Genomic DNA, 57,671 nt, shown 5'->3' with positions numbered 1-57,671 from the left:
CGTGCTGGCTGATGAAATCAACCGCTCGCCTGCGAAGGTGCAGAGCGCCCTACTCGAAGCCATGCAGGAAAAGCAGGTTACCATCGGCGAAACCACCTACCCACTCGACTTGCCCTTCCTGGTGCTGGCCACCCAAAACCCCGTGGAACAGGAGGGCACCTATCCCTTGCCCGAGGCCCAGGTCGACCGGTTTATGCTGAAGGTGCACGTCGACTACCTCAAAAAAGCCGACGAGCTGGAAGTAATGCGCCGCATGGCCAACCTCAGCTTCGTGGAAGACGTGCAGCCCGTGCTTACCCAAGCAGATATCTTTGGCATTCGCCAACAAATCAATCAGGTGCAAATTTCTGACACCCTGGAGAAGTACCTCATCGAGCTGGTGTTTGCCACCCGTCGGCCCGCCGAATATGATTTGCCCGAATTTGCCCAGGCCGTGCAGTTCGGCGCCAGCCCACGCGCCAGTATTGCCCTGCACCGCGCCTCCAAAGCCGTCGCCTACCTAGAAGGCCGCGACTATGTGCTACCCGAAGACATCAAGGAAGTAGCCGCCGATGTGCTCAACCACCGCATCCTCCTCACCTACGAGGCGGAAGCCGACGGCATCCGCACCCAGGATTTGATTGAGGCTATCTTACGCAAGGTGCCGATTAGCTGAGCGCCACCATATGATAGCCACGGCCGGCTTGCTTTTATACAAAAACGACTAGCACCGCCATCAAGCAGTTAGCTGCGGCTTTGAGCGAACGAAGAGTATAGGCAGCGTATAGGAGTCGTATAGCTAACTATTCGCGTTGCTCCAGGGAATTTACTGGATAAATACAAAATGGCAAAAAGTCCCGTCAGCTTTGGTGAGGCTCTCTATTGCGTCTGCGTGAACGGTAGCGAAACATTCTTTCACAAATAAGAAGGGCGGCCCAGTGGGCCGCCCTTCTTATTTGTGAAAGAATGTTGTGGCGGTAGGTTATTCCACTACTATGCGCTTTACAACGAGGTCGTTACCAGATTTTAATTGCAGCGAGTACACCCCAGCTGCAAGGTTGCTCACATCGAAATCAATGGTACTGCCAGCGATAGACGATTTCAACTGACGTGTTTGGACCACTTGGCCCAGAGCATTGGTGATGCTAGCCGAGGCCGTGTTGAGGCTACCAGCGGGCAGAACCAGCTTGAAGCTCTGGCTGGCCGGGTTGGGGTACAGGTCCACGGTAGCAGCCAAGGCTTCGTTGCGGGTGCTGGTGAGCACGCCCACGCGCAGGTTGTCGATGCCCAGGTCATCGTTGCCAAAGTCGGACGTGGCCTGGAAGCGAATCACGGTGGTGGCCGAGTTGCCGGCCAGGGCCACCGTTTGGCGTGTGAAAGTGGTGCTGGTGGTGGCTGTCAGCACGGGCGTGGCGGCGAAGGTGGCGCCGCCGTCGGTGCTGAGGAGCACCTCGAGCTTGTCGGTGCCCGAGGGGTTGATGTAGTCAAAGCTGAGGGTTTTGCTGCCCGCGCCGCTCAGGTTCACATACAGGTCTAGTTTGCCTTGTTGATTTAGCGCTGTGCCATATGTATGGAAACGGGCCGAGTGAGCACCCGTGCTAAAGCGGGTCGGGTAGGGCGGAGTAGGACCGGTTTCATCTACTAAAAAGCGCCAGTTGGCCGAAGTGCCATCATCGTCGCGGCGCCAGGAGTTGTCGCTGGTGGCGGGGGCATTGCGCCAGTTGGCGGTGGGCAGGTCGCGGGTGCTCAAGCCATTGACCCAGGGGCCTTCGAAGCTCTCCGTGTAGGGCAGCGTCGCGTACGGCGCCGCCGCCGGCGTACCCGTGGTGGTGACCTGTCCAGTTAGTACACCACCCGCCCCATTGGCACACACGCTTTGCAGCGTGACAATGTAGGTGGTGCCGGGCAGGAGGCCGGGGATGATAATGGGCGAGGCAGTGGGGGCGGGAGTCAGCGTCTGAGTAGCGCCGCCGGCGGTGTAAGTGACGTTGTAGCTCACATTGCCCCCGCCGGGGGTAAAGCTGATCTGAATACTGTTGCTATTCGCGCCGATGCTAGCAGCAGTGGGGTCGCCACAAGGTGGACCCGGCACAAAGCGGTAGGTGCGGCCGGCGTCGGGCAAGAAAGTTTGACGTACGTTGTGGGCATTGCCAGCGGAGGGGGCAAGATAAGGGCCTGTGGTAAATGTAGTGGTGGACCAGGCAGACGACGAGGTTTTCGTAGCCACTACCGACACTGTTGGGCCTGAGCCTTTAATGCCCACCGCCACGTATTTAGCGGCGGCCGTGCCGGTGCCAGCGGTAGCGGCACCATATACGAACTCGATGCGGTTGGAGTCTTCGTAGAGCTTCGCCTGAAAAGAAAAATTAGCCAGCTGGGTTGCAATGAGGGCCGGAGTAGTTGCGTCGATTGCTTGGGGCTTGTCGGCGACGTTCTTCCACTGAATGGTGCAGACGCGGTTGGGCGCGGTGCCGCTCGTGAACACGCGGTACTCTGTGCCGGCGGCGGTGCCAGGACCCAAGTCCGCGTTAAAAGGGGCAATCAGGTTCACATCCGCCGCATTGTTGCTGGGGAGAGGCCCGGTTTCGGGAGCCTGGGCGTAGGCCGGAAATGCGGCAGCGGCGGAGGGGGCCGCATTGCCCAAGCGAATCAGGCCGTTTGTGTTCAGAACAAACTCGGTGAACGTCGTGCCATTGAAGCTAAAGCTAAACCCAATAGGCTGCGCAGCGGAGTTCGCATCATCGTTGTTCGCCGTTGCGATGGCCGTGCCAGTGGCTCCCAAATCAGTGTATGTACCGGCGAGGGTAAGGGCATTGCTTGGCGCATAATTAATCTGTGCTTGCGCTGCAAACGGCAGCAATGCCACTGGTAACCACCGGCTGGCTCGTTTCAGCTGGGTTTGTAGGGATGTAAACATGAAGAAGGGGAAAAAGTGGAGAATAGGAAAAATGAAATTAGTATGAGAGACTGCTGCCCCGCAAATGCAAAGGCAGTATTCAAATGTGCAACCAAATTATGACATGCACTAGTAAAGCCCCCTATACGAAGGAACAAGTTTGGTGATGCCCATAGGAGAACCTCAACCGGCAACAATTATTAGTAGGTGGTAGTATTGAGCTAATTAGATGAAAACCAATTACCAACGTGTGGGCCGCTATATGAATCATCGGGTCATCATTGCCGACAGTAATGTCAGATGGTACCTGCGCACAAAAAAGGACGGCCCAGTGGACCGCCCTTTTTAGCGATGACGTGGGGGTGGGGGCTATTCGATGACCACACGTTTCACGACGAAGTTGTCACCAGATTTCAATTGCAATAAATAGACGCCGGCAGCGAGGGTGCTCACGGTGAAATTAACCTAGACTATCAGACAGTTCGTCAGCTCAAAGGCGGAGCCCTAAGCAGCAATTCATGGAAAAGATATGCACTTAGATTAATCTCGAAAAAAACGATAGGTTCCCCCTTCAGCATAAGTGCGGCGAAACGACTGAATAGCTGAGGGAGCAGGAACAGTATTTGTAAGAATTAAACGGTAGTTGCCGTTAGGTAGTATTCCTAACTCTAACAACTCATTGCCTGAATTAGTAAAAACGCCCCTGCCATCGTACGCCGCAGTTTGAGAGTATATACCTACATCATAAGTAATACCATCAGCTACTTTATTGGTAGCACGATCTGTTACTTGCTCCGTTAAGAATAGCCGCAAGACATCATTACTTCCAAAAATAGAAGTGCTCCAATATAAAGGAATTGATGAATTATAAATTGTGCCATTTACTTGCGGACCAGCATTTACCGCTCCATTTCCATAAACGAGTGTATTCGCTTTCCTGACAACGTTAAAGTCTCCCTGCAATTGGTACCTAAAGGCGTTATTATAAGCTAACCCCCCATTATTTCCCCGTAGAACCACAGTGTAATTTGCTGACTGCAGAAAGGTGGGCATGTTATAATCTACTTTCCCATAAAAATTATTGCCCAAGTTAATATAGTAAGTAACAGCTACATCTGGAACGACCAGCACAACTTTGCTACCGATGCGGAATTCAAGTGTGGCGGATGTTGCCATTCCTTGAGGAAAGCCTAAAGTACCAATCAAGAAAGTGTTCCATTCTAAGCCAAAAAAATCTCCAGTGTAGTGTGTGTTTCCAGGTGGTCCAAAAAAATCTCCACTTAAAGTGGAGTGCGACGCCCTTGCTGTACTAGGAGAAGTAACAGGTTCGGCATCTTTCATTTTGGAGCACGAACTCATAAATGTTGCGATACTAAGCAGTAGAGGCAGGTAGTACTTAGATAGAGAGGAAAAAAAATTCATTAGTCAAATTAAGAAGGTGTTCAACTTAAGCGGAGTGGAAAGATTGTGCGAAAAGGGTAAACTACAGTTTTTACGATTCATAGGCAAAGTTAAAAAGGTTCGTGCTTGGAGGCAGAGGTTGGTGTGTAAGAAAGAGCTGGATTTTCATAAATACAACTACGTATCGTTAGCAGAGGCTTGGGCCTGCGCCGCGAATGGCAACAGTGGCAGCAAGGCTACGGGTAACCAGCGGCCGGCTGCTTTCAGCCGGGTTTGTAGGGATTTTAACATGAAAAAGTGGAAAAGTGGGTAATAGAAAGGGGAAAGGTTGTACTACTGTGGCGAATACTGTGGTGCATCAGTATAGTTAAGAATTCAAATGTACAACCAAATTATGGCATTAACCAGCAAAACCTATGAGTAGAAAGCAAAGTCCGAAACTCACTGGCCGCCCCAGACGAATATCAGCTAGCCACGGTTGTCGCCAATAGTGCCTCAGCATTCCGGGCGGCGTTGCTGGTAGCAACCGGCACAAAAGTGCGCCCCGGCTCGCCAGGGCGTTGGGCCAAGCCATACGTGTAAGTCTTGTCGTAGTAATCCAGCACCAACTCTACCATTTGGGCAAAGTCTCCGGTCTCAATAGCGGCTAGAGCCTGTTTGGTGGCCAGCCCACCCAAGCGCTTGTGCAGCCGCTCAACGGCTGCTGCTAATTCTACTGGGTTCTCAGCTCCGTACTCGGCGGCCAGTTTGGCCACCCGGGCCGCACGAGGCACTTCCAATACCCAGCGTGGTGCAGCCCGGATTTGCTCAAAGAGTCCCGACGGAATGGTGAGCCGACCTATTTGCCGGCTTTCATCTTCTACCCAGATTGGCGCATCGTCAGGCAGCGCAGCCAGTACAGCCGCCAGATTATTCTCAAACTGCTCCTGTGTGGGCTGATCCAGCTGGCCAATGGCCCCAAACGCCGAGCCTTTGTGATGAGCCAACTCTTCGAGGTTGAGCACGGGTTGGAAATAGGGCGTGGCAGCCAGAGCGTGCAGCACATCGGTCTTGCCGCTACCGGTGAGGCCGCCGATAACGCGCCACTTGCGGGGCCGCTCGAACGAAGCCAGTACAGCCCGGCGGTAGTCCTTGTAGCCGTGGTCGAGCAGGTGCACCTTGAAGCCAGCTAATTCCAGCAGCCACAGCACGGCCCCGCTGCGCATGCCGCCGCGCCAGCAGTGCAGACGCACTTCTTTGCCGGGTACCAGCTTTTGCGCCTGCTTGACCATCGCCGACATCTTGGGCCCAAAAAACTCTAACCCCAGGTGTACGGCTCGCTCCTGACTCACCTGCTTGTAGGTGGTGCCAATGCGCGCGCGCTCTTCATCCGTGAACAAGGGTAGGTTGAGGGCGCCCGGCACGTGGCCCTGGGCAAACTCAATGGGAGCCCGCACATCGAGAATAGGGTAGGGTAGAGACTGGAAATCAGCCAGTGAGTGACGGGGCATGGGTGTTTCAGTTAACAATAGCCACTTAACATCTTGCAAATGGCAAATTCGACTGCATGAATTCAGTCGCGCCCTTGGGATGTTAAATGCTGCTTACTAATTAAGCGGCCTCAGCTGCCTGCGGTAAAGCTGAACCGTATTTTCCAAGCCCAGGTAAATGGCGTCGCACACCAACGCATGACCAATGCTGACTTCCGCCAGTTCGGGCAGCTGCTGGTGTAGCCAGGCCAGATTGTCAAGGTCAAGGTCGTGGCCCGCATTTACGCCCAAGCCCAACTGGCCGGCGCGGGCCGCCGCCGCCCGGTAAGGAGCCACAGCAGTTTCGCGGTCGGCCAGATACTGCCGGGCGTAAGCCTCGGTGTAAAGCTCAATGCGGTCGGTGCCGGTGCTCACGGCCGCTTCTACCAAAGTCAAATCAGGGTCGAGGAAAATGCTGACGCGGCAGCCCAGCGCCTTGAGTTCCGTCACTACCTCTCGCAGGTAGTGCTGGTGCGTGATGACATCCCAGCCGGCGTTGGACGTGATGGCATCTGGTGCGTCGGGCACCAGCGTCACCTGTTCGGGCCGCACGTCGCGCACTAGGTCCAGAAAATCAGGCGTGGGGTTGCCTTCCACATTCAGCTCCGTCGTCACGATGGTTTTCAGGTCGCGCACGTCCTGGTAGCGGATGTGGCGCTCGTCGGGCCGTGGGTGCACCGTGATGCCCTCGGCGCCAAACCTCTCAATGTCGCGCGCGGCTTGCAGAATATCGGGTCGGTTGTGGCCCCGGGCATTGCGCAAAGTGGCCAGTTTGTTGATATTGACGCTGAGCTTAGTCACGAAATATATAGGGTTGCAGTGGAAGGTTTGGATTTATACAACGGCCGGCTGGCCGTTTACGCAAAGTACCAGCTTAGAGTGCGTGAAGTTCAGCTTGCGGGCCGGCTGGCGTAGCTTCGGGGCGAAATTACGTCTATCGGGGCCCTGCCCAGGGAAACCCAGTCCCGCCCTTCACTCACTGTACTCTGTAACTCTTTCACTCCGTTACTCATGCTAAAAGACACCATCGACGCCGCCATCAAGCAAGCCATGTTGGCCAAAGACAAAGTGCGCCTCACCACCCTGCGCAGCATCAAGTCGCAAATTATGCTGGCCGAAACTGCCGAAGGAGCCCACGGCGCCGCTCTCACCCCCGAAGCCGAGCTGAAGCTGCTGAACAAAGCGGCCAAGCAGCGCCGCGACGCCGCCGCCATCTACAAAGAGCAATTTCGCTCCGAGCTGGAAGAAAACGAGCTGGCTGAGCTGTCCATCATCGAAGAATTTCTGCCCCAGCAGCTTTCTGAAGCTGATTTGGTTGAGCGCCTCGTCCACATCATTCAGCGCGTAGGTGCTACCGGCCCTTCCGATTTGGGTAAAGTGATGGGCGTCGCCGCCCGTGAACTGTCCGGCCAAGCCGATGGTAAGCGCATCTCCGACGTGCTCAGTAATTTGCTCAACAACACCAACTTATAATCAATGATGAATGGCGCTGGTGAAACGAAGGACTGCACTCGCTAACTCGTCATTCCGCCAGCGCCATTCATCATTCCAGAAATGACTGCTCTCGACATTTTGCTCTTGCTTCCGCTCGGTATCGGTGCCGTGAAAGGCTATCGTCGCGGGTTGGTGCTGGAGGTAGTTTCGCTGCTGGCCTTTGTGATAGCCGCAGTTGGTGGGCTGGCTTTGCTGTCAGCGGCTGTGCCGTTGGTTCGGCAGTACGTAGGCGATGCTTTCGGAATGCTGCCACTGGTGTCATTTGCGCTGGTATTTGTTGCTATTATGTGGGGCGTACACTTGCTCGGTGGCTTGCTCAGAACCGCCGTTCACCTCACCCCGCTGGGCGTGCTGGATAATTTATTGGGCGGTGGCGCTGGTGTCATCAAGTGGATACTGGGCCTGAGCCTGCTGCTTCACGGCACTAGGCTGGCCGGGCTACACCTGCTGGCACCTAGCTTGGTGGCCGGCTCACAAGTACTGCCAATTGTGCAACAGGCTACCCCCCTGGCCCTGCAACTCACCAGTTATATCTTACCCTTCGCCCAAGACTTGCTGGTAAAAATAAAAACCGCATTCAATAGCAATTACAAGAGTTAGAGCATTTCTGGAGCCCTATCTGTCAGACTCCCTCTCCTGGGGAGAGGGGCCGGGGGTGAGGTTTCCCGTCCGCGCCATCGAATCGCTCTAAATGCTGAACACCGAACTAGAAGTCCTGCTTCTACCCCCATAACTCAGCATTCAACCCACAGCATTTCCAACGTGCGCCTGTTGCTGCTCGACAATTTTGATTCCTTCACCTTCACGCTGGCCGATTACCTCCGCCAGCTTGGGACCGAGGTGCTGGTCCGGCGCAACGACGTACCGCTGGCGGAGCTTCAAGCTTGGGATTTTGATGGCATTGTGCTCTCGCCCGGGCCTGGAACTCCCGCTCAAGCAGGTATAATGCCTGCCCTGATTCAGGCCTTCCACCGCCAAAAGCCCATGCTAGGCGTGTGCCTGGGGCATCAGGCGCTGGGCGAGTTTTTTGGGGCCACCGTCGTCCGAGCCGCCCGGCCCATGCACGGCAAAGTGGCTGATATGATTTGTGATAACTCCGAGCCGCTCTTTGCTGGCTTGCCACCCACACAATTGGTTACGCGCTACCATTCGTTGGTCGTTAGTGAGCCGTTGCCGCCGGACCTAGTACCCTTGGCCCATACCACTGGCCCCACCCCCGAGCTGATGGCCCTGCGCCACCGCACGCTCCCTCTCTACGGCGTCCAGTTTCACCCCGAAGCCTTGCTTACTCCGCATGGACTGGCAATTTTGGCCAATTGGCTCCGCTGTTGTATCATTGCCAAAACCGGCAATTAAGTATCTCTGGTTTCTCGTTGCTGCTTTCCAGTTAGAACGGCGACAAGTAACTAGAAATCAGCAACGAGGAAATAGAAACCAGGAAGATGGAATTGCGTCGCCAGTACCAGCAAGGGTACGAATATGTGGACGAGGGGCAGGGACCGGTGCTGCTGCTGCTGCACGGCCTGTTCGGAGCACTCAGCAACTGGCAGGATGTGGTGCGGGAGTTTGCGACCGACCACCGCGTCATCATCCCGCTGCTCCCCATCTACGATATGCCTCTGATCCAGGCCGGCGTACCAGGCCTCGTGGCGTATGTCGAAGGTTTCGTGGCCAAGCTGGCCCTGCCGTCGAGCTTCACGGTGCTTGGCAATTCGCTGGGTGGCCATATCGCCCTCGTCTATGCTTTAAACAATGCCAAGCGCGTCAACCGGCTGGTACTCACTGGTAGCAGTGGTTTGTTTGAAGACAGTATGGGTGGCTCTTTCCCCAAGCGCGGCAATTATGCCTACGTGCAGGAACGTGTGGGCTATACATTCTATGACCCCACCGTAGCCACTCAGGAATTGGTGGATGAGGTGTTCAATGTTACGAATTCCAACTCCAAGTGCCTTCGCATCATTGCTATTGCACGCTCTGCGCAACGGCACAATCTGAGCAAAGAACTGACCAAAATCACAGCTCCCACGCTGTTGGTATGGGGCCTGAATGATACCATCACCCCGCCCCCCGTTGCCCACGAATTCGCCCGTTTACTACCCAACGCCGAACTGCGCTTCCTCGACCATTGTTGCCACGCTCCGATGATGGAGCGACCCGCCGGTTTTAATGCCTACCTGCGCCGATTTCTGCGTACTACTGAAGCCGTCCCTGCCGTAGCTTGATTATCCTTCTGCCAAGTTGATTGTTGTTCTCTATTCCGTCACTATTTTTAAGTGACATCTCATGCCTTTCTACTATCTCTTTCACCAAGTAATTCTCTATTCCTTCGAACATTAATAAGTAATAAGAATATGCCCGCCCTGCTCGCCGAAGACTTACTCAACGAAATGATTCCGCCCCTGAAAGGCACTGATTCGGCGGGCAAAGCAGCACGCTGGCTCGACGAATTTCACGTGGCTCAATTGCCCGTGCTCGACAATCGCCAATACCGGGGCTTGGTTACCGAAGCTGACTTGGCTGATTTTGACGACCCCGAAACCCTGCTTTCCGAATTGTCACTGGGTTATGCGGATGCTTACGTGCGCCCCGACCAGCATTTCTACCGCGTGATGGAGCTGGCCATCGAAAATAAAATCCAACTGGTGCCTGTCGTCGACGAGCAGCACGAATATGCTGGCGTTGTCACCATTGCCGACGCATTAGCCGCTTTTGGGCAACAGCCCGCTGGTGGGCAGGGTGGTATCATCGTTCTCACCATGGAAGAGCGCGATTATTCCCTCACCCAAATCAGCCGCTACGTGGAGGAGAATAACGCTAAGATTATCAGTGCTGTCGTCGCGCAAGACGAAGTCGATCAATACCGCATCCGGCTCACTCTCAAGCTGAATACCGATAACCTCGCCCGCATCACGGCCACCCTGGAGCGCTTTGGCTACGTCGTCACGGCGCAGTTCAGTGGTACCGCCGTAGCTAGTGAAGACGAGCAGGAGCGTTATGATGCTCTCCTGCGATACCTGAGCGTCTAGAATCGGGTGCTGGGAATACTTTTATCGTTACGGGTACTGATGGCTGGCCTCGGGCTCAGTCTGACCCCGGCGGATACTTTGCCGCGTCCACTCCGTCCAGTAGTGGTGCCTACCGATACGCTAGTGCGCGTGGTGCCTTGTCCGGGTGTCACCCGAGCCGCGGTTGGTGCCATCCTCTTCGCAGGCAATGCCGTTACCAGGGAGCGTATTCTGCGCGCTGAGTTAGATTTTCATGAAGGCGATACCCTGGTCCTAGCTGATTTGCTAGCCCGTCTCGAAGCCAACCGTCGCCGCATGTTCAACCTGCAGTTGTTCCACGCGGTAGTAGTCCAATCCAACTGCGCCAGCGGTAAGCTCCTCGTTATTTTTGGCGTGCAGGAACGCCTGTATACTTTCCCAGTGCCCATCCTCTCGCTGGCCGACCGTAACCTCCGGTCCTGGCTCGACCGCTCCGACCGCTGGCGCCGTTTAGATTATGGCGTACACATCATACGTAGCAATTTTCGCGGGCGTAATGAGCAGGTCGCTGCCAACCTTCAACTAGGCTTCAACCGCAAGTATGAGCTGTTTTACGAAGCCCCTGGCCTTGGTCATTATCGCCGCATCGGCTTCGGAGTAGGCACATCTTTTTACCAAAGCCGCACGCTGGATTACATCACCCAAGCCGACCGCCTCATTCCGCTCAAGACTGAGGGGAATTTTCCCATTCAACGGTTTTACGTCACTGCTGGGCTTCGCTTCCGCCATACTGTCCAGTTCCTCACGGCCTTCGATGCATCTTATCACCGCGAGCAGATTAGCGACTCCGTTAATTATTATAATCCCAAATATTACCAGGGCCGCACCCAAAGGGAGTACCTCGCCCTAACCCTGACCAGTACCCGCAACCAACGCAACACCTTTGCCTATCCCCTCACGGGTCAATATACCCAAGTCCGACTCACCCACCGCCTTTTTCTGGATGGTGCCACGCCCAATCTCACCACCTTGCACTTTCGTTATGCCCGCTACCTAGCCCTAGGGCATAATTTTTATTACAGTATTGGCTTCAGTGCGCAGGCCCGCCTGGCCCGTCGTTTAGGCTATGCCGATGTTCAGGCATTGGGCTATGAGGATTTGGTTCGGGGCTATGATGAGTACGTTATTGATGGGCGGCACTATGGATTGATACAGCAGGGCTTATCCTACCGCCTGCTGCATCCTGCTCCCATTCGCCTGCCATCCATCGGCAACCCTAAAATCAACACCATCCCTTTAGCGCTTTACCTCAATATCTTTACTGATGTCGGCTACGTAGTCGCGCCCAATGCTTCGCCTCAAAACCGCCTTCCCAATCATTTACTCAGCGCTATTGGCCTCGGGCTACATCTCGTTACCTATTACGACCGGGTATTCACCGCCGAATACACTCTAAATGGATTAGGCCAAACCGGCTATTTTTTTCGGGCTGAATTTCCTATCTAACGGCCTTAGCTCGCCCATTCGGTTATTTTTTTGTTACGTAATCCCACTTTCTACTACGTAACCTGTTGTCCATTTCTGCATGAAAATCGCCATCCTCGGCAAACCTTTCGACGACGAAGCCGCCCCGGCCATCCAAGCACTGCTCGACGACTTGGCCGCACGTCGTGCCGAAGTGCGTATTGGTGAAGCCTTCCGCACCTTCCTCGATAACCGCCTGCGTCTGCCCGAAGGCACCACTGAATTCCGCCGCGGCGATTCACTACATGGCGTTCAGTACGTGCTTAGCATCGGCGGCGACGGTACCCTGCTCGATACCGTAACCTACGTAGGTAATCTCCAGATTCCAATTTTAGGCATCCACACCGGCCGGCTCGGCTTTCTTGCCACTATCACTCCCGACCGCATCGCTCAAGCCATTGATGCGCTGTATAAAGGTCACTTTACCATTGAGGAGCGCAGTCTGATTCGCGTCGACACCGACCCCGATGTCTTCGGAAATCTCAACTTCGGTCTCAACGAATTCAGCGTTCTTAAGCGCGACACTTCATCCATGATTGTCGTCCACACGTACATCGACGGCGAGTACTTAAATTCATACTGGGCCGATGGTCTGGTTGTAGCCACTCCTACTGGCTCGACGGGCTACTCGCTCAGCTGCGGCGGCCCCGTTATGTTGCCTCAGACCAACAATTTTATTATCGCTCCCGTATGCCCCCACAATCTGAATGTACGTCCTCTTGTCGTGTCAGATCAGAGCGTGATTTCCTTCGAAATCGAAGGTCGTAGCACCAGCTATATGCTAGCGCTCGATTCCCGTTCTCTGCCCGTCGAAGCCTCCGTCCAGATTGCCGTTCGCCGCGAAACTTTCAACGCCCGTTTAGTAAAGCTCAACCACGTTAACTTCCTCAGCACCTTGCGCAGCAAATTAAATTGGGGGCTCGACCGCCGCAATCCATCCGGTATTCAGGTATAGTGACTGAGTTTTTCGTTGAAAAGAATACCGAAAGTTTTTTTAGTTCCCGATAACGCCTACTTTTGTCACCGTCTGAAACTGTGCACTCTTCGCATTAACCTCAACACCCGACCTTAGCATCCTCATTCTAGTTGCCATATGAAAAATATTTTCACTTATTCTACGGCATTTGTGCTTGGTTTGGCCCTTGTGGCCACTCCTGAAGCAGATGCCCAGCAATTTAGCAAGCGGAAGCAGTATAACTCCGTAGGTTTCAGCCTAAACGCAATGAACTATTTCGGCGACGTAACGCCAGTCACCAATTTCACGAGCTTCCGCTTCGGTGCAACTCGCGTTGGTGCCGGAGTGTCGATTACTCGTCGTTTCTATCCCCGTATTTCAGGTCGCTTTGGTTTGTCGTACGGCCGCATCTCCGGTGATGACTCACAAGCAGCTAATAAAGACGACCCGGATGCCCGCTTCCGTTACAACCGGAACATGAGTTTCCGAAATGATATTCTAGAGGCTTCCGGAGTGGTTATTGTTGACCTAATAGAAAACCGGAACAACTACCTCAAGCGCCCGGACTTTGTTCCTTATGTGTTTGCTGGCTTAGCTGGCTTCTACCATAATCCAAAGGGCCTTGCTGCAAACGGCGATTACGTTGCCTTAGCTGATTTGAAGACCGAAGGGCAAGACAAGGCATATAGCAAGACACAGTTTTCTATCCCCTTTGGCGGTGGTGTTCGTTATCGGATTAACCGTAATTTTGACGCAAGTCTGGAAATCGGATGGCGCAAAACATTCACTGACTACCTCGATGATGTAGGAGGAAAATATGCTGCTGCTGGTAAACTCATAACCCCTGCCCAGGCTTATTTTGGTGGTGGAAACCCTGAAGCCTACCTTGCTGCCCCTCCCGGCGGTGGTACTTTTGATAATGGCAGTGGTATCACCCGTACGCGTGCCGGAGATTTTGCTGGATTTGATGCTCCAGGTAATACGCGTGGCGATAAGGGTAATAAAACCGACTGGTATATCGTTACGGGTGTAACTTTGAGCTACATCTTGACGCCTCGCATCAAGAACCCCAAATTCCGCTAGCCCGTGGGCGCTGGCTGAGCTTTATTTATCTACAGTCAGTTTAATGGCGAATCTGAATTTCCGCATCGCACTCCTCGCTTGCCTCACGCAAGCGGGGAGTGCCTTTTTTTGCACCAATAGTAGTGCTCAGAACACTAGTGAGGTAGGTATTGGCATAGGGGCAACCAATTATAGAGGAGAAATATCTCCTAATTATCAATTGCAGAATAATCGGCCAGCCTTCACGGCCTTTTATCGCAAGGACGTTTCCGTGCCAATTACCTTACGGGGAGGGGTCACGGTAGGTTTTTTGCGAGCGGCCGACGATAATGTGAAGGGTGTGAATGGGGGAGTTCCGCCATTGCAGAGCTACCGCCAGACGAACACTAAAGGTAGCCTGCTGGAGGCCTCGGCTGTGGTAGAGTATAATTTTATGGATTATCATTACCGAACTGATAAGCTTCATTTTACTCCCTATCTGTTCATTGGGGTTGCCGGCTTTTATGCCAATACTAAAACCGTAACTAACAACTCTGCTCTGAGCGGATCTTTCAACCGAGAAGGCTCTATGCTCGGAATTGCTATCCCAGCTGGAGTAGGTTTTAAGTACGCCTTATCGGAGCATATCAACTTAGGTCTAGAGGTAGGTGTGCGCAAAGCCTTTACCGACAAGCTCGACCATTTGATGGACCAAGACCCACTTCTTGTGAATCCGAACGACCAGGATTGGTATTATTATAGTGGGATAAGCTTGTCATACACGTTCTTTAAAATCCGGTGCCCCGACCAGTATAAAAAGGGTAAGAGGCTGCTGAAGTAGCGCTTAACGCTAAGCCTATGGAGTACTGTTGTGCTATTGGGTCCCTAGTCCTGCTGAGTATGGCAAACCGGATTCAAATGCTAAATGCAACCATTTCCGTAACTTGCGTCCTCTTTTAGCGAAACCGCAAAGATGACCGGCAAGGCCGAAATAGATACTCATAATATTCCCACCCATGTAGCTGTCATCATGGATGGCAATGGGCGCTGGGCTAAGCAGCGCGGTGGCCTACGTGTGTTTGGGCACCAAAGTGCTATCACTGCCGTTCGCGAAACGGTGGAAGAGGCAGCAGAGCTCGGAGTGCGCTACCTGACGCTGTACGCCTTTTCGACCGAAAACTGGAACCGTCCAGCACTTGAGGTGATGGCTCTGATGCAATTGCTGGTGCACACCATTCGGCAGGAGACGAGCACGCTGCTCAAGAATAGCATTCGTCTTGAATCGATTGGTGACATTAGCACGCTACCAGCTAGCTGTCAACGTGAACTGGCTGAAGCAATGGAACTGACCAAAGCCGGGACTCGCATGACCTTGGTCTTGGCCTTGAGTTATAGTGGACGCTGGGATTTGACTCAGGCCGCAAAACGAATGGCGGCAGATGTGGCCAGCGGAAAGCTAGCGCCAGCCAATGTCACGGAAGCCACTGTGACCAGCTACCTAGTAACGGCGAAGATGCCTGACCCTGAATTGCTCATTCGTACCAGTGGTGAGCAGCGGATCAGCAATTTTTTATTGTGGCAACTGGCTTACACTGAATTGTATATCACCGATTTGCTGTGGCCGGATTTTCGGAAGCAGCATTTTCAAGAGGCTATTCGAGCCTACCAGCGTCGTGAGCGGCGATTTGGCAAAACCAGTGAGCAAGTCACTGTATCTTAAATTTTTGTAATGCTTATCGTGCGTAATTTATTTGTAAGATTTGTGCTGACACTGGTCGTACTAGGGGGCCTTACGGCTCGTCCGGCACTAGCGCAGCAAGGGGCGGACGAGCCTAAGAAATACGAGCTGGGTGGTATCACGGTAAGTGGTGCCCGCTACCTCGACCCCAATACTCTTATCAGCCTGACCGGCTTGCGGGTGGGAGATGCTATTAATGTTCCGGGTGAGGAAATTGGTAAATCTATTCGGAAGCTATGGGCCCAAGGCATTTTGGGTGATGTGAGCGTTACTATTGCTCGTATTGAGGGCAATAAAATATTTCTAGACTATAATTTGAAAGAACGTCCTCGCTTGTCAAAGTTCACTTTCACGGGCATCCGCAAGGGACAAACGGAGGACCTTACCAAGAAAATTACCCTGATTCGTGGCAAGGTAGTGACTGATGCCTTGCTGAATAACACGCGGACGCAAGTGCGTAAGTTCTTCGTCAACAAAGGCTACCTGGACGCTAAGGTGAATGTAGTGCAGGTAGCGGACTCAGCTCTGTCTAACAGCGTGGCCTTGCGGATTGATGTAGAAAAAGGTACGAAAGTGCGCATTCATGATATTGCTTTTGAGGGTAATAAGGCATTCACTGACCGTAAGCTGAAAGGCAAGCTGAAAAAAACCAAGGAACGGAAGCCGTATAAATTCCTGACTGCGGGCAAATTTCAGCGCAGCGAATACGAAGAGGATAAAAAGACACTGCTGGAATTCTATAATACAGAAGGTTACCGCGACGCTACCATTGTATCAGATACGCTGATGCGTGATGACAAGGGACTCGCCCTGCGTATTCGAGTAGATGAGGGTCCGAAGTATTACTTCCGCCACATCACCTGGAGTGGTAATTATCTTTATGACGACAAGACACTGGCTAATGTGCTAGGCATCAAGCCAGGCAGTACCTACAGCAAGGAGATTCTGGACAAGCGGTTAAATTACAATCCGACGGGCCAGGATATTTCCTCGCTATATCTCAACGATGGTTATCTCTTCTTTACCATTGACCCAGTAGAAACCAAGGTAGAGGGTGATTCTATTGATATTGAAATGCGCCTTAGCGAGGGGGTGCAGGCTCACATCAAGGACATCAATATTTCCGGTAATACTAAAACCAGCGACCATGTATTGCGTCGTACGTTACGGACATTGCCTGGAGACAAGTTCAATCGCGAATTGCTCATCCGTTCACAACGTGAAATTGCTACTTTAGGCTATTTCGACCCAGAGAAAATTGGCATCAATCCTATCCCGAACCCCGCTGATGGTACGGTAGACATTAATTACACGGTGGTTGAGAAACCCTCGGACCAAGTAACTCTTTCGGGCGGCTGGGGTGGTTTTGCCGGTTTTATTGGTACTGTGGGTCTTGTATTCAATAACTTCTCTCTGCGTAAAGCGGGTACTCTACGAAATTGGACGCCCGTGCCTGCGGGCGACGGCCAGCGGCTGGCACTTAATGTGCAGGCCAATGGGGTGCAGTATCAAGCGTACTCCCTCTCGTTCACGGAACCCTGGCTGGGTGGCCGCCGCCCTAACTCTTTCTCCTTTAGCCTAAATCATAGCGTTCAGCGCACGGGTGCCGCGCTTGATGCTTCCTCTGATCAGTTCATCAAGGTAAATAGTGCCACGGTGGGTTTGGGGCGTCAGCTACGCGTGCCAGATGACTACTTTACGCTGAGCAATTCATTGTCGGTCAGCCAGTACCAGACGCAGAATTACTCATTGTTGCCAGGTTTCTCGACTGGTTTTGCCAACAATATTACGCTTAATACGACGCTGGCGCGTAATAGTATTGACAACCCAACTTATACTCGCCGAGGCTCTTCGCTGAGCTTAAGCGTCAATCTAACACCTCCTTATTCGCTCCTTAATCCAGACCACCCCAATAGTAGCCAGTGGATAGAATTCCACAAATGGATGTTCGATGCGTCGTGGTTTACTCCCATCGTGGGTAAGCTGGTGCTCAATACACGGGCGCATTTTGGCTATCTGGGTACCTATGATTCCAAACGGGGTATTGGACCTTTCGAGCGCTTCAAGATGGGCGGTGCAGGCTTGGGCTACAACGGTGGGGGCAACTTCTTAGTGGGCACCGATTACGTAGGTTTGCGGGGTTACGACGACCCCAACAGTTCCTTCGCTATTCCCACAGCTCAAAACAATCAAGCTGGTGGCGTTGCCTTCAATAAGTACGTGTTGGAAATGCGCTACCCTGTCAGCCTTAATCCGGCGGCTACGGTATACGTACTGGCTTTTGCCGAAGCAGGTAATTCTTACGATGCGTATACGAACTATAATCCTTACAAGCTATACCGCTCAGCTGGGGTAGGAGCTCGCATCTTTATGTCGGCGTTTGGTTTGTTAGGCTTTGACTTTGGCCATGGCTTTGACCAGGTAATTCCTAGTGTTCCAAACGCTGGCAAGCAAGACCCCAATCACTTTCACTTCATTATTGGCCAGCAAATTCGTTAGCAAGACACTAGCGAGCGACATTTCTCGTTTCCTCAAGTATGAAGAACTTAAATGGCTTGGTACTGGCCTTATTGTTGCTACTCGTTTCATCGGGAGCCCGGGCGCAGAAATTTGGTTGGATTGACTCAGAGTATATCATGGCTAAGATGCCAGAGTATGCCAAGGCACAACTGGAATTGAACACAATATCGGATACTTGGCAGAAGGAGATTGAGGCCCAGAAAAAGGACCTCGATAAGTTATACCATAATTATCAAGCGGAAGAAGTGGTGCTCACAGAGGCCATGAAGAAAAAGCGACAGGACGAAATCCTGAAGAAGGAACAAGACGTCAAAGCCTACCAAAATAAGCATTTCGGCTACGAAGGCGAGTTGTTTAAGAAGCGGCAGGAGTTGAACAAGCCAGTGCAGGACAAGGTATTCGAAGCTTGTGAGAAGGTAGCTAAGAAAAAGCAGTTGGCTGTCATATTCGACAAATCAGATAACCTGACCATGCTTTACACTAACCCGGCGCATGATTACACGGAATTTGTATTAGAAGAGTTGGGTTTGGGAGCGGAGGACCGTAACCAGCCTGGCCCCAGAGGCGCGGTGAAAACCGTGACACCACCCAAAACCCCCGTTGATCCCAACTTTGAGTCTGATTCGGGCACGCCGGAACCAGCAGCGGGCGCGAATCCTGCGGCGAAGCCGACACGCCCTCCCAAGAAGCGCTCGAAGTAATTACCTTTGTCCCAACATTTTTCTGACTTTTTCCCTTTTGATGAATCTCGTGAAAATTTTTCGTCTGACGCTCGCCGCCGCTCTGCTGACCGCCGGAACCCTGGCAACTACTTCTGCCCAGGCCCAGGCCCCCTTGAAAATTGGCTATACCGACGTTCAGTACGTGTTGGCCCAGATGCCCGAAAGCAAGCAAATTGAATCGGACCTAAAAGCCTATAATACCCAACTGGAAGGCCAATTGAAAAGCAAGTCGTCGGAGCTAGAGGCTAAATACAAAGCTTACCAAGCTGGTGAAGCTACTATGACCGACGTGGTGAAAGCTGACAAGCAAAAAGAAATGCAGAGCATGCAGCAATCCATTCAGGAGTTCCAGCGGAGTGCTGAGCAGTCGTTGCAGCAAAAGCAACAAACTCTGCTAAAGCCAGCGTTGGATAAGCTGCAAAAGAATATTGATGCTGTAGCTGAAGAAAACGGCTTCACCTACGTATTCAATTCTGATGGCGGTGGCAGCCCTTTGCTGTTGCACGCCCCCAAGGATGGTGATATCTCGGATTTGGTATTGAAGAAAATGGGTATCACACCTGGTGCTGCTGCACCCATCAAGTCGGGCCCAGCAGTAGCTGCTCCATCACCTGCCCCGGCGACTCCTGCCAACAGTAAGACTAAAACCAAGACTAAGAAGTAAGCGGTATTCGCCCCGCTGTTAGCGGAAAAGCCGGAGCATTTGCTCCGGCTTTTTTCATATATGAACAGGGTCGCTATGATAAGTACAGAATTAGACGCGGAAGAATTAGACGGCATTGACCCAGACGACGCAGAAGGTAGTGACGAACTCTACGAGCATCATCGCATTGTAGTAGACCGAGGACAGGAGCAGCTTCGCATCGATAAATTTCTGCATGGGCGTTTGCGTAATACTTCGCGCAACAAAGTACAGGAGGCTATTCGGGCACAGGCAGTAGAAGTGAATGGCGTGCCGGTGAAACCTAATTATCGGGTGAAGCCGCAGGACACCATCACCATCACGCTACCCGAACCGCCACGCGAGGGCAAAGTAGTGCCCGAAGAAATGCAATTGGACATTCGGTACGAAGATTCGGAGTTGCTCATTGTCAATAAGCCTGCCGGGCTCGTGGTACATCCAGCGTACGGCCATTGGCAGGGCACGCTGGTTAACGGTTTGGCTTACCACTTAGCGGACTTGCCCACTGGGCGCAATGGTGAAATTCGCCCCGGCTTGGTACACCGAATCGATAAAGACACATCGGGCTTGCTGGTGATTGGTAAAACCGAGTTTGCCATGACACACCTTTCATTACAGTTTTTCCACCATACTATTCAGCGCAGCTACTTGGCGCTGGTATGGGGTACGCCGCCCAGCCCTACAGGTACTATACGCGGCAATATTGGCCGCAGCTTGCGCGACCGTAAGGTGCAGGCCGTGTACCCTAATGGCGAGCAAGGCAAGCCCGCTGTCACACACTATGAGGTGTTGGAAAGCTTCGGGCCGGTGACATTGATACACTGCGTACTGGAAACCGGCCGTACCCACCAGATTCGGGTTCATATGCAGTACTTGGGGCATCCGCTTTTCTCGGACGTCACGTATGGGGGCGACCGAATTCGGGTAGGCCAGAATACAGGTGCCTATCGGGACTTTGTAGAAAGTGCTTTTCAACTCATGCCCCGTCAGGCGCTGCATGCCCGCTCACTAGGTTTCGTACATCCCACTTCGGGCGCGCAATTGTTCTTTGAGGCCGAATTGCCTGAAGACTTCACGGCCCTGTTAGAAAAATGGAGAGCATGGGCTACTAAATCGTACCCGTGATTTAGTAGCATGACTTGTAGATAATCAAAAAAGCCCCCAACGCCTTAGCATTGGGGGCTTTTTTGGTTAAAAAAGTAGCTGCTCAGAGTTATTTCTTCTTCGCAGTAGCCTTAGCAGGAGCCTTCCGCGGAGCGGCCGGCTTCGATTTAAGGATGCTGATATTATTGGCAGCACCTTTATTATCAGGATCTAAAGCCAGTACTTGTTCGAAGTTCGACAAGGCTGCGGCTTTATCACCTTTTTGGAAATTATACACTCCAAGGTAACCATAAGCCTGCACCAAGCCTTCGCGGAATTTGGCAGGGTCGGCACCAGTTTCTTTCGATAGTTCGATATACTTATCGTAGTAGGGCTTCGCTAAGCCTTGCTTGGCTTCGGGGTCTTTGCTGGCATTTACTTGCGCCCGGGCTAGGTAAGCAGGAGCATAGGCCGGTTTAGCCGTGTTAATGATGCCATACACGCTGTCGGCCTGAGTGTATTGCTTGCTGTTGTTGAAAGCCGTGGCTAGACGGAACTGGTCAGTGAGGTCACCACCATTTGCTAGTTTGGCCTTATACACACCAATGGCGCTCCTATAATCTTTTTTAGAGGTGTACGCGGTAGCTAGCGCATCCTGTAGTTCAGCCTTTTTAGCGGGCTCGGTCGTCGTAGCAATAGCCTTATTCAGAACAGTGATGCCCTCATCGGCACGGCCAGCACGAGCCAGAATGCGGCCCTGATACGAATAGTCTTCCGGGATAATCTTATCAGCCGGAACAGCTTTCATATATGCGTCCATCGCTGTGGCGGCAGCGGCAAAATCACCGGTCTCATACAACAAGTACGGACGGAGGCGAATCATGGTCAGGTTGTTCGGGTCGCTTTGCAACACCTTATTTACCTCCGTCAGAGCCTCGGGATACTTTTTTGTAAGATATAGGAACGAAGCGTACTGAGCATCCGTGGCTGGCGATTTCTCAGCTAAGTCCTGATACTTCTGAAAAGTGCTCAAGGCCAACTCGTATTGGCCGGCATAGTAGTACATATCGGCCAGCTCGCGATAGGCAGGAGCATAGCTGGGGTCCAGTTCTATTGCTTTATTAAGGCTTTCGCGAGCTGCGTTGTAGTTGCGCGAACGCACGTTCAATACACCTTTCTTGTAGTAGGCTTGTGCATAGCTGGGATTGGCAGCAATAGCGCGGTCGAAGCTGGTCATAGCTTGTCCGCCGCCTTGGTCAGTGTGCAAGAAGATATCACCGCGGGCCACCATCAGGGCTGGGTCATCTTTCTTGTACACATTTTGAGCAGCAGTCAGGTACGTTTCAGCCTTACCGATTTGCTTGAGGTCAGACTCGCCATATGCCTGAGCAATCATGGTCAGTACTTTGGCGTCTTTGTTTTTAGTGGCTTTGGCTGCCGCGTCAAACTGAGCTTCCGCGGGAGCAAGTTCACCTTTAGCGAGCAAGGCACGGCCCGCAGCTACTTGGCCGAAGGGAGTGGCACCAGCTGCTTTATTGAAATAAAACGCGGCCGAATCGGGCATATCGCGCATCTGATAAAGGCGGCCTAGCTCGAAAGCAGTTTCGGGCGTAGCGCCGGGGCGAAGCATGGTACGGGCTTCGGTATAACGGCCCAATTCAATTGCGCGTTGAGCAGTTTGCACGTTTTGGGCGGTGGCCGCCGTAGTGCCTGCTACCATTGCGAAGGCAGCGAGCAGCGGCTGTTTCCAGGGCTTGAAACTCATAAGAAGGGAAAAAGAATGAAAAAGCAATGAAAAAATGGTACGCGTAAAGCGCGCTTACAGTTTGGATGTTGTAACGATGCGAGCTTGCATTTGAGCAGGTAACAAGCCAGCCTTCTGAAAAATCAGTTGTCCGCTCTTGCCAGCAATGAATGATGCAAACCCTGTGCCCAACCCTGCGCGCGCTTCCCGGCTGATGATGTAAAGGTTGCGCCGCAATGGGTAATTCTGCAAATCGGGATGCTCAGCTAGCTGGGCGGGCGTTTTTTCTGCCAAGTACACTTGGTAAGGCTGAATGTAGTCGTCGGGCTTGGGGTTGGGGCGGGCTGTAATACTGGCCACCCGCACTTTGTTCGCAAACTTCATAGCGTTCGGGTCGTCCCGGTCCGAAATCCAGTTTACTCCAACGATGCCAATGGCGCTAGGATGCGTTGCAACATAGTCAAGTAATGCTGGGTTTGATGTCGCCGCAAACACTCGTTTGGTTAGAGGCGCGCCGTGCGTCACAGAGTCGCGTACAAAGCGAGCAGTGCTGCTCCGGTTGGCGTCGAACACTACGTTGATATCCGTCAACCCTTTCTTGCCGCTCACTTGGCGCCAGTTGCTGGTTTTGCCGGTGAAAATATCAGCCAACTGCGCTACCGTCAACAGTGAATCGGGATTAGCTCGATTGAGCACAATGGCTAGGCCGTCGATGCCAATACGCGTGATATACGGTACAATGGTTTGCTTGGCAAAGTCAGCGGTTTCTTCCGCATTTAACTCTCGCGACACTACCGCTAGTTTCACTTTGTCGTTGATGAGGTCCAGCATTACCTTTTCTTCGGGCTGAAAACTCATTTTAACGTGTGCACTGGGATAAAGCTTGGCAAACGTGTCGACCTGAGCTTGCAGGACAGGGGCGAAGGTCTCGTCTACGCTTACGGCAACGGTGCCACTTGTGGGCGTGTCTTGAGCCCCTGGTGAGCCGGGCCCGTTGCAGGCCACTACAGCAATGGTTCCGGCGAGTACCGACACAGCACCGGTGGTTAGAAGGTGAGCACGCTTAATCATGGTCGTTCAAAGAGGATTTATTGCGAAAATACTGTTGGTAGCCCCGGCCAAACCGTAGCAACCCATAAAAGACGAAAACTGCGCCCAATACCCGCCGGGCCATAGGGCCTAGTTGTGCTAAGGCGCCAGATGCTGGTTGGCCAGCTGACCAGAGTAACCAAGCGCCCAACCCCAGATATACTAGGGCCATCAACAGCACAAAGTAACGCACTAAGCGCTGAGGCGACTTACCGAGGCGTTCCTCGGTAGTGGGAATGTTAAGCATAAATGGAATAATGCAAAAGTTAGAGAGGTTATAAACCGTTAAGCCGCTGGTAAAGGTTCGGCCTAATAATGTGGTCATAACAAAATCAGTCCACGAAAGAGCCGAAAGTTAGCCGTATTTCATAGCTATGGATAACTTTCGGCTTTAGGCTACACAATTTCAGTAATTAAACAGGGCCATGAGCTGTGATTCAGGTTGAAAGATAATTGGTAACGTGGACCGGGCCGGCGCGGAGTGATGGTTCTGCACATCCAGCATCTAGGCGGTACTTCACGCACCACACGAGCCGCAGCTTCCTCTATGCTTTACCCGAACCCTTCGAAAACCAGTATTTCGCTAGTGCTGCCGTTGGCCTACACCATAAATTTTATTATATATGTATGTCGAATTCTGAGTGGTCAAAGCAGCTGCAAGTAAATGCGAGCGTTTCCGGCAAGTCGCGTTGCAATGCAGACCGTTCACCTACTAAATCTGGCATTATCTCGGCAGTTCTTACCAAGTTTGGAGCCGTTTCTGATGCTGAGTGGACTGGGGTAGTGCCTGTATTACGCCCAGAGACATTATCGACTTTAGTCTTGGTAAGGTAAACTGAGTATACATTGGGCGGCGGAGGAATTTACTATTGACTTCACTTCTGCATTGTGTAAAATGTGGGTTTAGCACCTACTGTGCAGCGTCATTGTCACCGTCGACCAAGCGGCTACGAGAGGTAGCAGCATAGGATTAGTTTCTCACACTTTGTAAGAGTATGTGGTGCAATCGAGCGAAAAATCAACCCCAAGCCGCTTGGACAGGTGGGTCTGCCATTACACTGCTCTTCTACAACGCATTACACTACAGTATTAGTATGCAAGCATACAAAATTGTTGTAGCCTATTTCAACCAGCGTGGATAAGAAAAACCCCGGACCAAGCCGCGAGGCCAAATCCGGGGTTTCGACTAGGTCCAGCTTACACTAGAACCGCAAGTTATTGAATTTTGAAGGTAATCGGTACGGTGAACGATACGCTAACAGCGCGGCCGTTCTGTTTGCCGGGGATGAATTTAGGTAGGGTTTTTACCGCCCGAACTGTCTCTTCATCTAGACCAGAGCCTAGCCCTTTTACTACTTTCACATCCGAAACTTCACCTTCTGGGTTTACTGTGAAGCTAACAAAGATGCGTCCTTCAACTTGGTTGCGCAGAGCCAGTGGCGGATACTTAACAGCTTTTTGAATGGCCGCTACAATGGCTGCGTTACCACCGCCCCCGGGTAATTCCGGCATCTGTTCCACGTAGGTGTAGACTTTGTTTTCAACGACAGCCTCTACTACCTTATCACCTTCACCGCTAGCCAGTTCACTTAGGTCCGGAGCATTCGTGTTTCCTTGTACGGTTACGGTTGCTACGGTTTTTTCCTTGAGTTCGTCTTGGTTCGGCACTTCCTCCTTTTTCACCTCTTCATCCTTTTTCACCACCGGTGGGGTGAACTTGATGGTGGTGAGCTTGGGAGGTGGGGGTGGGGGTGCTTCAGGAGGCGGAGGCGGGGGTGGGGGCTTGGTTTCGTCCAGAGGTGGAGCGTCCATCAGCACGTTCTCCTGCAGGTTCTTCTTGGGCTCCTTCGGCATCCTGTCTTTCAGGTATTGCGAAATGAGCGGGAAGGCTATCAGCAATAGGAAAACCGCTGTAGAAATAATTAGCGCCCGGGTAACGTGCCGCTGGTACAAGCGGCGGAGTACATAGGCTCCGTATGCCTTATTGCGGCCCTCAAAAATGATATCATTTAGGCTGGCCTTGGCAATTTGCGCGTTGTCCATCATAGGGCTGCTTCTTTAATAAGATCCAAGTCTTCTTTGGGCACCTTCACCAGCGCGTACTTCTTCTGGTTCGTGATGTTCATCTCGTCCAGAATGTCCACCATGTTTTTATACTTGGCGTCTTCGGTTGGTTTGATGAGGATGATGGGTTCGGGACGCTGGCGCTGGCGTTCCAACAAGACCTGCCGGATGCCATTGGCTGAATAGTTGGTCACTTTCAGCTCGGGCTTGGGTACGGTCTTATCATTCGGCGTGTTTAGACCAAAGTAATAGTACGCCTTATTGTCTTTGCCAAGGAGAATGGTCATGGCTTGCGAAGCCTTGATTTTGGTATCCTCCACATCATCGGTTTTCTTCACCGGCATCGTGAGCTGCATCACGTTAGGCTTGGCGAAGGTGGTGGTCAGCATGAAAAAGGTGAGCAGGAGGAAGGCCAAGTCCACCATTGGGGTCATGTCGATTTTGGTCGACATTTTCTTGGCCCGCTTCTTTCCACCTTTCCCACCGGAATCGGCTTTTCCTTGAATTTCTGCCATGGGATTTACTGAAGTGAATGACTTGGAAAGAGAAACGCTTGTGCGGCTTGCTCGGGTTTATCGAGCAGCTGCGACAGGCTTATTCTCCAAGTCCGTGATGAGGTTGAAACGGTTGATGTCGCGTTCCTGCAAAAGCTTGATAACTTGCTGCACCGTCGGTACATCGGCGTTGCCGTCGCCTTTGATTGCGATGTAAGTAGGCTTTTTGAAGAGGGCCTGGTTGGCCCGGCGAGCTTCCAGTACCCAGTCAATGAGCTGATTATTTACCGAATCAATTGGAATGCCGGGTTGCTGAGCGTTCAGCTGCTTCCGCTCTTCCTTTTCAACACTGAGGTAGGAACCTAATTGATTAATAGGAAGGCCAAAATTGGGCAAATTGCTGAATTCCTTAGCCTGAGCTGCCGTAAAGCTCACACCATACTTGGCAGCGACCTTCTGCAGCATTTGCACTTTGGTTTTCGAATCATCAACTCCAAAAAACACCCGTTTCTTATTGTCAATGGTAAGCGTAATCACGTTGCTCTCGGGGAGTCTGAGTTCCGAGATAGAAGACGGTGTGTCTACTACCACCGTTTCCTCAGGCGCAAACTTGGTGGTGAGCATGAAAAAAGTCACCAGCAAGAAAGCCAGGTCCACCATCGGCGTCATATCGAGCGACGGCGAAGTACGATGCGGTTTTACTTTAGGCATTGGGAGGTGGATTAAAAGGGGGCAATTCGTTCTGTTTTGCTGAACGAACCACCCCGCATTTTAGTGCATCAGTGAAAGACTGAATTAAACCGTCCGAGCCGGCTGACCCGCGTTTGCATTGCTGCCGTGCTGACCAGCGAAAGTCTGGATGATGCTGAAGCCAGCTTCGTCGATACTATAAGTCAGCTCGTCAATTTTGCTGGTGAAGTAGTTGTAGGCAACAATTGCGAGGGCCGAGGTACCGATACCTAGAGCCGTGTTAATCAAGGCTTCCGAAATACCGTTTGCCAGAGCCACAGCGTCGGGGCTACCGGCCTGCGCCAGAGCGGCGAAGGCGTTAATCATGCCGAACACCGTGCCGAGCAGACCCGTCAGGGTAGCGATGGAAGCCAGGGTGGAAATGATAACGAGGTTCTTTTCCAGCATCGGCAATTCGAGCGCGGTGCTTTCTTCAATTTCCTTCTGGATGGCAAGTACCCGCTGGTCGGTGCCGATGTTGGTTTCGCGCGACATTTCGTTGTACTTCAACAGGCCGGCTTTCACCACGTTGGCTACTGAGCCTTTCTGCTGGTCACAAGCGGCGAGGGCGCCGTTGATGTCGTTGGCGTTTAGTTTCTGGCGTACGGTGCGTACAAAGGCCTCAATGCTTTTGCTGCCTTTAGCCTTGCTGATGGTGAGCGCCCGCTCGATAGAGAACGTAATTACGCAGAGCAACATGGTCATCAAGATGGGTACGATTACGCCGCCCTTGTACACAATGCCGAGGTAGTCGCCGGCCATAGGGTTGTTCTTGTTGTCGCCGCCTTGGAAGTGGCTGCCGTCACCTAAGACAAATTTGTAAACGACAACACTAACTATAAAGGCTAGGATGATAACCAGGACGGAGAACAGCGAGGCACCACCGCTGCTTTGGGCTTCGGCTTTGGCGGCCGTTGCGGCAGGCCGGGGGCTCGTATTCATGGCATTTTTCTGTTCCATTGTTCCGGAGTGTTTGGAGGTTGTTAAGTGAAATAGGTTGAATTGAGTGGGTAAAGAAAAAGCAAAAAATTGGTTAGGAGCGCAGAGAGCGGCAAAAGAACAATCGATAATCCCGTACTGGAAGGATGTAAATGGTATTTACCGAAGTCTAAACTACCCACTTCACCGCCTTAGCTAGGCAAACCTAACCAAAAAGTATGGCCCGACCAAAGAAAACTTGATCAAGGCTAATATAGAGGTAGTATAGTGTAGGGTAGAAATATGGCAACGCTAAATGGCACTGTTGGGTTCTGAGCCCCGGCGCTTGGCCTGCTCCCAATACACGTCCATTTCGGCCAAACTGAGGTCAGCCAGACGCTGCCCATTGGCCGTAGCTGCGCTTTCGAGATATTGAAAGCGGCTGATAAACTTGCGATTGGTGCGTTCCAGCGCTTCCTCGGGGTTAATTCCAGCAAAGCGCGCAAAATTCACAAGCGAAAATAGTAAATCACCAAACTCATCGGCGGCTCGCTCGGCGTTCATCTGCTCGGGGTTGCCATGGCTGTACTCATCGCCAAATTCTCCTAATTCCTCCTTTACTTTTTCCCACACCTGCTCAGGTTGCTCCCAATCAAAGCCAGCGCCGCGGGCTTTTTCCTGAACACGCATGGCTTTCACTAAAGCCGGAAGGGAGGTGGGCACGCCGCCAAGTACGCCTTTGTCATTCCCTTTTTCTTTCAGTTTGAGCTGTTCCCAGTTGCGCTTCACGGCTTCCTCATCGTCGGCTTTGGCGTCGCCATAAATATGTGGGTGGCGATAAATGAGTTTTTCACATTGGGCATTGAGCACGTCAGCGATGTCGAAAACCCCTTTTTCAGCGGCGATGCGGGCATAAAAAATTAGGTGTAGCATGACGTCACCCAACTCTTTTTTGAGGTCTGGCAGGTCATCGCGCAGAATAGCGTCGCTGATTTCATAAGTTTCCTCAATAGTAAGGTGGCGCAGCGTTTGCAGGGTTTGCTTTTTATCCCACGGGCACTCGACGCGAAGGCGGTCGAGAACGTCGAGCAAGCGACCAAACGCTTCGAGTTGTGTCGGGCGTCGGGCATCGTTAAGCAGAGCGTTAGAATCAAGAGCAGAATTTTCCATTATTCCAAAGATATAAGCCAGTGTCGCCAACCGGCTGCTAATGCCTAATTTTGGTCTTTCAAAAAGCTACCCACGTGACTTTAATAAAATCAATCTCCGGCATTCGCGGCACCATCGGCGGGCCGGTTGGGCAGGGCCTGACACCGCTTGATGTGGTGAAGTACGCCGCCGCCTACGGCAGCTGGATAAGGACCCAAGCCGTAGACAGTAAGCTAATTGTAATTGGTCGCGATGCCCGCATCTCGGGCGAGATGGTCAGCCGCCTCGTGGCCGCCACACTGCAAGGCTTGGGCCTTGACGTGTGCGACCTGGGTTTGAGCACAACACCCACCGTGGAGATGGCCGTTCCCGCTAAAAAGGCTGCTGGAGGAATTATTCTTACCGCCTCGCACAATCCCAAGCAGTGGAACGCGCTTAAATTGTTGAACGCCCACGGGGAGTTTATCTCCGATACTGATGGGCAGCAAGTGCTGGCGCTGGCCGAAAGCGAGGGTTTTGAGTTTGCTGCGGTAAACAAGCTGGGACAGTACACGACGGACGCGACTTTTCTAAAAAAGCACATCAAAGCCATTCTGAGCTTGCCGTTGGTAGATGTAGAAGCCATTCGGGCGCGGAACTTTCGGGTGGTAGTGGACGCTGTAAATTCGTCGGGAGGCTTTGCCGTGCCCCAACTGCTCGAAGCATTAGGCGTAACCACTATTGAGAAGCTGCACTGCGAGCCCACCGGCGACTTCGCCCACAACCCCGAGCCGCTGCCCGAGCACCTCCGTGACATTGCCAAAGTATTGGAAAAAGGCGGCTTCGACCTCGGTATTGTAGTAGACCCTGATGTAGACCGTCTTGCGCTGATAAGCGAAAACGGCCAAATGTTTGGTGAAGAATACACACTGGTGGCCGTAGCCGATTACGTGCTAAAAACCCTAGGCGGCGGCAATACTGTGAGCAACCTGAGCAGCACCCGCGCTCTGCGCGACGTGACTGAGAAGGCAGGTGGGCAATACTCTGCCGCCGCCGTGGGAGAGGTGAACGTAGTGACCAAGATGAAGGAAACCAATGCTGTAATTGGCGGGGAGGGCAACGGCGGTATTATCTATCCGGAATTGCACTACGGCCGCGATGCTTTGGTGGGCATCGCCTTATTCCTGACTCACTTGGCTAAGTCTGGCCTCACCGTGAGTCGGATGCGCAACTCTTATCCAGGCTATTTTATTTCGAAGAATAAAATTGAACTGACTGCGGACATCAACACCGATGATGTGCTAGCCAAAATGCAGAAGCGCTATGCCAAACATCCCGTAAATACGATTGACGGGGTGAAAATCGAGTTTGATAAGGAGTGGGTGCATTTACGCAAGTCCAATACCGAGCCGATTATTCGCATCTATGCCGAGTCTGATTCCAATGCGACGGCTGATTATTTGGCCCAAAAAATAATTGGCGATATCAAAGAGATAATTGCGGTGAAGGCTTAACGCTGGTTGTCACATAAGGGAGAAGGCCGGAACAGCCGCTTGTTATCAAATGAGCGGGCTGTGCTCTCGGATTGATTTCGATTGAAGATCCGAGATTTTTATAACGATACCCTGGAACGCTGCGCGCACCCACGCGTGGCTTCCGGTCTTATTCCCATTATATGTTCCCTACTGTTCCCACCTTCGCCTACTTCGACAACGCCGCCACAACGCCGCTCGACCCGGAGGTGCTGGAAGCCATGATGCCTTTTCTCAGCCAGCACTACGGCAATCCGAGCAGCTTGCACGGGCCTGGCCGGCAAGTGCGGGCCGCCATTGAAAACGCCCGCAAAACGGTAGCACACTTGCTTAACGCCGCGCCAGCCGAAATTTCTTTCACCAGCGGCGGTACTGAGGCCGATAACTATGCCGCTTTCGGCAGCATTCGTACGCTGGGATTGAAGCATGCCATCACTTCACCGCTAGAGCACCATGCGGTGTTGCACCCGCTGCAGGTATTAGAGAAAAGCGGCGAAATCGAGTTGCATTACCTCCGGCATGATGACCGGGGAAGACTGGATTTGGTACATCTCGAGGAATTACTGGCGTCACAGCCCCGCACCTTCGTCAGCCTGATGCACGCCAATAATGAAATCGGCAACCTGAATAACATTGCGGCCATTGGCGAAATATGTGCCCAGCATAGCGCTGTGTTCCATACGGATACCGTTCAGACCATCGGGCACTATCGGCACGATGTGCAGAAGCTGAAAAACCACTTTCTGGTGGGTTCGGCGCACAAATTTCATGGGCCGAAGGGTGTGGGCTTTTTATACACCCGAAGTGGCTTACAGGTGAGCCCGCTTATCCACGGGGGCTCGCAGGAGCGCAACGTGCGCTCAGGTACCGAGAACGTTTATGGTATTGTGGGCCTGGCTAAAGCCTTAGAGATAGCTGCGCGGGACCTAGCAGCACATCAGGCGCATGTGCAAGGCCTTAAGGACCGGTTCATTACTAACCTGCGGGCTGAGATTGATGATGTGCAGTTTAATGGCTGCTCAGAGATGGCCGACCAAAGTTTGTACACTGTGCTGAGCGTGAGTTTGCCGCCGTCGGCCATCAGCGAAATGCTGTTGTTCAATCTGGATATCAGCAAAGTGGCAGCTTCGGGCGGCTCCGCATGTACCAGTGGCGCGCAAGCAGGTTCGCACGTGCTCGAAGCCCTGGGCTGTGACCCTGACCGGGCGACGGTGCGCTTCTCGATGAGCAAGATGAACACGACTGCTGAAGTGGACTACGCGGTAGCGCAGTTGGCTAAATTGTATCGGCCGGTCACAGCATAGAAAAAAATACAGGAGACAGCTCGGGCCTTTTAAACTTGTGTTTAAGCGCCGCTATTAGAGCGTATTAATATCTGATAGTTAGCGTATAAAATCTAATTAAGGAAGGCCAGCGCTGATTGAGGACTACGCGATGCCGAAGGGTTCCATGTGCTTGATTAGCCAAGCTCGGCCTAACATGCGGGTTTGTCTGGTCGTAAGGAATGGCTCATTTAATCATGCTCCTTTCTTCATCATGAGTCAACTCCAATCCTCTCTCTCCGTTAGCACGGATGATTCTAATGCGCCCAACTCTTTAATCAATCAGGCTCAGCAGTGGCTGAAGCAAGGTAATGTTTCCGAAATACTTGGCAAGGTACCGACTTCGCTAAAAAACTTTGGTAGCACAAGCGTGACGAGCTTCAACAAGCTCAGTACTACTCAAAAAGTAGCGGGTGGTGCCCTGCTAGCCTTGGGAGCAACTTATCTTTTGCGTCGTGGTCGCAAGGGCCGCGCTCAAGCCGCAACGCTACACGAACTGCTGTACTTCGTCAACGACCGAATCGAGGGTTACCAGCGCGCCGTTGAGGAAAGCAAAGACACCCGGCTCCGTGGCTACTACAAGCAACTGGTGATTCAGAGCCAGCAATTTGCCAACCAGCTGAATGCTTATCTGAGCCAGGAAGGCATTGATGAAGAAACCAGTACCACACTAAAGGGCAAGCTCTACCGCGGGTGGATGGATGCAAAAGCCGCTCTCACTGGCCGCGATGAAAAAGCCATTCTCGGCTCCAATATCTACGGCGAGGAATGGGCGCTCAGAGCCTACGAAGAGGCTCTCGACGACCGCACTCTCTCCGGACCTGTGCGCCGGGCCGTAAGACACCAATACGCGCAGTCGCAGAGAACGTATCAGGAACTCAAAAAGCTGGCCGTTAACTACTAATTCGGTACTATTATCAGTCCCCACCAAGTATACTATTTGGTGGGGATTTTTGTATGAAGGCAAAAATGAAGATGTGGGCATCCATAGCAATTGGCAAGCTAAAGCTCAAATTGACTATTTTTTGCCGTGCTTAGTAAGTCGGAGCACCAACTTCATTCCTTCTATGGCTGATATCAATATTCAACGCAGAAAGTCGGCTCCAAGTCCGTGGATTCTGGTGCTCCTCGCCGCCGTTGTTTTGGCAGTGGCGGCGTATTTTTTCCTCCGGCCCGACCCCGCCGATGAGTCCACCTCGACAACTTCCACCGAAATGGAAACGGCCCCTACTGATAGCTTGGTGACCAGCAACCCCGCCGACCAAGCTCGCGCTGCCCTACCGCCCGCTGCTGCTGATTCTGTTGCGCCCGCGCAAGCAGATGACGACTACAGCCCGGCTACCCTGGCTGCCCAAGCCGCGGGTAACCCCGCTGCCCCGGACTATGCCTTGAATGGCCTGCAAAAACTGTCCGGCATTTTGGTAGCGCTTACTGACCGCGACGACCTGCGCGACCCCACCATCACGGAGCAGCGCGACAACCTGACCAGTGCTACCAACCGGTTGGGCGAGCCCAATGCCAGCTTACGCCCCGGTTACGTAGCCGCCGCCGCGCTTATTCGGGCCATGCAGCAGAAAGCGTATCCTGAACTGGAAGGGACAGCTAATGAGTTAATAAGCTTAGCGGGGCAGCTATCGGGCCGCAGCGCCACGGCCGCCGACCAACAGCAGAATAAGCAGTTTCTGACACAGGCTGCTGCCGCCGTGCGCGTGCTGAGCGAGCCGGCCCATTAAATTTAGCTGCTGGTTAATAGCAGCAGACATTGCGTTGACAATTCCCAATCAGCCCTAATACTTAATCGTCATCAATGGAAACTCCTGTGCTGCGCCGCTTACGCGACCTAACCGATTTTGAAGTTGCTGACGGCAACCCCGACGTGCGAGGCTGGACCTTACGTGGAGGCGACGGCCAAACCTTGGGCATCGTACACGAGCTGATTGTAGAGCCCGAAGCGCTGAAAGTGCGCTACCTCGACGTGGAATTGGATTCTCGGTTTCAAATCAGCAAATACGAAAACCACATCCTGCTGCCCATCGGCGTGGCTTCGCTCGATACTGAAGGCGACAACGTATTCGTGCCCGCGCTCAACGCCGAAACGGTGCTGAGCTACCCGCCCTACCACGAAATCCAGATTACCCGCGAGTACGAAACGGCCATGATGCGGGCACTGGGCTTAGAACCCGTGCCCGATGGCGACTTTTATGGTAGCCCAGCGCACGACGCAAATGCATTTTACCGTCGTCGGCCAGCTCTCTAATGCGCTATGTAAGCTCCCGCCTACCGTAGATTCAGAAACCCTTTCCAAGGCATTCGGCTCCCCTCTCCGTGGGAGCGGGGGCCAGGGTGAGGTGCTCCCGCTCGCGAAACTGATATCTTAGTTCCGCCGAATCATTGCCACCACGGCGTCTACCCACTGCGGCTCTGAGTTCAGCGAGGGCACCAATTGCCAGTGCTCACCGCCGGCTTCCTCAAATAGCTCCTTGAACTCGTCGCCGACTTCAATGGTGGTTTCCAGGCAGTCAGCGACGAAAGCAGGGCTGAAGGCCAGCACGTTTTTAATGCCCTTAGCGGGGAAGTCTTTCAGGGCAATGTCGGTGTAGGGTTTCAGCCACGGGTCGCGGCCGAGGCGGCTTTGGAATGATACCGTGTATTGGTCAGGCGTGAGGCCCAGGCCCTCTGCCACGCGGCGCGATGTATCGAAGCACTGTGCGCGATAGCAGTAGCGGTTTTTCTCGTTCAGCGTGTCGCAGCAACTCCCAAACTGACAATAGTTGTGGTAACTGCCTTTGGTAATATGCCGTTCCGGGATGCCGTGGTAGCTAAACACCACGTGGTCGTAGTGGTGCTTTGCCATCTCTCGCTTGCCCAGTGCTACGATGGTGCCAATAAAACCGGGGTCGTCCGAAAAAGCGCTGATGAAGCTGATACTGGGCACTATCCACCACTTACTCACAATCTCCATTACCTTTTCCTGCACCGAACCGGTGCTCGCCGCCGCGTATTGCGGAAACAGTGGTAGCACGATAATCCGGTCTACCGCCGCCTCACGCAATTCTTCCAATGCCTTGGCGATGCTGGGGTTCTGGTAGCGCATTCCGAAAGCCACTACATAATCGGCGCCCAACTCGGCCTGCACTTTTTGCTGCAAATCGAGCCCATGAAAGAGCAGGGGAGAGCCTCGCTCGGTCCAGAGCTGCTGATACACTTTGGCTGATTTCGGAGCGCGCAAAGGCACTACAATGCCCTGAAACAGCGGGTAATGCACAACGGTCGGTAGATTGTCAATCACCCGCACGTCGGTGAGAAATTCGTTGAGGTAGCGGCGTACGTCCGAAGTTTGGGGAGAATCGGGTGTGCCGAGGTTAACGAGTAAGACGCCGGTGCGGCGGCTGGGAATGGCGGAAGCAGAAGAATTCATTGGGGCAAAGGTCCGAAGCAACAAATCAAATTAAGAAACAGGTGTGGCAACGGTGGCCACCAAGGCGTTCATTGCCGCCCCAAGCTGCGCCGCGAAGGCCGCATCAGTTACCACACCCGCCACGTCGAGCTTGGCGCGGACAAACGGCACCGGAAACGATGCCGTACGCACCACTGCCGCTCCTAGCGCCGTGAGGGTCAGCAGCAGGCCAGCGTGCGCTTTCTCGGCCCCCGCCTCCGAGGGCGAGGCACTGAGTACGGCCGTCGGCTTACCATAGAAGCTGCCGCTGGATACCAGCCAGTCCAAGGGGTTTTTCAAACTGCCGGGCATGCCATATGCGTATTCGGGCGTGGCAATGAGCACGGCATCGGCAGCTTGTAGCTGACTGCGCAGAGCGGTTACGGTCGCGGGCGGCACCGCTCCCAGGCGGTCTTGGTCGGGGCTGAAGAGGGGCAAGCTCAATAAGCTCTCGAAAAACGAAAACTGAACCCCGGCCGGTGCTACGGCCGCGGCAGCCCGTAGCAAGTGACCAATGGCGGAACCGGGCCGGGGGCTGCCCGAAAAAGCGAGAACAGTCATCACGCGAATAAATGAGCTTATCAAACAGCCGCTTCTCACCATGGTTTTAACCTTGGTGACATGCCAGCGTGTCAACTGTCCCAACGCCAGTTGCAACGTTGTCCGTTTCCTCATGGGATAGCCTGTTGTAAATAGCCGTTGGCAATGCACCAAAGTACTTATTTTCAGGCGACGCCAATTTATTAGAAACGAAGAGGACGATGAGCTGCCCAGTACCTCGACAGCCTAGCAATTCGGCGCGGAGCTAGCTTTTGCCCTTCAAATCCCGTACCTTTGCGCCCCTGATTATCAAACCCATCCATCGTGAATCCCGAAACTAAACCCCACCGTGCCGGCTTCGTGAGCATCATTGGCAAGCCCAACGTGGGCAAGTCCACGCTGATGAATGCACTGGTGGGCGAGCGGCTCAGCATCGTCACCAGCAAGGCCCAAACCACCCGGCACCGCATTCTGGGCATTCTCAACGGTGAGGATTTTCAGCTGATTTATTCCGATACGCCCGGCATCATTCAGCCCAAATACGAGCTGCACAACGCCATGATGTCGTTCGTGTATTCGTCGCTGGAAGACGCCGATGTGATACTTTTCGTCACCGATATCTACGAGAAGCACGATGAAGAGCCCGTGGTAGAGCGCTTGCGCAAGATGGTGGACACACCCATCATTCTCCTCGTCAACAAAATTGACCAAGCCGACCAAACCGAAGTAGAAGCAAAATTGGCCTATTGGAGAGAACAATTGCCCAACGCCACCGAAGTGCTGCCCATCTCGGCCCTCAATGCCTTCGGTACCGAGCGGGTGCTACAAATGGTGCTCGAACGCCTGCCCATCCACCCGGAATATTATCCCAAAGACGAGCTGACCGACAAGCCCGAGCGGTTCTTCGCTGCCGAAATGGTGCGCGAGAAAATTTTCAAGCTCTACAAAAAGGAAATTCCCTACAGCTGCGAAGTTGTCATTGAGGAATTTAAAGAAGAGGAAACCATTATTCGCATCCGTGGCATTATCTACGTGGAGCGCAGCAGCCAGAAGGGCATCATTATCGGCCAAGGCGGCGAGGCGTTGAAGAAAGTAGGCACCTGGGCCCGCGAGGAAATGGAGAAGTTTTTCCTGAAAAAAGTGTTCTTGGAGCTACATGTGAAGGTGAACGAAAACTGGCGCACTGACCCCAAAGCACTAAGCCGCTTCGGGTATCAATAGAACGCAGCCTCTGCTGCGTTTATGATTGTTAATAATTGACGCAGTGGGGCTGTGTGCTGCTCACTGTTCTGACGACTAACGCAGCGAAGGCTGCATTCTACATTCCGACCATTTTAAACTAACACACCCCGGGCACTGCCGAATCTAGGTCGGGTCGGCGGCTGGGGCACATGTCATGTCGAAGCAAAATACCATCGCCATCGTGGGGCGGCCCAATGTGGGCAAATCCACGCTATTCAACCGCCTTGTGGGCCAACGCAAGGCCATTATGGACAACGAGAGCGGCGTAACCCGCGACCGGCACTACGGCTACGGCGACTGGATAGGGAAGAACTTCACTGTCATCGACACTGGTGGCTACGTGCACAATTCGGAAGACATTTTTGAAGGAGAAATCAACAAGCAGGTAAAGCTGGCCATTGAGGAGGCCGATGTTGTCCTGTTCATGGTGGATGCCGAAGCTGGCGTGCATGGCCTCGACGAGGAGTTTGCCGCCGTGCTGCGCCGCTACATGGGTAAGAAGCCAATTTACCTGGTGGCTAACAAGGCTGATACTAACCTGCGTGCTCATGGCACCGGCGAGTTCTACTCTCTGGGCTTGGGCGACGGTGAAATATATGCCATCAGCAGCCAGAACGGCCACGGCACCGGCGAATTGCTCGACGCCGTGGTGGGCCACTTCGAGGACCCTGGGGTGGAGGAGCCCGAGTCGGAAATTCCTCGCATTGCCGTGGTGGGCCGTCCCAACGTGGGTAAGTCCAGCCTAGTGAACCTGCTGCTGGGCGAAGACCGCAGCATTGTGACTGACATTGCCGGCACCACGCGGGATTCTATTTCGGCGCGTTACAATGCTTTTGGCAACGAGTTCATTTTGGTGGACACGGCCGGATTGCGCCGCAAGGCTAAAGTGACGGAAGACATCGAGTTTTATGCCAACATGCGCAGCCTGCGTGCCCTGGAAGAGTGTGACGTCTGCATCGTGATGCTCGACGCCAGCCGCGGCATTGAGGCGCAGGATGTGAACATTATCACCTTGGCCGACAAGAACCGCAAAGGTATTGTCATCCTGGTGAATAAGTGGGACTTGGTGGAGGATAAGCAGACCAACACCGCCAAGGAGTTCGAGGCGAAGATTATGGAGAAGATTGCGCCCATTGCGTATCCGCCTGTCATCTTTATCTCGGTGCTGAACAAGCAGCGGGTGCACAAGGCCATCGAAACGGCCATTGAAGTGTACGCGAACAAGCGGCGCAAAATTCCAACTTCGCAGCTCAACGATGTGATGCTGAAGGAGATTGAGAACTATGGTCCGCCGGCCGTGAAGGGCAAGATGGTTCGCATCAAGTACGCGACCCAACTACCCACGCACAATCCGGTGTTTGCCTTTTTCTGCAACCTCCCGCAGTACGTGAAGGAGAACTATACTCGCTACCTGGAAAACCGGATGCGGCAACACTTCGACTTTACAGGCGTTCCCATCGGCATTGTGTTCCGCAAAAAGTAGCTCACGGCAGTGTGCAAGGAAAAGGACTATACTGTGAGTTCTTCATGAATCTTAGAAATGGTGGGTTACCTTCTATAAGCTCGGGTATAAAGTCCCGAATTTGAAGCCTATCTCGTACGGTGCTTCAGAGGTTACTACAAAATCTTAAGTCCCACGTTTTTAGATCAATTCCAAGATGAAAAAAGTATTGTTCCTCGCCCTGGCCGCCGCTTCATTCTCATTCACCGCTTGTGAAAGCAAGAAAGAAGAGGCTACCGAGCAAGCTGCTGAAAATGTAGAAGCTAACGGCGAAGCCAAAGCTGATGCCATGGAAGAAAAGGCGGATGCCGTTCGTGACTCGGCCGATGCTAGCTCAGATAAAATGGAAGATGGTGCTGACAAAATGGCTCCTGCTACCGAAACTCCTGCTGAAGAAGTTAAGAAGTAATTCTTAATCCTCAATAATAAGAAAGCCTCTCCGCTGCCGGAGAGGCTTTCTTATTATTGGATTTGGCTATAGCGCGGTTTCGGGCGCGCCCAAGCGACGGTTCAACAGCCCGTCTACCACTTCGAACAGGCGGCGTGGCTCGTAGGTGCGCCATGGCAAGTCGTCGAGTTGGCCACCGAAATTGATGTAATTGTCGACGTTGTATTGGTGCATCTCGCGTTGCACGTGCTCCTGGAAATTTACCCCCGCAATCCAGCCGTCTTCCACATCTTCGTACCACTCTTCGTAATAGTCGTCATCGGAGCCGTGAAAATTGAACACGTTTTCGCCCACCAAAATGAACTTGCGAATCCCCTCATGCACCAACACGTCGATGATGTTGCGCTTGAGCTCCATGATGTCGTTTTCGATGGCGTCGTTCCACTCCCCGATGAATTCGAGCACGGCCACGCCATCCTCGTAATCAGCAAATAAAATCTTGAAGAAGAGTGTATCCGACCCCAGGCTGTCCCATTGCGGGTGAATGTAGTAGCCATAGATGGTGTTGGTATAGGCCTCAAGGCTGTTTTCGGCTTCGAATAGCGGTGAGCGCGGGTCTTCAGATGCCGAGTACTGTTCAATCCAGTTGTAATGGGGTTCGATGGTGTGCATAGTTAGGAAGCAACGGGAGCAGGCCATCCTGAAAACGCGGCTACGCCCATTTCGTTCAAGCTGGGGTAGAATTTACCTTTAAGAAATGTTACTTAACTCGTATGCTTCGGCCAGTAGTCGTTGTAATGCTGCCGACGTGTCGTCGCGACGCCACATCATAAACACCGGCGAAGCGTGGGGTAATTCAATAAACCGTAGGCCTCGCAACGGGCTGCTGGCGTAGGATATAGGGAGTACCGAAAGACCCAGGCCCGCGGCTACCAGATTGAGAATAGTAGCCCCAAAGTCGGACGTGATGGTAAGGTGCGGTTGGTAGCCGTACTGTTCAAAAAGATGGCGTAATTCCTGGATGTAGGGCACATCGGTATTCAGGGAGGGTAGCACGAAAGATTCATCACGCACATCGGCCAAGGAGCCGAATGTTTCGGCTTGTATCGGGTGGGACTCGGGCACGACCAAGGCTAAAGGCTCCGAAAAAACGGCTCTTGAACGGAGTGCTGCATTGCGTGCCGGCGCGCCAAAATCCCACATCTACCTGGTAGGTTAGCAGACGCTGCTCTGGGTCGGAAGCCATTGTTTCAATCAATTCAGTTTGCACAAGCGGGTAGCGGACCGCAAAGCTTGCCAGCAGCTGGGGCAGCCAAGCGTACGCTGCTGAGCCAATGTGACCAATGCGCAAGCTGCCGACTTCACCAGTACTCACCTGTCGGGCATGGCGATGAACGGCTTCCAACTCATCCAGCAGCCGCAGCCACTCGGTCCGCAGTAGTTCGCCAGCGGCGGTGAGACGAACATTGCGCTGGTTACGCTCAAACAGCTGGAATCCTAACTCATTTTCCAGGCTCTTAATATGGCGACTCAGTACTGACTGGGTGATACTCAAGTCTTCGGCCGTTTGCCAGAAGTGTAGCTTATCGGCCAAGCGCAGGAAGTAACGGAGCTGATGTAGGTGCATTGATGTAAAAATCGAGTTGATTGCAGCGAAAATAGCATTTCCCAGCATCAGTCAGACCAATACTTTTGCTCAAACTATGATACCAGCCAGCGCCAGCCAATATCCTGTGGCTCCTGGTATCGCGGGCCGCATTGCAGCGGCAGCAATTTCGATATCACCTTCACCGAACAAACTATGTCTTCCTTCCCTGTCATCCGCCGTGCCACCGCTGCCGACCTGCCGGCCATCCTGAACCTCATCGGCCAGGTGGTGCCGCTGATGCGGGCCAGCGGTAACTATCAGTGGGCGCCGGATTATCCGAATGAGCAAGTGTTCCGGCAGGATATTGCCCGGCAGCATCTTTGGGTAGCGGAGCTGGCCGGGAATGTAGCCGCGGTAGCCGCCCTCACGCACAACGACCAAGACCCCGAGTATGCCCAAGCTGACTGGGACCCTGCTGAGCCAGCACTCGTCACGCACCGACTGGCGGTAGACCCTGCCGCCCAAGGTCATGGACTGGCCGCAGCGCTGCTCCAGCAGGCGGAAACACTGGCTGCTAACCAGGGTCTTAAATCGTTGCGAGTTGATACCAACTCGGAAAACCTGGCCACTCAGCGGCTCTTTCCAAAGCTGGGCTATCGGTTCGCGGGTGAAATTAACTTGGCCATCCGGCCGGGTCTGCGCTTTTTCTGCTACGAGAAGCGACTGGCTTGAATTGGGTCTTGGCAAACATCCGGTGTGGCTTTGCGAAACGGCTCTATTTAATTGGTAATGGCCAAATCTTCAGAGTGGTCTTTGGGGCAGTTATAGATAGAGGCATACCTCGCAAGAAGGTGCGCTCTGATTATCACAAATGCTCATCGACTTTCTGCTTCAGCTAGCACGGCTGCCTAATGCAGCCCGCACGCTGCCGTATTGCTTCAGCAACTGCGCGGCTTCGGCTTCTCCTATGCTAAGCTCGTCCATCAGCATCCGTTCGCCGCGCTCCACCAATTTGATATTGGAGAGTTGCATGTCTACCATTTTATTGCCCTGCACGTGGCCCAAGCGAATAAAAGTGGCCGTGGTGAGCATATTGAGTACTAACTTTTGCGCCGTGCCCGCCTTGAGGCGCGTGCTACCCGTCACGAATTCCGGTCCGGTTACCACTTCCACCGGAAATTCGGCTGCGGCTGCCACGGCCGAGCCGGCGTTGCACACCACGCAGCCCGTAGCCAGGCCCGCAGCCCGCGCCCGTTGCAGCCCACCGATAACATATGGTGTGCGGCCCGAGGCTGCGATGCCCACCAATACATCTTTGGCATTGATATCATAAGCCAATAGGTCAATCCAAGCCTGTTCGGCGTCATCTTCTGCGCCCTCTACGGCTTGCCGAATAGCCGTATCGCCGCCCGCGATAATGCCGACCACCAGCTCCGCCGGCACGCCGAACGTGGGTGGGCACTCTGAGGCATCCACTACGCCCAGCCGTCCGCTGGTTCCTGCCCCGATGTAGAACAACCGCCCCCCATCCCGCAGCCGCGCCACAATGGCCTCGACCAACTGCTCAATCTGCGGCAAGGCCTTCGCTACCGTCTGGGGCACTGTGTGGTCGAGCTGATTCATCCCCGCCAGGAGGTCGCCAGTGGAGAATGTTTCGAGGTGGTTGTACTCGGAGGGAGATTCAGTGGTCATATGGGAAAATCAGTTCAACAAGCCGATGACGGGAAAATTATCAAATACGTTGGCTGTATGTGGTGCGTCTTTGTCAAGCTCAGCGGTCAGGTCCTGGCCGGCCCAGTGCTCGTAATGGTTACCCCGCCGCCACAGTCGCGACCGACTGACGTCGTAAATCTTCCCTAGATAGGCCACCCAGATTTCATCACGGTCTTGGCCGTTGCGCAAGGCCAGTTGGTTACGAGTGTAGGAGGGCAGGGCAGGCGCGTCACTCATTGGGAATTATCCTATCAGGGCTTGCAGGCGAATCCAGCGTTGGGGCAAGTCGCCTTGCGAGGCGTTCATATAATCTTCGTACGTGCAGGGAACGATGCGCTTCACCGCATTATCTCCCAGGCGTTCTACTTCCATCCACCACTTGTCGGCACGCCGCGATTTATAGAACACCAGCTTGTCTGGGTTGCCCGGTAGCACCACCGTGTAAGTAAGAAAGCGGAAAGTGCCAAAGCCCGTTTCGGGGCGGCGGTGGTAAAAACCTTCCACGAAGTACCATAGCATGGTGGCTAAAGTAGCCGCGGCCAAGCCATTCGGGTCGATGTCGGCCCGGTAGCCGTAAATGCCAAAGGAGCTGAGTTGTTCATTATGACCCGCGTACCAGCACAGTTGCGTGGCTTCCTCATTTCCCAGGCCGAAAGGGTTGGCGGGGTAGTAGCCGGGCGCATCCTGCCAGCGCAGGGCCGCAATGTCGATGCTTATGAAATCGGCCTGTCGTACCAGCGGCTCGGCCTGGCGCCGGTCGCCCCGGACTTCGCCCACACTCATGGTTTCGAAATGCAGCTTTTCGAGGGCCACCAGTACCTCGGGTGGCGTTAGGTACTGCTGGTGGCCGAGGTGGGCCAAGCTGAACACGAAGTTCGGCTCGTGCACCAGCTGGCGGCGGAGGTGGCTTTCTTCAGGAGCCGTGCCGTGGCCGGGTTCGGCCATGTCGGGCCGCGAGTCTACCACCGCGAAGTTGATGGCGCGGTCCTGCGCTTCGTAGGCCAGAAACTGACCGTAGTCGAGGTCGTGGCTGCCGCCCAGCAGGATGGGCACCGTATTTTCTTCCAGCAGTGCTCCGACTATTTCGCGCAGGCGCTGGTATGTATCCTCCAGCGTAAGGCCGGGACGCAGATTGCCAAGGTCGACCAGCCGTATCAGGCCAGACCCTTTTTGTAGCTGATAAAAGCGCTGGCGTACTTCATTGGCCCCGTGTCGGCGGGGGTTGGGCGGGCCGGCGGCGCTGCCGCGCCATTCGTCCAGCCCGATGATGGCCAGGTCGGCGGCGCGCCAGTCAGGGAAGGTTTCGGTGAAGCGGGTGGCGTAGGCGGCGAGCGTAGTAGGCGCAGGTACAGCTTCGGTCAGCGTTTCCGGCAGCGGGTCAAAAAACAGAGCCAGGTTCATTATAAGCGGAAAGGCAAGCGCCCAAAATTACGCAGGAAAAGGCCGTATTTCCGGCGGTTTTGACCGTTTTTGCTACTCATTTGGTTTTTGTCCGTAGTAACATCACTACTGTCGGGCTCAGCCCGATGTGGCATGGCCCGAAAAAAAGCTCTTTATTTAACCTGAATTTCACCGGTTACGCTTTATCCACTCCACCCATGGACGTTCGTCGCGCCTTCGATATCCTACCCCATCAGTTAGCAACTGCACCTAAAAACGATGCCCTCGCCGCCAAAATTGATGGCCAGTGGACCCCCAAAAGCACGCAGCAATTGCAGGACGAGGCCAATCTCGTCAGTCTGGGCTTGGTGGCGCTCGGCCTGAAACACGGCGACAAAGTGGCCATCATCAGCATGAACCGTCCCGAGTGGATGCTGGCCGACTTTGGCATCTCCCAAATCGGTGCTACCAGCGTGCCCATGTACCCAAGCATTACGGTAGAGGATTACAAATATATTTTCACTGATGCCGGCGTGCGGGCCGTGTTTGTGGCCGACCGAAAGCTCCTCGACAAGGTAAAAGAAGCCACAGTCGGCCTCAGCATCCCGACCGAAAACATCTTCACCTTCGATAAACTTGACGGCGCCCGCCACTTCAGTGAGTTGCTGGAATTGGGAAAAAAAGGTAATCCTGCTGACCTGGAAATACTAAAGGCGGCAGTGAGCCCCGATGATTTACTCACTCTCATTTATACCAGCGGCACCACCGGCAGCCCCAAGGGCGTGATGCTCACTCACGATAATATCTTGAGCAACTGCCGTAGCTCGCAACGCTTCGTGCCCGTTACGAATAATGATAAAGCATTGAGTTTTCTGCCGCTATGCCACATTTTTGAGCGCATGGTGACCTATTTATACATGATAAACAGCGTTAGCATTTACTATGCCGAGAGCATGGAGGTCATCGCTGAAAATTTGCGCGAAGTAAAACCCCAGATTTTCACTACTGTACCGCGCCTGCTGGAAAAGGTGTATGATAAAATCGTCGCTAAGGGCCACGAACAGGAAGGAATCAAGAAAAGTCTGTTTTTCTGGGCTTTGGAGTTGGGCTTAAAGTACGACACCCAAAAAGACCACGGCTTTTTGTACAATACTCAATTGGCGCTGGCTAACAAAATCATTTTCAACAAGTGGCGTGAGGCACTAGGCGGCAATCTGCGTTGCATCGTATCGGGCGGGGGAGCATTGCAGCCGCGTTTGGCGCGCGTGTTTTGGGCAGCTGGAATCCGGGTGATGGAAGGCTACGGCCTGACGGAAACCTCACCTGTAATTGCTGTGGGTGGCTACGAAGCGGAAAACAACATGATTGGCACCGTAGGTCCACTCATCGACAAGGTGGAAGTGCAGATTGCTCCCGACGGCGAAATCCTGACCAGGTCAGCATCCGTGATGAAAGGCTACTACAACAAGCCCGAGCTCACAGCCGAAGTATTTGATAAGGATGGCTGGTTCCACACCGGCGACATCGGCGAGTTGGTAAACGGCAGGTTCCTCAAAATCACCGACCGCAAAAAGGAGATGTTCAAGACATCGGGTGGCAAGTACATTGCCCCCCAAGTTATTGAAGGCAAGCTGAGAGAGGACCCACTTATTGAGCAGGCCATGGTAGTGGGAGCCGACCAGAAATTTCCTTCTGCCCTCGTCATTCCCTCCTTCGCTGACCTCAAGGGCTGGTGCAAGCGCAACGGTGTGCCCGATGCTCCGAACGAGCAACTCATCAAAAACGAGAAGGTGGTGGAGCTTTACGAAGGTTTGGTGAAGAAGTATAATCAAAGCTTCGCGCAGTGGGAGCAGGTCAAGCGCATTGTGCTGCTACCCGAGCTCTGGACCGTGGAAAGTGGCGAAATGACGCCCACCATGAAGGTGAAGCGCAAGATTATTGCGGAGAAGAATAAGCGCATAATCGAGGAATTGTACTCGTAAGTAGTACGTGCATTGTGTGGAACTGTCACCTGGCATTCCACGCATCAAGCGCCCTCCTATTATCGACTAAATTGGATGCAACAAGCCCCGGTTCTGAGCAGAGCCGGGGCTTGTTGCATTGGGTTGAATGGAGGTATGATGTCAGAGAGTACTAACCGATTCTAATGACGAGCCACCCATTATATTTCTCGTAATGACGCCATGCCTGACACGAAAAGATTATGTTAACTGTTATGCAAGCCTAACAAATTCTTCGTAAGTTTACCGCACTTACATCCCGCCCATGAAACCTGAAGAAACCGTCGATTACAATATCAAAGTAGCCTGGCACGCTATTTCGCGGATGTACAACACCCAGGCGGCGCAGAACGACATTACGACCAGCATCGGCTTCGTGTTGTTGAACATAGACCAGGAGAAGGGTACGCCAGCTACTAAAATCGCGCCGCTGCTGGGCCTCGAAACCCGCAGTCTTACCCGCATTTTGCGGAGCATGGAAGAAAAAGGCCTGATTTACAAGCAGGCCGATTCGGTAGATAAACGCTCGGTGCGCATCTTCCTGACACCGGTTGGGCTGGAGAAGAAAGAAATCTCGCGCCAGACTGTGCGGCACTTCAACCTGAAAATGCGGGAGAAAATCCCCCAAAGCCAACTCGACGTTTTCTTCAAAGTAGCGGCTCAGATTACGGGCATGATTGAAGGCAAAACCTTATTCGAAGACTTCATTTTGAAGCCCTTACGCACCGAAACAACGGCGTAGACTGCAAGCTTAGCTATAATTACTAACTCCCTTTCCCCACTTCACCTTTTTCCCGACAGAGGATGAACCGAACCATCAAGAAAGTTGCCGTGCTGGGTTCCGGCGTCATGGGCTCGCGCATTGCTTGCCATTTCGCCAACATCGGCGTGCAGGTGCTGCTGCTCGATATCGCGCCCAAAGAATTATTGCCCGATGAAGAGAAAAAAGGCCTGAATCTCGATGCTCCGGCCGTGCGCAACCGCATTGTGAATGCCGCTTTGCAGGCCGCAATCGTGGCCAACCCGTCGCCGCTTTATCGTAAGGCCGACGCCAGCCGCATCAAAACTGGTAATTTCGACGATAACCTCAAAGATATTGCCAGCTGCGACTGGACGATTGAGGTCGTAGTAGAACGACTCGACATCAAAAAAAGCATCTACGAGCGGGTGGAGCAGTTCCGCAAGCCCGGCACGCTCATTACGAGCAATACCTCGGGCATCCCGATTCACCTGCTGGCCGAGGGCCGCTCCGCTGATTTCAAGAAGCATTTTGCGGGCACGCACTTCTTCAATCCACCCCGCTACCTGAAGCTGTTGGAAATCATTCCAACGCCGGATACCGATGCGGCCGTGCTGGACTTTCTGTTGCACTATGGCGACCTGTACCTGGGCAAAACCGTTGTTTTGGCGAAGGATACGCCGGGCTTCATCGCCAACCGGGTGGGTGTATTTGCCCTGCTCGACGCCATGCAGACCATGCAGAAGCTAGACCTGACCGTGGAGGAAACCGATAAGCTGACGGGCCCGGTAATTGGTCACGCCAAATCGGCCACGCTGCGCACTTCCGACGTGGTAGGCTTGGATACGACCATCAACGTGGCTAATGGCCTCGCCCAAGGTCTGCCCAACGACGAAGCCAAAGACGTGTTCGTGCTGCCCGATTTCGTGAAGAAAATGGGCGAGAACAAGTGGCTGGGCGACAAAACCGGTCAGGGCTTCTACAAGAAGGTGAAAGGGGAGGGCGGCAAGTCCGAAATACACGCCCTCGACCTCAATACGCTGGAATATAAGCCCAGCCAGAAGGTAAAATTCGCAACGCTGGAGATGACCAAAACCATCGACAAGCTGGCTGACCGCTTCAAGGTACTGGTAGCGGGCAAGGACAAGGCTGGCGAATTTTACCGCCTGAGCTTTGGCAGCCTCTTCGCCTACGTGAGCAACCGGGTGCCCGAAATCTCGGATGAGCTTTATAAGATTGACGACGCGCTCCGGGCGGGTTTCGGCTGGGAACTGGGACCGTTCGAAACCTGGGACGCGCTGGGCGTGCAGGCCGGTATCGACTTGGCCAAAGCCGCTGGTCGCACCATAGCGCCGTGGGTGGAAGAAATGTTGGCTGCGGGCAATCAGAGTTTCTATAAGGTGGATGCTTCGGGCATCCGGCAGTTTTACGACATCGAGTCGAAGAGCTACCAGGCTATTCCGGGTGTGGAGAACTTCATCATTCTCGACAGCCTGCGGGCGAGCGGCAAAGTGCTGTGGAAGAACGCCGGCGCCTCGGTCGTTGACCTCGGTGATGGCATTCTGAACGTGGAATTCCACTCGAAGATGAATTCGCTGGGCACCGATGTTATCGAAGGATTGTTGCGTGGGGTAGACATGGCCGAGAAAGGCTATCGCGGCCTCGTGGTGGGCAACGATGGTCCCAATTTCTCGGCTGGTGCCAACCTCGGACTGGTGTATATGCAGGCGCTGGAGCAGGAGTTTGACGAATTGAACCTGATGATTCAGCAATTCCAGAACGCCATGATGCGCATGCGCTACAGCAGCATTCCGGTGGTGGGTGCGCCGCACGGCCTCACGCTGGGCGGTGGCTGCGAACTAAACCTGCACTGCGACCGCGTGGTGGCCGCGGCGGAGAGCTATATCGGCCTGGTAGAATTCGGCGTCGGCCTGATTCCGGGCGGGGGCGGCACCAAGGAAATGACCTTGCGCACCGCCGCGAAGTACGAGGAAGGTGAACCGGAGTTCAACCTGCTGCGCAATACCTACATGACCATCAGCACGGCCAAAGTTTCAACTTCCGCCGCTGAAGCCATCGACCTGGGTTTCCTGCGTCGGGGCGATGAAATTGTGGTGAACAGCAACCGCGTAATTGCTGCCGCCAAAGCCGCCGCGTTGGAGTTGGCCGATGCCGGCTACACGCAGCCCACGCAAAAGACCAACATCAAAGTCCACGGCAAAGGCGCCCTGGCCATGTTCAAAACCGGCGTTTACGCCATGCAGCAAGGCAACTACATCTCGACGCACGACCAGCTTATTGCGGACAAGCTGGCCTACGTGATGTGCGGCGGTGACCTGTCGTCGCCCACCGAAGTGAGCGAGCAATACCTGCTGGACCTGGAGCGTGAAACCTTCCTCAGTCTCTGCGGCGAGCGCAAAACGCTGGAACGGATTCAGTCGATTCTCACCACCGGCAAGCCGCTGCGTAACTAACTCATTAAAATCAAAAGAGTCATGACTCAAACTGCATATATCGTTGGCGGTTACCGCACGGCAGTGGGCAAAGCCCCCCGTGGCGTCTTCCGCTTCACCCGTCCCGACGACCTCGCGGCTACGGTTATCAAGCATCTTGTGGCCCAGGTGCCCGCCCTCGACCCTACTCGTATTGATGACGTTATTGTGGGGAATGCCGTGCCCGAAGCCGAACAAGGCCTGCAAATGGGCCGTCTGATTTCGTTGCTGGCCCTGCCCATCAACGTGCCCGGTCTCATCGTGAACCGCTACTGCGGCTCCGGCGTGGAAACCATTGCCATGGCCGTGGGTAAAATCACGGCCGGTATGGCCGATTGCATTATCGCGGGCGGCACCGAAAGCATGAGCATGGTGCCCACCGTAGGCTGGAAAACCGTGCCCAACTATCAGCTGGCCATGCAACATCCGGACTATTATATGGGCATGGGCCTCACCGCCGAAGCCGTTGCCAAGGACTACAACATCAGCCGTCAGGACCAGGACGAATTCTCCTACCACTCGCACCAGAAGGCAATCAAGGCTGTGCAAGGAGGCAAGTTCCAGAAGAGCATCGTGCCCGTAACGGTAGAGGAAACCTACGTGGACCAAGCCACTGGCAAGAAGAAAAATCGCTCCTACGTGGTGGATACCGATGAAGGTCCTCGCGCCGATACCTCAGTAGAGGCCCTCGCCAAGCTGCGCCCCGTATTTGCCGCCAACGGCACCGTCACGGCCGGCAACTCCTCCCAAACTTCGGACGGTGCGGCCTTCGTGCTCGTAATGTCGGAGCGCATGGTGAAGGAGCTGAACCTCGAACCCATTGCCCGCATGGTAAACTACGCCTCCGAAGGCGTGGACCCGCGCATCATGGGCATGGGCCCCATTAAAGCTGTGCCGAAAGCTCTCAAGCAAGCTGGCCTGAAGCTGGACGATATCGACCTGATTGAGCTGAACGAAGCCTTCGCCTCGCAGAGCCTAGCCGTGGTGCGGGAGCTGGGCATCGACCCCGAGAAGCTGAACGTGAACGGCGGCGCCATCGCCCTCGGTCACCCGCTCGGCTGCTCCGGCGCCAAGCTCAGCATCCAGCTGTTCGACGAGCTGCGTGAACGCGGCAAGAAGTACGGCATGGTTACCGCCTGCGTGGGCGGCGGCCAGGGCGTAGCTGGTATCTATGAACTGCTGAAATAATGACGAAGTGGTCGGATGAATTGCTCAAAGGGCTTTGTCCGACCACTATTATTCGCTGAATACAGCGATGTCTTTCCCCTCAATAGGGACGAAATAAAAACCTCTGCTAAAGAGGTTTTTATTTCATTAAATACTCGGCACGCCTAACATTTTTTCTTATCTTGCAACACTAAATCGTTTGGCCCGTTGTTTCTCAAAATAGTAGGCGTGCCTAACACTTTTAATCTTAAACCCCACCTCAACCGTCATGGAAGTAACGCAGAAAGCGCCCCTTAAGGGCGGTGAATTCATCATCAAGCCGACTGACGCACAAGACGTCTTCACGCCGGCTGATTTTACCGAAGAGCAGAACTACATGCACCAGACCTGTCTGGACTTTGTAGACGCGGAAGTAGAACCGCTACTGGAGCGCCTCGACAACCACGAGGAAGGCCTCATGCGCGGCCTGATGGAGAAGGCAGGCCAACTGGGTCTGTTCGGGGTAAGTGTGCCCGAGCAGTTCGGTGGGCTTGATATGGACTTCCCCACGGCGTTGCGCGTGACCGAGGGCGTGGGTGGCGGCCACTCGTTTCCAGTGGCGTTTGCGGCGCACACGGGTATCGCTCTATTGCCTATCCTGTACTTTGGCAACGATGAGCAGAAAGCCAAATACCTGCCCGGCCTGACCAGCGGCGAACTGATGGGTGCGTACTGTCTCACCGAGCCCGGCTCCGGTTCCGATGCCTTGGGCGCGAAAACCAAAGCTATTCTCAACGCCGAAGGCACTCACTACGTGCTGAACGGCCAGAAAATGTGGATTACCAACGGCGGCTTTGCCGATGTGTTCATCGTGTTTGCTCAGATTGACGGGGACAAGTTCACCGGCTTTATTGTGGAGAAATCCACGCCCGGCTTGAGCCTTGGCAATGAGGAGCACAAGATGGGCATCAAGGGCAGCAGCACCCGTCAGGTGTTCTTGTCCGACTGCCAAGTGCCGAAGGAGAATGTATTGGGTGAGATTGGTAAAGGCCACCTCATTGCCTTCAACGTGCTGAATATCGGGCGCATCAAGCTGGCTGCTGCTTGCCTGGGGGCCGCCAAAATGGCCGCCACGCAAAGCGTGAAATACGCTAACGAGCGAGTACAGTTCAAACTGCCGATTGCCAAGTTTGGAGCCATCCGCTACAAAATCGCGCAGCAGGCTATCCGCCTCTACACCGTAGAGTCGGCCATTTACCGCGCCGGTTCCGATATCTATCGCATGGAGCAGCAACTGATGGCCGAAGGCAAAGGTGCCAACGAAGCTCTGCTGGGTGCCGCCCGCGAGTTTGCTGTGGAGTGTGCCATCCTGAAAGTAGAGGGCTCGGAAGTGCTCGACTACGTGGTGGACGAAGGCGTGCAGATTTACGGTGGCTACGGCTTCTCAGCCGATTACCCGATGGACCGCAACTACCGCGATTCACGCATCAACCGTATTTTTGAAGGTACCAACGAAATCAACCGTCTGCTGGCCGTGGACATGATTTTGAAGAAGGGCCTGAAAGGTGAAATCGACCTGATGGGCCCTGCCCAGGCCGTGCAACAGGAGTTAATGAGTATCCCGAGCATGAGCCAGGACGAAGAAACCGGCTTGTTCAGCAAGGAGTTCAAGACCATTGCTAACCTGAAAAAGGCTATTCTGATGGTTGCTGGCTCGGCCGTGCAGAAGTACGCTGCCACCCTCGCCAAAGAGCAGGAGTTGTTGATGAACATCGCCGACATGGCCATCAAAGTGTACGTAGCCGAAAGCACGCTGCTGCGCGTGGAAAAAGAAGCCGCCGCCAAAGGTGCAGAAGCTCTGGCCGTGCAAGCCGACATCGCCCGCGTATATCTTGCCGATACGGTAGATATAGTAGAGAAAGCCGGCAAAGACGCCATCGGTAGCATGAGCGAAGGCGATGAGCAGCGCCTGCTGACCATGGGCCTCAAGCGCTTCACCAAGTCGGAGTTGCTGAACGTGCGGGATGCCCGCCGCCGCATCGCCGCCGTGGTAATTGAAGCCAACGAGTACGTTTTCTAAACATCTCGTTTAAGACAAAAAAGGCAGCTCCTGCTTCAGGAGCGGCCTTTTTTTGTTTCAATATCAAACCGGTCTGGTCCGATAACCACGCTTTGGGGAGGATGAAGATTGAGCAGTGAAAAAAGAGAAGCCAGAGAAGCCTTTCGCTGCCTTGACTGGTCTGCTGGAAAGCACGGCGGATGCGCCGGGTTTTATTTCCTTCACTTTCCACTTTTTTGCCGTTCATGAAAAACCTAACCCTACTTCTAACCTTGCTAGTGGCGGCGTTGAGCTGGCCGACTCCTAGCGCCCAAGCCCAAGCCCAAACCTGTGCGGCCCCTACCAACGTGCGCGTGACCAGCATTACGGATACTACCGCCGTAGTGAGCTTTACCCCCGCCGATTCCACTGTTAGCTATATTGTGCGCTACTCTTTAATTGGCGACTCTACAGCGGCGGGCATTATCAGCATCAACACACGGACTTCCTCCGTTAGAATCACTGGCTTGCGGGCGCGGACTTCCTATCGGGTATCGGTAGTGAGCAACTGCATCGACAGCACCAGAAATTCTTCGCCCTGGGTTAGGTTCCAAACCAGCGGCCGTAGCGTGGTGTCCTGCGGCACTGTTGCCAGAATCTCGGTTACGCGTACTGCTGCCGCTACCCTGGTCGGCTTTATGCCAGTAGCGGGAGCCTTGAGCTATACGATTCAAATTCGGATAGCTGGCGACACCGCCAGCGTGCAAACCGTGACCACCAGAGATTCATTGGCGAGATTCTCCGGCCGTTTAATACCGGGCCGTAGCTATGTAGTTACCGTTGTTACCAACTGTGCAAATGGCTCGTCGGCCGCAGCCAGCACCACTTTTACTACTCCACCCACTGCCAATACTACCTGTGGGCCCGTTCGCAACATTCGCACTGTGGCCGCTACTGCCACTACGGCTACTTTGAGCTTCACGCCAGTAGCAGGGGTTGCGAGCTACCGGCTCCGATATTACGCAGTGGGCAGCAGGGCTGTCCAGACCAAAACGGCCACGGGCTCGCCCGTAACGTTCACCGGTCTGCGTCCGAGCACTAGTTACCTTGTGGAAATCATCACTATTTGCACCAATCGTGACTCTACGGCCATTGCCCGTGGCTCCTTCACTACTACAGCGGCCAGCATCTGCGGTAGAGTAGCCAGTGTGAGAATAAGGGCGACCAACGACTCAACGGCCGTTGTCAGCTTCACCCCGGGAGTGGGCAACACGGCCTTCTTCGTTAGCTGGTCTGCTCGCGGCGATTCTGCTCGTTACACTTCGTCGACCACGACGCCTATTGTACTGCCAAGATTAGTACCCGGCCGCACATACATCGTTCGGGTATTCAGCACGTGCAGTGCTAATGGTACGCCTACTGCCAACCCCGACACAACCCTGACTTTTAGCACCCGGCGTAGCATAGGGAATGGTAACTCCAACCAAGGTGTGGGTCCGGTGAGCATATTTCCTAACCCAGCTCATCAAACTACAGGACTTGTACTACCTGCCGTACGGGGTGCGGCCCAAGCCCAACTCGTGCTCCTGAACACCGGAGGCAAGCAGGTACGGACCCAGACCGTGCCTTTGACGATGGATGGCGAAACCCATGTTGACTTAGACCTGTCGGGGGTAGCCCCCGGCCTCTACACGTTGCGCGTACTGACCAGTGGGAAAGCTACCAGCCAACGATTGGTAGTTGAGTAGCCCTGCCACCTAGACTACAATAAAAAGGCCGCTTCTGATCAGGAGCGGCCTTTTTGTTAATGATGGAGATAGTTGCTGGAGATTACTTCACCACAATCTTTTCCAGCTGCAAGGCCGACGACTTCTTGTTTGGTCGGCTCACGCCGATGATGGTTTTCTCGCCCAGCCAAGCAGTAAAGTCTTTTACATAGGCCAGTTGCTGGTCGTCGGCCACGTTCAGTTTCAGGCGCTCGGGTGGCCCTACCACGCCGGTTTGGGCATTGATACGGCGCAGGTAGAGGTCTGATTTTTTGTTAATACTTTCCAGTGTCAGCAACTGCACGGTATTGCCGAATACCGCAGCCCGAAAGCCAATGCCCGTGTAAGCGTCCACGGCCGGCGCTACCTGGTTTTTGGCTACAATGTTGTGCCAGGTTGGCTGACCGAATTCGTTGTAGCCGAATACATGCAATTCGCGTGCGTGCACCGGCGACTCGCTACCACCTTCTTCAAAATGCTTTTCAGCGATTACGACCAGCTGCTTATCCGCAGTCAGTAATAAGTCTGCCAGATACACATCCTCAAGGCGTTTAATGTCTGCTCCGCTGGCCTTACCCACCTCAGTCAGGTAAGCCGGTGTGAAGCGAAACTCCGGCGAAAATTTCATGTCTCCGGCGCCGCTGAAATCATATTTCACCACTTTCAGGCTGTAGTATTCGCCGGTCTTGTAGTCAGCGCATAAGGCAGCAGCGTACAGGCTGCCATCATTCAGTACCGAGAACTTGGCATCACGGATGGTGACGGGCTTGCCCCCGAATGTGCCGCCTACTGGCACCCCCAATACCTTTATCTCCGTATACTTACCAGTCGGATAGCGGCGCACAGTCAACTTTTTCATGCCATCGCTAACTAACGTAACGTATTGTGTACCATCGTTGGCTACATGGACGGCGGGCGAGAAAAAATCGCCCAAGTCGCGAAAATCATACGTTTTCTGCTCCAGTTGCCCCAGGTTTTGGTCAAATAGCGTAGCTGCAATGCTCTTTACCTGTTGCTCCCGGGTGAAATAGCGGAAAGCCAGCAGCCGGGAGCCATCCGGCGAGATGGATACTCCCGGCCGCCGGTCGCGGGCTAGGGCCGTCATTACTACTTTGGTGGCGCTTTTTTGGCCACTTTGCATGTTTACGGCTATCACGCTCAGGTTTTGCCCGCTCTCATCTTTGTGGTGTAGCACCACCAATGCCTGCTGCGGGCCATGGCCAAACGCTTCGAGTGTTTCGCCAGGCGTGACGGGGATGGTAGTGCTCCACTGTTTTTTGAGCTGAGTATCGTAGCGCTCCACGGCGTAGCCACCAGCGTTTTGGTGAGCCAGGATAACGAAGCCGGAGCCATCGGCTAAGGGCAAGGTTTTGCGGGGTACCCGCATGTCATAGCGGTCAGATCCCTGCTCGGGCAAATAACTAAATGGTGCTGACTGGACCTTTTGCGCCATGGCTGGGGCTGAACTGCCCAACAAACTCCAGCCCATCAATCCAATTAGCAATACTCGTTGCAACATAAAATTTGGGTGTATTTGAAACATAGAAGGTAGGTTTTGATGGCCTAGCGTGCTCAAAAGTACCTCTTTCGGAGCTTGCCTTCCATGCCCCAAGGCCTGCTAGGCTTAAATAACGACGAGCTGACTAACAAAAAAATATTTCAACCATAACACTGCCATGGTCACTTCCGTAGAGGAAGCCCGTTTACTTCGCATCAGCTTATGAATATCCTATTTAGAACTTGCTCTACCAACTCGGTAACTCAGGTATAAACTGGCGTGACCTGAGTCCTTTTGACCGTGATTTTGACTCGGTTGAACGTTTTTTTCAAATAAGCTTACTCCTTGGCGTACCTTTGCACCCGCAATTATCTATACTTATGAAGTCACTACTCAAGTTCACGTTGTTATCGGCTCTTATTATCAGTGGTAGGCTTGCTAAACAGTCTACTCCAGCCGAAGTGGTACAAGCGCTAGAGTCCAAGGTAGCCCCTAACACCTCTGTAGTATTAGTACACCAGGTAGTTCATTCTGAACCCGCGAAGTCTACTCGAGCGCAGACTCAGGTTCAGGAACCCAGCAGTGCACCTCTAGCCAAACTCTTTTAGCCAGCAACACCAGCGACTTGTAGTAAGGTCGTTTTTTTTTGCTCCTCCGCTTCGGTTAATAACGCTCAGCTAATCCGACTCCAGTTGACGGCTGTAGCTGGCAGGCTCTCAATATGACGGCGAATGTTTCCGTTGTCGGGATGTACCAAGTTGGGGTCTTCAGTCAGCAGTGTTTGAGCAGCGGCCCGGCTTTCGCTTAAAATGCGGCCATCCTTAGCTAAATCGGCAATAAGGAGGTCAAGCACACCGCTCTGTTGGGTGCCCATCAGGTCGCCGGGGCCGCGCAACTTGAGGTCAATATCAGCAATTTCGAAGCCGTTATTGGTCCGCACCATCGTTTCGAGGCGGGTGCGGGCATCTTTGCTCAGCTTGAAACCCGTCATCAGGATACAGTAGCTCTGGTCGGCCCCGCGGCCCACGCGCCCGCGCAGTTGGTGCAGCTGCGAGAGCCCAAACCGTTCGGCGCTCTCAATCACCATCACCGAGGCATTTGGCACGTTCACTCCCACCTCAATCACAGTAGTGGCCACCATAATCTGGGTTTCTTTGTTGATGAAGCGCTGCATTTCGAAGTCCTTCTCTTCGGCCTTCATACGCCCGTGCACGATGCTGATTTGAAACTCCGGGAAGGCTCGCGACACGCTCTCATAGCCGTCGGTCAGGTCCTTATAGTCCATTGTTTCCGATTCCTCGATCAACGGGTACACGATATACACCTGCCTCCCCAGTTTCACTTGGTCGCGAATGAACTCGAACACTTTTAGCCGGTTAGCATCGTAGCGATGCACCGTTACGATGGGTTTACGGCCAGCGGGCAGCTCATCAATTACGCTCACGTCCAAGTCGCCATACAAGGTCATGGCCAGCGTGCGCGGAATGGGCGTCGCCGTCATCACCAGCACGTGGGGGATGATGTGCGGGTTTTTCTGCCATAATTTCGAGCGTTGCGCCACGCCGAAGCGGTGCTGCTCATCCATAATAGTCAGGCCCAGGTTGCGGAACTGTACCACGTCTTCGAGCAGTGCGTGCGTGCCCACCAACATATGCATGGTGCCGTTGCGTAAAGCCTCGTGCAGCACGCGCCGTTCAGCCGTCCGGGTGCTGCCTGTGAGCTTGCCAATGCTGATACCCAGCGCATCGGCATATACTTTAAGACCCGTGTAGTGCTGGTCGGCCAAAATTTCGGTTGGCGCCATGATGCAACTCTGCGCACCATTGTCAGCTGCCATCAGCATGGCGATAAAGGCCACAATGGTTTTGCCCGAACCGACATCGCCCTGCAGCAGGCGGTTCATCTGCTTTCCCGTGCAGAAGTCCTTATAGATGTCGTGAATAACCCTTTTCTGGGCCCCGGTTAGGTCAAATGCAAGGTGGTTTTTATAGAAATCGACCAGCGTTGGCACTTGATTAAAAATCTGCCCGGCCAACGTCACCTTGCGCTGGTCGCGCTGCCGCAACAGCTTGAGCTGCACGTAGAATAACTCTTCAAACTTCAGCCGGAACTTAGCCGCCGCCAGCAACTCCGGGCTCTGAGGAAAGTGAATCTGCTGCAAAGCCTGCGCCTTGCTCATGAGCCCGTACTGATCAATCAACGCTGGAGACAACGACTCTGTTATGTGCGACTGAGCCAGCTTCAGCAACTCCGCCACCATGCGCATAATCGCCTTGCTGTCGATGCGGTGGTAGTTTTTGAGCTTTTCTGAAGTATTATAAACCGGCTGTAGAAAGCTCTGGCCTGGCTTGTTCTCGCTCACTTCTTCCAGCTCTGGGTGCGCCATCTGCGGCCGGCCATTGAACATAGTCGGTTTCCCAAAAACAATGTACTCTTGATTGTTCTTGGTGTACTGCTGCACCCATTTTACGCCCTTGAACCACACCAGTTCCAGTTCGCCGGTGCCGTCACCCACTTTGGCAGTTAAGCGTTGCTTGGGCCCTTCGCCAACTAATTCTTTGCCACGCAGCATACCTTTTACCTGTACGTAGGGCAGGTCATCGTGCAAATCGGCCACGTTATACACCTGCGTTCGGTCGAGGTACCGAAACGGGTAG

General features: G+C 53.6%; 52 protein-coding genes (2 of these 52 cut by a window edge). 30 read left to right on the top strand and 22 right to left on the bottom strand.

What is annotated here, in order from left to right; translation table 11 throughout:
* Positions 1–655 carry the 3' portion of an AAA family ATPase gene (locus tag WX88_RS13370; protein WP_046244884.1) on the top strand. 344 nt of this gene lie to the left of the window's left edge, so 655 of the gene's 999 nt are visible here — the last part of the coding sequence; its start codon lies off the left edge, out of view; the stop codon is at positions 653–655.
* 306 nt (positions 656–961) lie between these two features.
* Here WX88_RS13370 and WX88_RS13365 read toward each other — a convergent pair whose 3' ends face one another.
* The 5 genes from WX88_RS13365 to WX88_RS13355 form a co-directional block, all read right to left on the bottom strand.
* Positions 962–2,896 (bottom strand): T9SS type A sorting domain-containing protein, encoded by a 1,935-nt coding sequence (locus WX88_RS13365; RefSeq protein WP_046244883.1) that lies wholly within the window; start codon positions 2,894–2,896, stop codon positions 962–964.
* A 348-nt stretch (positions 2,897–3,244) separates the two neighbouring features.
* Positions 3,245–3,328, bottom strand: coding sequence for a T9SS type A sorting domain-containing protein (locus WX88_RS32105; RefSeq protein ID WP_156176121.1), 84 nt, complete (start codon positions 3,326–3,328; stop codon positions 3,245–3,247).
* 87 nt (positions 3,329–3,415) lie between these two features.
* The gene (locus WX88_RS30030) at positions 3,416–4,216 is read right to left on the bottom strand and encodes a hypothetical protein (protein ID WP_156176109.1); all 801 of its coding nucleotides are present in this window, start codon (positions 4,214–4,216) and stop codon (positions 3,416–3,418) included.
* 524 nt (positions 4,217–4,740) lie between these two features.
* The gene (gene mnmH / locus WX88_RS13360; RefSeq protein ID WP_046244882.1) at positions 4,741–5,766 is read right to left on the bottom strand and encodes a tRNA 2-selenouridine(34) synthase MnmH; all 1,026 of its coding nucleotides are present in this window, start codon (positions 5,764–5,766) and stop codon (positions 4,741–4,743) included.
* A 96-nt stretch (positions 5,767–5,862) separates the two neighbouring features.
* Positions 5,863–6,585: a pyridoxine 5'-phosphate synthase gene (locus tag WX88_RS13355; protein ID WP_046244881.1), complete on the bottom strand. Its 723-nt coding sequence runs from the start codon at positions 6,583–6,585 to the stop codon at positions 5,863–5,865.
* 210 nt (positions 6,586–6,795) lie between these two features.
* Between WX88_RS13355 and WX88_RS13350 the strand changes: the two genes are divergently transcribed.
* The 14 genes from WX88_RS13350 to WX88_RS13285 all read left to right on the top strand — a co-directional run bounded on the left by WX88_RS13350 (position 6,796) and on the right by WX88_RS13285 (position 20,569).
* Entirely contained in the window at positions 6,796–7,257 is a 462-nt protein-coding gene (locus WX88_RS13350; protein WP_046244880.1) for a GatB/YqeY domain-containing protein, read from the top strand.
* Between the two features lie 81 nt (positions 7,258–7,338).
* Positions 7,339–7,878 (top strand): CvpA family protein, encoded by a 540-nt coding sequence (locus WX88_RS13345; RefSeq protein ID WP_046244879.1) that lies wholly within the window; start codon positions 7,339–7,341, stop codon positions 7,876–7,878.
* A gap of 162 nt (positions 7,879–8,040) precedes the next feature.
* A complete protein-coding gene (locus WX88_RS13340; protein ID WP_046244878.1) occupies positions 8,041–8,634 on the top strand; it encodes an anthranilate synthase component II in 594 nt (197 codons plus the stop codon).
* An 86-nt stretch (positions 8,635–8,720) separates the two neighbouring features.
* Positions 8,721–9,500 carry an alpha/beta fold hydrolase gene (locus WX88_RS13335; protein WP_046244877.1) on the top strand — a complete coding sequence of 260 codons (780 nt, stop codon included), beginning with the start codon at positions 8,721–8,723 and terminating at the stop codon, positions 9,498–9,500.
* A 129-nt stretch (positions 9,501–9,629) separates the two neighbouring features.
* Positions 9,630–10,304 carry a CBS domain-containing protein gene (locus WX88_RS13330; protein ID WP_052732667.1) on the top strand — a complete coding sequence of 225 codons (675 nt, stop codon included), beginning with the start codon at positions 9,630–9,632 and terminating at the stop codon, positions 10,302–10,304.
* Between the two features lie 78 nt (positions 10,305–10,382).
* Positions 10,383–11,768, top strand: a complete 1,386-nt coding sequence (locus WX88_RS13325; protein WP_197076782.1) for a BamA/TamA family outer membrane protein — start codon at positions 10,383–10,385, stop codon at positions 11,766–11,768.
* Between the two features lie 79 nt (positions 11,769–11,847).
* Positions 11,848–12,741, top strand: coding sequence for an NAD kinase (locus WX88_RS13320; RefSeq protein ID WP_046244876.1), 894 nt, complete (start codon positions 11,848–11,850; stop codon positions 12,739–12,741).
* Between the two features lie 138 nt (positions 12,742–12,879).
* The gene (locus WX88_RS13315; RefSeq protein WP_046244875.1) at positions 12,880–13,824 is read left to right on the top strand and encodes a DUF6089 family protein; all 945 of its coding nucleotides are present in this window, start codon (positions 12,880–12,882) and stop codon (positions 13,822–13,824) included.
* Between the two features lie 43 nt (positions 13,825–13,867).
* Positions 13,868–14,623, top strand: coding sequence for a type IX secretion system protein PorG (gene porG / locus WX88_RS13310; RefSeq protein ID WP_046244874.1), 756 nt, complete (start codon positions 13,868–13,870; stop codon positions 14,621–14,623).
* 132 nt (positions 14,624–14,755) lie between these two features.
* On the top strand, positions 14,756–15,502 hold the full coding sequence (locus WX88_RS13305) for an isoprenyl transferase (protein ID WP_046244873.1): 747 nt from the start codon (positions 14,756–14,758) through the stop codon (positions 15,500–15,502).
* A gap of 9 nt (positions 15,503–15,511) precedes the next feature.
* On the top strand, positions 15,512–18,019 hold the full coding sequence (gene bamA, locus WX88_RS13300; RefSeq protein WP_082116028.1) for an outer membrane protein assembly factor BamA: 2,508 nt from the start codon (positions 15,512–15,514) through the stop codon (positions 18,017–18,019).
* A gap of 38 nt (positions 18,020–18,057) precedes the next feature.
* A complete protein-coding gene (locus WX88_RS13295; RefSeq protein ID WP_046244872.1) occupies positions 18,058–18,741 on the top strand; it encodes an OmpH family outer membrane protein in 684 nt (227 codons plus the stop codon).
* Positions 18,742–18,781: 40 nt separating this feature from the next.
* On the top strand, positions 18,782–19,426 hold the full coding sequence (locus WX88_RS13290) for an OmpH family outer membrane protein (RefSeq protein ID WP_052732665.1): 645 nt from the start codon (positions 18,782–18,784) through the stop codon (positions 19,424–19,426).
* 60 nt (positions 19,427–19,486) lie between these two features.
* Positions 19,487–20,569: an RluA family pseudouridine synthase gene (locus tag WX88_RS13285; protein WP_231590698.1), complete on the top strand. Its 1,083-nt coding sequence runs from the start codon at positions 19,487–19,489 to the stop codon at positions 20,567–20,569.
* Between the two features lie 88 nt (positions 20,570–20,657).
* On the opposite strand, the gene WX88_RS13280 is transcribed toward WX88_RS13285, so the two are convergent.
* The 7 genes from WX88_RS13280 to mazG all read right to left on the bottom strand — a co-directional run bounded on the left by WX88_RS13280 (position 20,658) and on the right by mazG (position 28,735).
* A complete protein-coding gene (locus WX88_RS13280) occupies positions 20,658–22,292 on the bottom strand; it encodes a tetratricopeptide repeat protein (RefSeq protein ID WP_046244870.1) in 1,635 nt (544 codons plus the stop codon).
* A gap of 54 nt (positions 22,293–22,346) precedes the next feature.
* A complete protein-coding gene (locus WX88_RS13275; RefSeq protein WP_046244869.1) occupies positions 22,347–23,342 on the bottom strand; it encodes a PstS family phosphate ABC transporter substrate-binding protein in 996 nt (331 codons plus the stop codon).
* A 1,233-nt stretch (positions 23,343–24,575) separates the two neighbouring features.
* Positions 24,576–25,061 carry an energy transducer TonB gene (locus WX88_RS31400; protein ID WP_231590697.1) on the bottom strand — a complete coding sequence of 162 codons (486 nt, stop codon included), beginning with the start codon at positions 25,059–25,061 and terminating at the stop codon, positions 24,576–24,578.
* A 341-nt stretch (positions 25,062–25,402) separates the two neighbouring features.
* Positions 25,403–25,939: an ExbD/TolR family protein gene (locus tag WX88_RS13260; RefSeq protein ID WP_046244866.1), complete on the bottom strand. Its 537-nt coding sequence runs from the start codon at positions 25,937–25,939 to the stop codon at positions 25,403–25,405.
* Between the two features lie 57 nt (positions 25,940–25,996).
* Complete coding sequence (locus WX88_RS13255; protein WP_046244865.1) at positions 25,997–26,629, bottom strand: ExbD/TolR family protein; 633 nt, start codon at positions 26,627–26,629, stop codon at positions 25,997–25,999.
* An 84-nt stretch (positions 26,630–26,713) separates the two neighbouring features.
* Positions 26,714–27,607 carry a MotA/TolQ/ExbB proton channel family protein gene (locus WX88_RS13250; protein WP_394331750.1) on the bottom strand — a complete coding sequence of 298 codons (894 nt, stop codon included), beginning with the start codon at positions 27,605–27,607 and terminating at the stop codon, positions 26,714–26,716.
* Between the two features lie 270 nt (positions 27,608–27,877).
* Positions 27,878–28,735, bottom strand: a complete 858-nt coding sequence (mazG, locus tag WX88_RS13245; protein ID WP_046244864.1) for a nucleoside triphosphate pyrophosphohydrolase — start codon at positions 28,733–28,735, stop codon at positions 27,878–27,880.
* 74 nt (positions 28,736–28,809) lie between these two features.
* Between mazG and glmM the strand changes: the two genes are divergently transcribed.
* From glmM to WX88_RS27650, 5 genes are all read left to right on the top strand, one after another.
* The gene (gene glmM, locus WX88_RS13240) at positions 28,810–30,207 is read left to right on the top strand and encodes a phosphoglucosamine mutase (RefSeq protein WP_046244863.1); all 1,398 of its coding nucleotides are present in this window, start codon (positions 28,810–28,812) and stop codon (positions 30,205–30,207) included.
* Between the two features lie 161 nt (positions 30,208–30,368).
* Entirely contained in the window at positions 30,369–31,529 is a 1,161-nt protein-coding gene (locus WX88_RS13235) for a cysteine desulfurase family protein (protein WP_046244862.1), read from the top strand.
* Between the two features lie 232 nt (positions 31,530–31,761).
* Positions 31,762–32,451, top strand: a complete 690-nt coding sequence (locus WX88_RS29470) for a ferritin-like domain-containing protein (RefSeq protein WP_052732664.1) — start codon at positions 31,762–31,764, stop codon at positions 32,449–32,451.
* Positions 32,452–32,614: 163 nt separating this feature from the next.
* Positions 32,615–33,280, top strand: coding sequence for a hypothetical protein (locus tag WX88_RS13225; RefSeq protein WP_156176108.1), 666 nt, complete (start codon positions 32,615–32,617; stop codon positions 33,278–33,280).
* Positions 33,281–33,354: 74 nt separating this feature from the next.
* A complete protein-coding gene (locus WX88_RS27650) occupies positions 33,355–33,804 on the top strand; it encodes a PRC-barrel domain-containing protein (RefSeq protein ID WP_052732663.1) in 450 nt (149 codons plus the stop codon).
* 117 nt (positions 33,805–33,921) lie between these two features.
* On the opposite strand, the gene hemH is transcribed toward WX88_RS27650, so the two are convergent.
* Positions 33,922–34,965, bottom strand: a complete 1,044-nt coding sequence (gene hemH / locus WX88_RS13215; protein ID WP_046244860.1) for a ferrochelatase — start codon at positions 34,963–34,965, stop codon at positions 33,922–33,924.
* A gap of 30 nt (positions 34,966–34,995) precedes the next feature.
* Positions 34,996–35,544, bottom strand: a complete 549-nt coding sequence (locus tag WX88_RS13210; RefSeq protein ID WP_046244859.1) for an NADPH-dependent FMN reductase — start codon at positions 35,542–35,544, stop codon at positions 34,996–34,998.
* Between the two features lie 303 nt (positions 35,545–35,847).
* On the opposite strand from WX88_RS13210, the gene era reads away from it, so the two are divergent.
* The 3 genes from era (at position 35,848) to WX88_RS13195 (ending at position 38,675) form a co-directional block, all read left to right on the top strand.
* A complete protein-coding gene (era, locus tag WX88_RS13205; protein ID WP_046244858.1) occupies positions 35,848–36,744 on the top strand; it encodes a GTPase Era in 897 nt (298 codons plus the stop codon).
* A gap of 175 nt (positions 36,745–36,919) precedes the next feature.
* Positions 36,920–38,248 (top strand): ribosome biogenesis GTPase Der, encoded by a 1,329-nt coding sequence (gene der / locus WX88_RS13200; RefSeq protein ID WP_046244857.1) that lies wholly within the window; start codon positions 36,920–36,922, stop codon positions 38,246–38,248.
* Positions 38,249–38,423: 175 nt separating this feature from the next.
* A complete protein-coding gene (locus tag WX88_RS13195; protein WP_046244856.1) occupies positions 38,424–38,675 on the top strand; it encodes a hypothetical protein in 252 nt (83 codons plus the stop codon).
* A 66-nt stretch (positions 38,676–38,741) separates the two neighbouring features.
* On the opposite strand, the gene WX88_RS13190 is transcribed toward WX88_RS13195, so the two are convergent.
* The 3 genes from WX88_RS13190 to WX88_RS31790 all read right to left on the bottom strand — a co-directional run bounded on the left by WX88_RS13190 (position 38,742) and on the right by WX88_RS31790 (position 40,281).
* On the bottom strand, positions 38,742–39,326 hold the full coding sequence (locus WX88_RS13190) for a hypothetical protein (protein ID WP_046244855.1): 585 nt from the start codon (positions 39,324–39,326) through the stop codon (positions 38,742–38,744).
* Between the two features lie 78 nt (positions 39,327–39,404).
* Positions 39,405–39,779, bottom strand: a complete 375-nt coding sequence (locus WX88_RS31795) for a LysR substrate-binding domain-containing protein (protein WP_262489840.1) — start codon at positions 39,777–39,779, stop codon at positions 39,405–39,407.
* Complete coding sequence (locus WX88_RS31790) at positions 39,721–40,281, bottom strand: LysR family transcriptional regulator (RefSeq protein ID WP_052732661.1); 561 nt, start codon at positions 40,279–40,281, stop codon at positions 39,721–39,723. Before WX88_RS31790 ends, WX88_RS31795 begins: the two co-directional genes overlap by 59 nt.
* 174 nt (positions 40,282–40,455) lie before the next feature.
* On the opposite strand from WX88_RS31790, the gene WX88_RS13180 reads away from it, so the two are divergent.
* A complete protein-coding gene (locus tag WX88_RS13180; protein WP_046244854.1) occupies positions 40,456–40,974 on the top strand; it encodes a GNAT family N-acetyltransferase in 519 nt (172 codons plus the stop codon).
* Positions 40,975–41,133: 159 nt separating this feature from the next.
* On the opposite strand, the gene murQ is transcribed toward WX88_RS13180, so the two are convergent.
* Genes murQ through WX88_RS13165 form a run of 3 tightly spaced genes read right to left on the bottom strand, consistent with a single transcriptional unit; the run spans position 41,134 to position 43,356 of the window.
* Complete coding sequence (gene murQ, locus WX88_RS13175) at positions 41,134–41,934, bottom strand: N-acetylmuramic acid 6-phosphate etherase (protein ID WP_046244853.1); 801 nt, start codon at positions 41,932–41,934, stop codon at positions 41,134–41,136.
* Positions 41,935–41,943: 9 nt separating this feature from the next.
* Positions 41,944–42,192, bottom strand: coding sequence for a cytochrome b5 domain-containing protein (locus tag WX88_RS13170; RefSeq protein WP_046244852.1), 249 nt, complete (start codon positions 42,190–42,192; stop codon positions 41,944–41,946).
* Positions 42,193–42,198: 6 nt separating this feature from the next.
* Complete coding sequence (locus WX88_RS13165) at positions 42,199–43,356, bottom strand: arginase family protein (protein WP_046244851.1); 1,158 nt, start codon at positions 43,354–43,356, stop codon at positions 42,199–42,201.
* 197 nt (positions 43,357–43,553) lie between these two features.
* Between WX88_RS13165 and WX88_RS13160 the strand changes: the two genes are divergently transcribed.
* The 6 genes from WX88_RS13160 (at position 43,554) to WX88_RS13135 (ending at position 53,498) form a co-directional block, all read left to right on the top strand.
* Positions 43,554–45,317, top strand: a complete 1,764-nt coding sequence (locus tag WX88_RS13160; RefSeq protein ID WP_046244850.1) for an AMP-dependent synthetase/ligase — start codon at positions 43,554–43,556, stop codon at positions 45,315–45,317.
* A 283-nt stretch (positions 45,318–45,600) separates the two neighbouring features.
* On the top strand, positions 45,601–46,077 hold the full coding sequence (locus tag WX88_RS13155) for a MarR family winged helix-turn-helix transcriptional regulator (protein WP_046244849.1): 477 nt from the start codon (positions 45,601–45,603) through the stop codon (positions 46,075–46,077).
* A gap of 62 nt (positions 46,078–46,139) precedes the next feature.
* Positions 46,140–48,548: a 3-hydroxyacyl-CoA dehydrogenase/enoyl-CoA hydratase family protein gene (locus WX88_RS13150; RefSeq protein WP_046244848.1), complete on the top strand. Its 2,409-nt coding sequence runs from the start codon at positions 46,140–46,142 to the stop codon at positions 48,546–48,548.
* A gap of 21 nt (positions 48,549–48,569) precedes the next feature.
* A complete protein-coding gene (locus WX88_RS13145; protein WP_046244847.1) occupies positions 48,570–49,754 on the top strand; it encodes an acetyl-CoA C-acyltransferase in 1,185 nt (394 codons plus the stop codon).
* Positions 49,755–50,001: 247 nt separating this feature from the next.
* Positions 50,002–51,792, top strand: coding sequence for an acyl-CoA dehydrogenase family protein (locus WX88_RS13140; protein ID WP_046244846.1), 1,791 nt, complete (start codon positions 50,002–50,004; stop codon positions 51,790–51,792).
* Between the two features lie 224 nt (positions 51,793–52,016).
* Positions 52,017–53,498: a fibronectin type III domain-containing protein gene (locus WX88_RS13135; RefSeq protein WP_197076781.1), complete on the top strand. Its 1,482-nt coding sequence runs from the start codon at positions 52,017–52,019 to the stop codon at positions 53,496–53,498.
* Positions 53,499–53,580: 82 nt separating this feature from the next.
* Here WX88_RS13135 and WX88_RS13130 read toward each other — a convergent pair whose 3' ends face one another.
* Complete coding sequence (locus tag WX88_RS13130) at positions 53,581–54,933, bottom strand: hypothetical protein (RefSeq protein ID WP_231590696.1); 1,353 nt, start codon at positions 54,931–54,933, stop codon at positions 53,581–53,583.
* A 754-nt stretch (positions 54,934–55,687) separates the two neighbouring features.
* Positions 55,688–57,671 carry the 3' portion of an ATP-dependent DNA helicase RecG gene (recG, locus tag WX88_RS13125; protein ID WP_046244843.1) on the bottom strand. 116 nt of this gene lie beyond the right edge of the window, so 1,984 of the gene's 2,100 nt are visible here — the last part of the coding sequence; its start codon lies beyond the right edge, outside the window — the gene reads right to left on this strand; the stop codon is at positions 55,688–55,690.

It is taken from the genome of Hymenobacter terrenus, from assembly GCF_000972495.1.
GTDB lineage: Bacteria > Bacteroidota > Bacteroidia > Cytophagales > Hymenobacteraceae > Hymenobacter > Hymenobacter terrenus.
This window is presented reverse-complemented; position numbering and strand designations above follow the sequence as displayed.

Bases quoted from the DNA above. Each gene is read 5' to 3' on its own strand.
- WX88_RS13365 (WP_046244883.1), bottom strand. From the start codon at position 2,896: ATGTTTACATCCCTACAAACCCAGCTGAAACGAGCCAGCCGGTGGTTA.
- WX88_RS30030 (WP_156176109.1), bottom strand. From the start codon at position 4,216: ATGAAAGATGCCGAACCTGTTACTTCTCCTAGTACAGCAAGGGCGTCG.
- mnmH (WP_046244882.1), bottom strand. From the start codon at position 5,766: ATGCCCCGTCACTCACTGGCTGATTTCCAGTCTCTACCCTACCCTATT.
- WX88_RS13350 (WP_046244880.1), top strand. From the start codon at position 6,796: ATGCTAAAAGACACCATCGACGCCGCCATCAAGCAAGCCATGTTGGCC.
- WX88_RS13345 (WP_046244879.1), top strand. From the start codon at position 7,339: ATGACTGCTCTCGACATTTTGCTCTTGCTTCCGCTCGGTATCGGTGCC.
- WX88_RS13335 (WP_046244877.1), top strand. From the start codon at position 8,721: ATGGAATTGCGTCGCCAGTACCAGCAAGGGTACGAATATGTGGACGAG.
- WX88_RS13330 (WP_052732667.1), top strand. From the start codon at position 9,630: ATGCCCGCCCTGCTCGCCGAAGACTTACTCAACGAAATGATTCCGCCC.
- WX88_RS13320 (WP_046244876.1), top strand. From the start codon at position 11,848: ATGAAAATCGCCATCCTCGGCAAACCTTTCGACGACGAAGCCGCCCCG.
- WX88_RS13315 (WP_046244875.1), top strand. From the start codon at position 12,880: ATGAAAAATATTTTCACTTATTCTACGGCATTTGTGCTTGGTTTGGCC.
- porG (WP_046244874.1), top strand. From the start codon at position 13,868: ATGGCGAATCTGAATTTCCGCATCGCACTCCTCGCTTGCCTCACGCAA.
- WX88_RS13305 (WP_046244873.1), top strand. From the start codon at position 14,756: ATGACCGGCAAGGCCGAAATAGATACTCATAATATTCCCACCCATGTA.
- bamA (WP_082116028.1), top strand. From the start codon at position 15,512: ATGCTTATCGTGCGTAATTTATTTGTAAGATTTGTGCTGACACTGGTC.
- WX88_RS13295 (WP_046244872.1), top strand. From the start codon at position 18,058: ATGAAGAACTTAAATGGCTTGGTACTGGCCTTATTGTTGCTACTCGTT.
- WX88_RS13290 (WP_052732665.1), top strand. From the start codon at position 18,782: ATGAATCTCGTGAAAATTTTTCGTCTGACGCTCGCCGCCGCTCTGCTG.
- WX88_RS13285 (WP_231590698.1), top strand. From the start codon at position 19,487: ATGAACAGGGTCGCTATGATAAGTACAGAATTAGACGCGGAAGAATTA.
- WX88_RS13280 (WP_046244870.1), bottom strand. From the start codon at position 22,292: ATGAGTTTCAAGCCCTGGAAACAGCCGCTGCTCGCTGCCTTCGCAATG.
- WX88_RS13275 (WP_046244869.1), bottom strand. From the start codon at position 23,342: ATGATTAAGCGTGCTCACCTTCTAACCACCGGTGCTGTGTCGGTACTC.
- WX88_RS13260 (WP_046244866.1), bottom strand. From the start codon at position 25,939: ATGGCAGAAATTCAAGGAAAAGCCGATTCCGGTGGGAAAGGTGGAAAG.
- WX88_RS13255 (WP_046244865.1), bottom strand. From the start codon at position 26,629: ATGCCTAAAGTAAAACCGCATCGTACTTCGCCGTCGCTCGATATGACG.
- WX88_RS13250 (WP_394331750.1), bottom strand. From the start codon at position 27,607: ATGGAACAGAAAAATGCCATGAATACGAGCCCCCGGCCTGCCGCAACG.
- mazG (WP_046244864.1), bottom strand. From the start codon at position 28,735: ATGGAAAATTCTGCTCTTGATTCTAACGCTCTGCTTAACGATGCCCGA.
- WX88_RS13235 (WP_046244862.1), top strand. From the start codon at position 30,369: ATGTTCCCTACTGTTCCCACCTTCGCCTACTTCGACAACGCCGCCACA.
- WX88_RS29470 (WP_052732664.1), top strand. From the start codon at position 31,762: ATGAGTCAACTCCAATCCTCTCTCTCCGTTAGCACGGATGATTCTAAT.
- WX88_RS13225 (WP_156176108.1), top strand. From the start codon at position 32,615: ATGGCTGATATCAATATTCAACGCAGAAAGTCGGCTCCAAGTCCGTGG.
- WX88_RS27650 (WP_052732663.1), top strand. From the start codon at position 33,355: ATGGAAACTCCTGTGCTGCGCCGCTTACGCGACCTAACCGATTTTGAA.
- hemH (WP_046244860.1), bottom strand. From the start codon at position 34,965: ATGAATTCTTCTGCTTCCGCCATTCCCAGCCGCCGCACCGGCGTCTTA.
- WX88_RS13210 (WP_046244859.1), bottom strand. From the start codon at position 35,544: ATGACTGTTCTCGCTTTTTCGGGCAGCCCCCGGCCCGGTTCCGCCATT.
- der (WP_046244857.1), top strand. From the start codon at position 36,920: ATGTCGAAGCAAAATACCATCGCCATCGTGGGGCGGCCCAATGTGGGC.
- WX88_RS13195 (WP_046244856.1), top strand. From the start codon at position 38,424: ATGAAAAAAGTATTGTTCCTCGCCCTGGCCGCCGCTTCATTCTCATTC.
- WX88_RS13190 (WP_046244855.1), bottom strand. From the start codon at position 39,326: ATGCACACCATCGAACCCCATTACAACTGGATTGAACAGTACTCGGCA.
- WX88_RS31790 (WP_052732661.1), bottom strand. From the start codon at position 40,281: ATGCACCTACATCAGCTCCGTTACTTCCTGCGCTTGGCCGATAAGCTA.
- WX88_RS13180 (WP_046244854.1), top strand. From the start codon at position 40,456: ATGTCTTCCTTCCCTGTCATCCGCCGTGCCACCGCTGCCGACCTGCCG.
- murQ (WP_046244853.1), bottom strand. From the start codon at position 41,934: ATGACCACTGAATCTCCCTCCGAGTACAACCACCTCGAAACATTCTCC.
- WX88_RS13170 (WP_046244852.1), bottom strand. From the start codon at position 42,192: ATGAGTGACGCGCCTGCCCTGCCCTCCTACACTCGTAACCAACTGGCC.
- WX88_RS13165 (WP_046244851.1), bottom strand. From the start codon at position 43,356: ATGAACCTGGCTCTGTTTTTTGACCCGCTGCCGGAAACGCTGACCGAA.
- WX88_RS13160 (WP_046244850.1), top strand. From the start codon at position 43,554: ATGGACGTTCGTCGCGCCTTCGATATCCTACCCCATCAGTTAGCAACT.
- WX88_RS13155 (WP_046244849.1), top strand. From the start codon at position 45,601: ATGAAACCTGAAGAAACCGTCGATTACAATATCAAAGTAGCCTGGCAC.
- WX88_RS13150 (WP_046244848.1), top strand. From the start codon at position 46,140: ATGAACCGAACCATCAAGAAAGTTGCCGTGCTGGGTTCCGGCGTCATG.
- WX88_RS13145 (WP_046244847.1), top strand. From the start codon at position 48,570: ATGACTCAAACTGCATATATCGTTGGCGGTTACCGCACGGCAGTGGGC.
- WX88_RS13140 (WP_046244846.1), top strand. From the start codon at position 50,002: ATGGAAGTAACGCAGAAAGCGCCCCTTAAGGGCGGTGAATTCATCATC.
- WX88_RS13135 (WP_197076781.1), top strand. From the start codon at position 52,017: ATGAAAAACCTAACCCTACTTCTAACCTTGCTAGTGGCGGCGTTGAGC.